We start from the raw sequence: 56,667 nt of genomic DNA, 5'->3' as shown, positions 1-56,667 counted from the left end.
GTCCTCAGTGGACGGGGTGGGCTGTGCTGCCATGGCGGACTCCGGGGAGGACAGCGGACAGGGCCGACGGGCGGGGCAGGCGGCAATTCGCACCGCCCGGCGGCAGCGTCTCGCGGAAATGGCACGCTGTCTCGCTGCGACGCACCGCCGCACGGTGTTTTCCACCGGCGAGCGACGGTTCGTCGTGCGCTCGCCCACCGCCTCAAGGATCCTGGAGGCGGTAACAGAGCCCGGATCCTGGCCGGTCGAGGACAAGGCAACAGCACCATGACGATCGACGTGTCAGCGGAGCGCATGGTCCCGCTTCCGCCCGAACGGGTGGCCGAGTACGCCATGGACTGGCGCCATGACGCCGAGTGGACGCAGGGTATCCGCACCGCGGAGCTGACCCGGGAGTCGGACCAGGGCGGCTTCGGCGTGGGCGCCGAGGTCACCCGTACGGCGTACTTTCTCGGCCGGCGCATCGACTACGTCCTGCGCGTGGCCGCGTACGAGCCGCCCCGCCTGCTGGACATGGTCTCCGTGGCCGGGCCGATGCCCATGCACGTCACGTACACCTTCGAGCCGGACCCGCGGGGCACCTTCGCCCGCATCCGGGTCCGGGGCGGTGGGGGTGGCTTCTACCGGCTGGCCGCGCCTGTCCTGGCCCGCCAGGTCCGCTCCTCCATCGGCAAGGACCTGCGTGACCTCGAACACCGGCTGACCGGACGGTAAGAGGACCACCATGGCATACGACGAAGGACTGGCGGAACGGATCAGACAGCGACTCGGCTCTGATCCGGACGTCACGGAAAGGCGTATGTTCGGCGGGATCGCCTTCCTGTACCGCGGCAACATGGCCGTGGGCGTGAGCGGCGACGATCTGATGGTGCGAGTCGGCCCCGACCACACCGACGTGGCCCTGGCCCGGCCCGGGACGCGCGTCTTCGACATGACCGGCCGTCCCATGCGCGGTTGGATCCTCGTCGCCGGAACCGCTCTCAGCAAGGATGACGTCCTCGGCGAGTGGATCGACGAGGGACGTGCCTTCGCCGTGAGCCTGCCGCCCAAGTAGCGGCCCTCGACGCCCTGGCCCGCGCCCCGGCCCTCCTCCCTGCAGCAGCCGGACTGACTCGTACCGCCCTTCCGGCAAGCAGTATCAGAGGATCCGGAATGCGTCGGATGCCGCCCGGCCCGAGGCGACAGGTCACCCGGCCGGTGTGAACCACCTCAGTCCGGACGGCTGCGGGGCGGCGCTGCTCATGGCTCTTCGTGCAGCCCGGGCGCGCGGCACACGGCTGGCCGCACGCATGCGCACGACCGGGCACGGTCGGTCCTGCGCCACATCGGCATCACCCATGCGCCGGCGGCTGGAACGGACGACGGCACCTTGCGCGGCCGAGACGTCTTTTTCCCGAACCCGGCAGTGTCCGGCCGGTCAGAGTGCGCGCTGGTGGCCTGTCAGTGCCGCGTAAAGAACGTGTAGGGTTCCCAGCGGTGTGCCGGGAAGCCTGGTCGGCGATGTGAGGACAACTCTCTCTTCGTTGATCGGGGGTTCAGGTCATGGTGCTCGTCGTGGTGTTCGGAGCAGCACTGCTCATCGCGGTGCTGCTGTCAGGTCTGGCCGCACGGACCGTGCTGTCCACCTCCTTTCTCTTCCTGGTTGGCGGCGCGCTCGTCAGCGACGGTTTCCTCGGGCTGATCCACATCACGCCCGACAGTGAGATCGTGTCCGTCACAGCCGATCTGGCGCTGTTCGCGGTGCTCATCACCGACGGCATGCACGTCTCCTTCCCCAAGCTGCGCGCCAACTGGCGCAACCCGGCCCGCGCCCTCGGACTCGGCATGCCGCTCGCGTTCGTCGGCATGGCGCTGATCACGCACTACCTGGTGGGCCTGGACTGGACGACCTCGTTCCTGGTCGGCGCCGTGCTGGCGCCGACCGACCCGGTGTTCGCCTCGGCGATCGTCGGTCGCAAGGAAGTCCCGGCGAAGCTGCGGCAGTTGCTGAATGTGGAGAGCGGCATCAACGACGGGCTCGCTCTGCCGGTCGTGCTCATCCTGATCGCCGCGGCCGGGCCGACCTCCGGGCACGCCGAGGCGTCGCTGGGGAAGATCGCGCTCGAGCTGGTCCTCGGGCTGGCGTTCGGTGTCGTCCTGCCGTTCGTGGTGATCGAGCTCGTCCGGTTCCGGCTGCTGGGCGCCGAGCCCAAGCTGCAACCGCTGCTGCCGCTGGCGATCGGCGTGATCCTCTACGCGACGTGCCACCTGACGCACGCCAACCCCTACCTGGCCGCGTTCTCGGCGGGCGCGGTGCTCACCGCGCGCTCACCGGAGGCGAAGGAGGCGTTCGAACCACTCGGCGAAGCGCTGGCGGAGCTGGCGAAGTTCGCGGCGCTGCTGGTGTTCGGCGCGCTGCTGACTCCTCAGCTATTCGGGGACCTGTCCTTCGGCGGCTACGTCGCCGTGGTCCTGGCCATCGTGCTGATCCGCCCGGCTTCTCTGCTGCTCTCGCTGCTGGGCACGCGATTCGACCGGCGGGAGAAGCTGGTCGCGGCCTGGTTCGGGCCGAAGGGCTTCGCGTCGGTCGTGTACGGGCTGCTGGTGCTGCAAGCCGGGATCCCGCAGGGCGAGGAGGCGTTCACGCTCATCGCCGTGTGCATCGCCTTCTCGATCATCGCGCACAGCTCCACCGACGTTCCGATCGCCCGCCTCTTCGACGTCGAGGACCTCGCCGGCGTACCCGGCGGCGACGAGTCCGCCCGTACGACCAAGGAGGCCGGCCATGTCGGCGCATGAACTCGCCGAGTCCTACCCGTACGTGTCCACCCGACGACGACGCCACCGACGCGGCGCTGCTGCCCGGGAGCACAAGCTGCCGTCACTGCCGGCCGTCGACCGGGACGACCAGCCGTACGCCGTCGTGCCCACGGTCGCGACGGGGATCCCCCCTGCTCCGGGGGCACCTCCCAGGCCCGTGAGCCACTGGGGGGAGAAGTTGAGAGCCTGGGGAGGCTCCCGCGTCGCGGGTTCCGCCGGCCGACGGTCGGACCGGACGCGAGCATCATGTGCATCGCGGCTCTCATGGCCCGCACGCACACCCCACTGGTCACCGTCGTCGAACACGACGGCGGCCGAACCTGGCCGGCAGGCGCCGTGACGGCCGCCCGCCCGACGGAACGACTCATCGGAGGATCGTGAACGGCTGGCAGAGCTGGGCGGCGATCGTCGTCTTCGTGGCGACGTACGGCCTGATCATCAGCGAGAAGATCCACCGCGTGGGGGCAGCCCTCGGCGGTGCCGCGCTGATGCTGGCGATCGGCGCGACCGACGACGAGTCGGCCTTCTTCTCCGAGCACAGCGGAATCGACTGGAACGTCATCTTCCTGCTCATGGGCATGATGATGATCGTCGGCGTGCTCAAGAAGACCGGCATGTTCGAGTATCTGGCGATCTGGTCGGTGAAACGGGCACGGGCCAGACCCTTCCGCGTGATGGTCATGCTCATCGTGATCACGGCGATGGCCTCGGCGCTGCTCGACAACGTCACCACGGTCCTGCTCATCGCCCCCGTCACCCTGCTGGTCTGCGAGCGCCTCGGGCTGCCCGCCGCCCCCTTCCTGATCGCCGAGGTGTTCGCATCCAACATCGGCGGCATCGCGACCCTGGTCGGCGACCCACCCAACATCATCATCGCCAGCCGGGCCGGCCTGACCTTCAACGACTTCCTGGTTCACCTCGCCCCGCTCTCCGCGGTCCTGGTCGTCGTGCTCGTCGCTCTGTGCCGCTTCTTGTTCCGCGAGTCCTTCGTCTACGACGAGGCGCGCGCCGAGGAGGTCATGGCGCTGGAGGAGCGTGAGGCCATCAAGGATCCCCGGCTGCTCGTCCAGGGGCTCGTGGTGCTCGCCCTGGTCGTCGTCGGCTTCGTGCTCCACCCGGTGCTGCACTACGAGCCCAGCGTCGTCGCGCTGCTGGGCGCCGGCCTGCTGATCGCAGTGTCCGCCGTGGAGACCGGCGAGGTCCTGACCGAGGTCGAGTGGCCCACCCTCGCGTTCTTCGCCGGGCTGTTCATCATGATCGGCGGTCTGATCGAGACCGGTGTCATCGGCGAGGTCTCCAAGGCCCTCGCCGACGCCATCGGCGACAACGAACTCGGCGGCTCGATGCTGCTGCTGAGCGCGTCGGCCGTGCTGTCCGGCGTCGTGGACAACATCCCCTACGTCGCGACGATGGCGCCGATCACCAGCGACCTCGTGCAGTCGATGGGCGGTTCGGGCGACCACGTCATGTGGTGGGCCCTGGCCATCGGCGCGGATCTCGGCGGCAACGCCACCGCGATCGGCGCGAGTGCCAACGTGGTCGTCCTGGGCATCGCCGAACGCAACCGGCAGCCCATCTCCTTCTGGCAGTTCACCAAGTACGGCCTGGTCGTCACCGTCGTCACCGTGGCGCTGTCGGCGGGGTACGTGTGGCTGCGCTACTTCGCACTGGCCTGATCCGGAGGTGACGGACTGCATACCGGGAGCGGTTCACCCTCGTCGTACCGCGCGGGCAAGGAGACCGTCCGGAGCGGACGGCTGCGAAGTGCGCACCATCGCCAGGTCCTTCCGCGCCCCAGGACCGTGTGGTGCTCTCCACGGCCCACCAGGGCCCGCCCGGCTCCTCAGCCGGCGGCCGCTGCTTCGGACGCGGTCCGTAGACGCTTGGGTCAGGCATAAAAGGCGCGTAAAGATTGCCGGAATCCGGCAATGACCGCCGTAGTCGCACGTGAGACCATCCACGTGGCGTGGACGACAGCGGGGAGGTGAAGTTCCGTGACGCTGTTTCTGGGTCTCGGCATCGCAGGTCTCGTCCTGCTGGTGTTCGCGCTCGTCTTCGACGGTGTCCTGGAAGGGCTCTTCGACGGCGTCGGCGCGCTGGAGGGTCTGTTCGACGGGCTGCTGTCGCTGCCGGTGATCGCCGGGTTCGTCTCGATGCTCGGGTTCGGCGGGGCGATCGTGCTCGGCACCACGGGCCTCGGGGCCGGCGCCGCGGCCGTCGCGGGGGCGGGCGCGGGAACCGGGGCGGGCTGGCTGACCTGGCGCCTCAGCCGGGCCCTGATGCGGGACGAGCCCGGCGCCACCCCGCGCGGCACGGACCTGCTGGGCAGTTCCGGCTCCGTGGTCACGCCGATCCCGGCCGACGGCTACGGCGAGGTGCTGGTGTATCTGGCGGGCCAGCCGGTCAAGTACGCCGCGAAGAGCGTCGGCCCCGTCGAGCGCGGTACCGAGGTGTGGGTCGAGGAAGCCCTGTCGGCCACCTCCCTGGCGGTACGCCCGGTCGACCGCTGAGCCTTCGTCCGTTCGTCGTTGTTGTTTTTCGTTCCGCCCCGCACTCAGGGGGCTGGGTTTCCAAGAGGGGCATTGTCATGAGTCCTGTCCTCGTCGCGGTCGTGGGAGTCGTCATACTCCTGGTCCTGCTGGCTCTGGTCGTGGTCACGCGTTACAAGGTGGCCGGTCCCAGTGAGGCGTTCATCGTCACCGGGCGGCGCGGCAAGAAGGCCACCGATCCGGAGACCGGCCGGGTCTTCACGGACAACAGCGGCCAGAAGGTCGTGGTCGGTGGCGGCGTGTTCGTCGTGCCGTTCGTGCAGCAGAAGTTCACCCTCGACCTGTCCTCGCGGCACATCCCGGTGGCGGTGCGCGGCGCGGTCACCTTGCGCGGTGTCAAGGCGCACCTGGAAGGCGTCGCCATCGTCAAGGTCGGCGGCAGTGAGGACTCCATCCGTGCCGCCGCCCAGCGGTTCCTGATGCAGCAGGACGGCATCGTCGGGTTCACCCAGGAGGTGCTCTCCGGCGCGCTGCGCGCCATCGTCGGCCGGATGTCGGTGGAGGACATCATTCGCGACCGCGCCGCCTTCGCGGGGCAGGTCGCGGAGGAGGCCGAGGCGAGTCTGTCCGGGCAGGGCCTGGTGCTGGACGCCTTCCAGATCCAGGACATCAGCACCGAGGGCTCCTATCTGGAGGACCTCGGCCGTCCCGAGGCCGCGCGCGCCAAGCAGGAGGCCGACATCGCCGAGGCGGTGGCCCGGCGGGCCGCCGAGCAGGCCCGGCTGAAGGCCGAGGAGGAGATCGCGATCGCGCAGCGGACGTTCGCGCTGAAGCAGGCGGAGATCAAGGCCGAGACCGACGAGGCCGCTGCCCGAGCCGCAGCCGCCGGCCCGCTGGCCGAGGCCGCCCGCCGCCAGGAGGTGCTCGCCGAGCAGGAGAAGGTCGCCGAGCGGCAGGCCGCGCTGACCGACCGCGAACTGGACACCAAGGTCCGCAAGCCCGCCGACGCCGCCCGCTACCAGGCCGAGCAGGAGGCCGAGGCCCGCCGCATCGCCCTGGTCAAGCAGGCCGAGGCGGACGCCCAGCGCTCCCGGCTGACCGGTGAGGGCGAGAAGGCACACCGCGCCGCGCTCGCCGACGCGGTCCGCATCGAGGGTGAGGCCGAGGCCGCCGCGATCGGCGCGAAGGGCGCCGCCGAGGCCGAGGCCATGCACAGGAAGGCCGACGCGTTCGCGCGGTACGGCGACGCGGCCGTGCTCCAGATGCTCGTCGAGGTCCTGCCCCAGGTCGTCGCCAAGGCGTCCGAGCCGCTCAGCGCCATCGACAAGATGACGGTGATATCGACGGACGGCGCGAGCCGGCTGTCGCGGACCGTCACCGACAACGTCGCCCAGGGCGTCGAACTTCTCAGCTCCACCACCGGAGTCGACCTCGCCGACCTGCTGAAGGGCATGACCCGGCGGACCGGTGGGACACAGGCCGCGACCACGGCTCCCGCCGAAGCCAACGGAAAGATCGAGGTCACCGGCTGACGTCGGACACCCGGTGGCGCGGCGCGCCCGGACGGTCCTGGAACCGCCCGGGCGCGCCCTCGCGCCGGCGCCTGCCGTCGGCGGTAGCCGCCGCAAAGCCTTCGGCCGCTGGGCGGCACCCGGATATGGAGCGTGAACCTTGTTCCCCTGGCTGTGGCTGATCGGTTGGTCGGCATTCGCCCTCCCTCTGGCGATCGCCTCGTTGCGAGGCTGGGCACCCGCGCGAGTACGACGTCGTACGAGCCCGTGGGGCATCCGCGTGCGAGGGGTGGCGCTGCTGGTGATCTGGATCGGCGGTCTGGTGGTTCCCATGCTGCGGTGGAGCGGCCTGGACACCGAGGACGCCACGTTTTTCGGCTCGACGATGGAGGTTGGCGCGCTGATGTTCGCCGCTGGACTCATCGGCGGATCACAGCTCAGTGAGCGGTTCTACCGGCGGAGTGTGCGGTCTCAGGCAGCCGAGGAGGCCCCCGGCAGCGGCGGGCCACCATGGTGAGCTCGGGTGCAGCCCGGCGAAATGGACGCCAGGACCTCGGCCACCCGGAACCAGTCGGACCACGGTTGGTGACCAGAGCGGAGTGATGCGTGTTCGAACAGGGCCGCTGCGTATGTTCCGCGTCAATGACCTGGCCCGCGCCCCGAAACCGTACGACGCTGGGCACAGGAACATTTCCAGTGGAAGAGGAGCCCGCCGTGCGCGCTCGTGACCTGGCGGTCGAATACGAAACGGTGAGCGTCGACAGCGACGCCATGGACGCTGCCCGGCTGATGGCCGAGCACAGACTGCCGGGCCTGCTGGTGCTCGACGAGCGGGGCGAGCCGAAGGCGATCCTGCCGGCCTCCCAGATGATCAAAGTGCTGGTGCCCGCCTACGTCGTCGAAGACCCGGCCCTCGCCGCCGTCGTCGACGAAAAGCACGCCGACCGGCTCTGCCAGGCACTGGCCGGCCGCCGTGTCGGGGACTGCCTGTCCAGCAAGGCGGCCCCGCCGCCGATCGCCGACCCGGACGACACAGCGCTGGAGGTGGCCGCGCTGATGGCGCAGGTACGCAGCCCGCTGGTGGCGGTCGCCGAGAAGGTCAAAGCCGGACCGGGCGGCCGGGAACCAGGCAGTATCCGCTTGCTGGGCGTGATCACGGCCTCGCACCTCCTGCACGAACTGCTGGGCGCTGCGGGAGCGTTGAGCACCACGTGACCGCGCTGTGAAACTCGCGCGTGTGCCGGCTGCTCAGTGACAGGGCGGTCTTGGGCCGTCGGGTCAGCCGATCCCGCCGGCCTCCACCAGCGCCACGACATACGCGCAGACGAGCCCCACCTGTGCGAGGAACACGAGCACGGTGTGGACGGCGAGTTGGCCAGGGCGCCCGGTCCCGAGGCAGACCCGTGCCGCCCGGCTCACCCTGGGACGGCGTCCCATGACGACCCCCGGCTGCCGTTCGAGCGCCCGCCGCAGCGCGCGCCGCCCGGCTGTGGAGGTAACGCCGAGCCGCACCCCATGTGCGTCGCGGACAAGCAGGGCCCGGTGGACAGTGCCGTACGAGAACGTCGTCCGCAGCCGGACACTCGCGATGCGGCGCAGGTCGACGGACCGTATGCCGGTCAGGGTCCGCGCGGTCATTCTGGCCGACGAGCAGCGCGTCGGCGCGCGTTCCGCGCACAGCTCGACCCACAGCAGGAAGGCCACCGGACCAGTCACGAGCCCCACCGCCGCGCCCGACCGGACCATGCCACCGACGGCGAAGGGCAGCACGAGCAGCGCCACGACCAGGCCCGTGCCCGCACGCGCCCGGCGGCGGGCCGTGCCCGCGTCGGGCAGTTCCCGAGGCAGCGGTGCCGGACGGATGCGCGGCACCTCAGTACCCCCCGTGGCCAGGGTCGGGGCGGGCCGCGTGTCGGGCACTGGGGTCGGCGATCAGGTGGCGTGGATCGGCGGCGCGGTTGATCGCCGACTCGACGGCCGCGACCCGGTCGGCGAGCAGGCCGAGGGTGGCCACCGCGCGGGTGAGGGGGTCGTCGTCCGGTCCGCCCAGGGTCTGGGTGCGGACATACGCTGTCTTCAACTCGACCCAGCGCAGCGTCTGTTCGTCGGTGAGCGTGCCGCGCAGCTCAGCCAGCTTCAGCAGGTTGGCCTCGGCTCCGGTGGTGAGGGTCTGGGCCTCGGCCCGGTAGTGGTCGTCGATCAGCGCGGCGAGCTCGGTGCCGTTCATGACTGGCTGGATGCGCTGGGCGATCTTGTTCATGTTGCGGTAGGAGCCCTGGAGCTGGAAGGGCGGTTCGGAGCGGGTGGCGTCGGACTGGCCGGCGGAGGCGATGTAGGAGGCGTTCACCGCAAGGACCGTCTCGCGGGCCGCGAGCAGGTGCCGCAGTACGGCCAGGATCCGCTCCAGTTCAGCTGGGGCGTACGGGTGGGCCGGCCGATCGGCGCGGGCCGTCGCGTCGCCCTCGGCCAGGCGGATGAGCACGTCGAGGTCGGCGCGGTCGCGACCGGCGAGCGGGGCGAGGGTGGGGTTGGCGGTGAGCGAGTTCTCGATGAAGCTGAGCGCGAAGGCGTCCTGTTTGCCGGTCAGGACGTCGCCGAGGTTCCAGACGTCGGCGCGGTTGGCGAGCATGTCGGGGACGCAGAAGCGGCTGCCGTACTCGGTGTAGGGGTTGCCGGCCATGCAGACGGCGAAGCGCTTGCCGCGCAGGTCGTAGGTGCGCGGCTGGCCGTCCCGGACGCCCTCGATGCGGCGGGTGGCGTCGCACAGCGGGATGAACTTCTGCAGCAGCTCGGGCGAGGTGTGCTGGATGTCGTCCAGGTACAGCAGTGTGTTGTTGCCTGTCTCCAGCGCGAAGTTGATCTTATCGACCTCCTGGCGGGCGGTGGCGTTCGGAGCCTCGGCCGGGTCGAGGGAGGTCACCGCACGGCCGAGCGCGGGTCCGTTGACCTTGACCAGGATCAGGCCGAGGCGGTCGGCTACGTACTCCATGAGGGTCGTCTTGCCGTAGCCGGGTGGTGAGATGAGCAGGAGCAGGCCGCCGGTGTCGGTGCGCTTGGACTCGCCCGTGGTGCCCAGTTGCTTGGCGAGGCTGTCGCCGACCAGCGGCAGGTACACCTCGTCGATCAGCTTGCTGCGCACGAACGCGGACATCACCGTCGGCCGGTACTCGTCCAGGCGGAGGCGGGTGCGCTCGGCGGTCACCAACGCCGCGCGGCGCCGCTGGTAGGCGCGGTGGGCGGGGACGTCTTGGGCGCGGAACTCCCTTGTGCGGGCGAGGAATTCGTCCACCCGGATCGTGAGCCTACGGCCGCTGATGCGCGGGTGGGCGCCCAGCAGCCCCTCCACGCACTGGGTCAGTGGTGCGTCGGACTCGTAGCGGTGCAGGTCCGGGCAGAGCTCGGCGGCCACCGCCTCGGCCAGGTCGCCAGGGGTGATCTCCGTGCCGGTCGCGGTGGTGTACGACGTCAGCCACGCCTCCACCAGCTGCCTGCGTGCGGCCGGGTCGGGGAGGACGGCGAGGTCGTCGTCGTAGGGCGATGTGCCCACCGTGCGGCGGAACTTGTCGAGCAGCGTGCGGGTGCCGGCGCTGATGACGAAGCCGTCGGGGCCGCTCGTCAGCTCCTCGAAGAGGTAGGCGGCCGCCGCTCGTGTGCCGATCGCCTCAGCCAATTCGGCCACGAGGTCGTCGATGGCGGGCGCGGGCCCGAACGTGTCCCGGGCGCGCGCCAACGACATCGCCCGCCGGGTCCAGCTCTCGCGCTCCTCGGCGGTCGTGCCGTGCGCCCAGAAGAGCTGGGCGGTGGCGCGGGCGGCGGGCTCGTGGCGGAGCAGGCCGGCGTCCTCGCGCAGGCGCAGAAGTGCGGCGAGGATCGCGGTCGCGTCGTGGTCGTGGACGCCGCGCTGGTAGCCCTCGTCGTATGCCGCCTCCGCCGCCTGCCGGACGACGGCGGACAGGTCGGCCTCCGCGAGCGCGGTCGGGCCGTGTTCGTCCAGCAGCCGGGCGGCGAGGTGCTCGGCGCGGTAGACCTCCGGCGACTCCGACGGCAGCGGGCGGTCCCAGTACAGCCGGGTGGCGGCGAAGTCGGGGTCCGTGACCGGCGAGCGGTAGTCGGTGCCGGTGAGCGCGAAGGCGAGGGTGTCACCGTGCGGGACGAGGGTGAGATCGAGTGGCTGGGTGTTGACGGCGAAGCAGTGAGTGCCCAGGCGGAGGGTGCGGCCGTCGTCGGCGTACAGGTCGGTGCGGTCGCGCAGGGCGCGCAGCGCCTCCTGGCGGGCAGCCTTCAGCCGGCCGTCCAGTTCCTCCGCCCGTACCTGGTCGCCGAGTTCGCGTAGCTCGTCGGCGAGACGGCGGACCTTGGCGGCCGTCGGGTCGGAGGTGAAGTACGTGGCGATCGCGTCCGCGTCGGCGAGCGCGCCCGCGCGGCGGGCGACCGTCTGCAGGACGCGCCTCGCCGAGTCGGCCACGCGCTCGGCGCGGCGGGCGCGGGTGTCGGCCAGGGTCTGCTTACGGGCGGAGAACGCCCCGTGGACCTCGTCGCGCTTGTCCGCCAGCTCGCCGAGGAAGTCGTCGGACTCGGAGAACCTGGACTCCAGGTTCTCCACCCGCACCAGCATGCGGGTGAGTTGCTCGTCGCACCCCTCGGGGCTGTCGGCAGCCGCGAGCGCGCCGATGACGGCCTGGCCGAGCAGCGCGAACTCGGCGGCGAACTCGGCCCGCCCCTCACGGTCGAGAAGCGCGCGGCGGCAACCGTCGAGGGTGGCTCGGGCGCGGTTGATGTCGCCGAGGACTTCGGCGATCCGCTCCAGGATGGACGTGCGGACGGTGGCGTCGCCGATGTCGAGCCCGGCGACGACCTCGGTCACGGTGCGCAGTCCGTCGGCGAGGTCGCCGAGGCGGGCGGCGACAGGCGCGGCTTCGGCGACGGTGGCGATCGCCTCGGCATCGGCGGCGAGCTGCTCGATGTCGGCCTGGTGGCCGGCGAAGGCGTCCTCGCGGGCGAGGTGAGCGACGGCCCGCTGCCCGAAGGAGGCGAGTTCGGCCTCGGCGCCGGCGGCGAGTTCGTCGATGCGCGCGGCGTCGGCGTACCGCGTGTCCTTGAGGGTGAGCAGGTGGCCCTGCGCGTGGCGCAGCTCGGTCAGGCCGGTCACCCAGGCGCCTGCGCTGCGCGGGGCCTCGCCGCGCAGGCGTCGAACGACCGCCGCTACCCGTGCGGCGGCTTCGGCCAGTGCGTCGGCGGCCTGGCGGGTGAGAGCCTGGACGGTTTCGAACTCGGCCAGCACCTGCTCGGCGGTGGTCCGCACCTGGGTGAGCGGCTCGTGCAGATCTCCGAGCTCGGGATGGCTCAGCCAGTGGTACGAATCCGTGGCCCGGACGCAGGCGGCGGCCAGTGCCTCGTACACCTCGCTCGTCGGGGTGGTCTCGGTGACCGCGCGCGTGATGGACAGGCAGTCGGAGATGCCGCGGACGAGGTCGGCGTTGCCGACACGGGCGAGCGGGCCGGCCCCTACCGGCTGGGTGGCGGTATGGGTGTCGGAGACGAACGGGGAGTTCCAGAGCTGGACGGGGTGGACGCGCTGCGGTTCGTCGCTGTCTGCTCGCAGGGCCACCAGCGTGCCGTCGTCGAAGAGGGCCCAGCCGTGGCAGGACAGCGGGGTGGCGACCTCCTTGCGGATCATGTTGTAGGGCAGCAGCAGACTGCGGCCTTCCACGCGCGCGTGGAAGGCGAAGAGAACGTCCTCGCCGTTGGGTGAGCGGACCACTCGCTCGAATTCCAATTCCTCGGTGTCGAGCCCGTCGAACGTCTTGTACCTGCCTGTGGCCAGGCAGTATCCGCCGGGGAAGACGATGCCCTGGTCCTCGGGCAGCCGACGGCACGCCCGGCCGATGCCATCGAGGCGGACGACGCTCTTCGTGAGCGTGTTGAAGACCAGGTAGCGGTGGACGTCCTCCTTGTAAGGGAGGACGTCCAACAGGACGAGAGCGCCCACGCGCGCGTACGCGATGTCCGCGTCGGCAAGGGACTGCAGCGGCTCGGCGACCGGCTCTGCGTACATCCCCTCGCCCGTCTCGGTGTTGTCCTCGACCTTGACGGTCAAGGTGCCGCCGACGGTCTCGACGAAGACCTCGCCCTCGATGGAGACGTGCGGGTGGCGGCCGAGGACGTGGTCCTCGCGGGTCGTCCGCGTCCATGCGAAGTCGTGGGAAGGCGGGAAGACGTGGTCGCGCTCGCCGCGCGCGTCCAGGAAGGACGCACGGCCGTCGTCGGAAAGGGCCCAGCGCAGCACGCGGATGTCGCCGGCCTTCTCGCCGGTCTGGAAGACGGCCAGCAACTTGCCTTCGACACGGCGTAGTTGCAGGAGGTGGGTCTGCCGGTAGTAGCGGTAGAGGGCGGCAAACTCGCGGACGAAGGCGGGGTCGTCGATCAGGCCCGGCACGGCGTCCTCGGGCAGGCGGTTCAGGTCGCGGTCGTACAGCGCGAAGACGTCGCCCACCGTGGTCTCCGGCTTGAGCCCGAGGAACCCGAGGAAAACGTTGTGGCCGAAGAGCAGCGTGTCGCCGACGGAGACGATGTCGCGGGGCACGCAGGTGTGCTCGGTGCGCAGCCGCTCGGTGCTCGTCAACTCCAGCCGGGTGGAGCCGAACTCCTCGGTCCGCCGGGCGTTGAGCGCCTCGGCGCGGCGGGCGAGCTCGGCGGCCTGCGCGGTGAGCCGGTCGCGCAGCACCTCGTACGTGCCGGCGTCCGGACCGGTGGTCCCGGTGGTCATGGGGTCCCTCTCGGGTGTCGGAGAAACGTGGTCCGGAGCTGCCGTCCCCTGTGCGGCAGCTCCGGACCACGGGCCGGGGGTCGGGCCGTGGCGGCAGCGTGGGTCCTGGCATGCCGGTCAGGCCCCGGCGAGGGTCAGGCCCTGACGTTGCCGTTGAGAGCGGTCAGCGAGGTCTCGGCGAGGCCCAACTCGCCGGCCTTGTCCAGGAGCTGCCGGAACTGTCCGGCGTTCGCGCCGCCGTTGTTCATGAGCTTCATCAGCAGGGCGGAGACGGTCAGGTTCTGCACGTCTGCTGTGGAGACCGAGCCGAGGACGCGGCTGAGGTCGTCGGTGAAGCTGGAGGTGCCGTCCAGCCAGGGCTTGGCGAGCGCCTGGACCGTTTCGGAGTGCTGGACGAAGCCGTCGACACCCTTGCCGAGCGCGATCGAGGACACCAGCCGGTCGAAGAAGACCGAGTCCCCGCCGACGATGTTGATGTCGGCGTTCTCCAGCCCGGTGGCCAGCACCGTGGCCTGTGCCTCGGCGACCTGCCGCTGCACATCCAGCCCGGCAAGGCGGATGTCCTTCTCGGCCTCCAGGCGCAGCCGGTACTCCTCGTGACCGCGGGAGGCGTCGTCCAGGGCGGCCATCGCGGCCGCCTTCTCGGTGAGACCGGCGGCCTCGGCCTTCAGCTTCCCGCTGATGCCTTCGGCCTCGGCCAGCGCCTTGGCACGCGCACCGTCGGCTTCGGCACGCAGCCTGGCCTGGGTCGCCTCCGCCTCCGCGCGGCCGGCCTTCTCGATGACCTCGGCCTCCTTGTCGCGGACCTGGACGGCCGCTAGGCCCTCGGCGGCGGTCTCGGCCTGGATGCCCTCGGCGAGGCGCAGCTTGGCCTGTGCGTCGAGGTCGGCGCTCTTCAACCGGGCCTCGGCGAGGGTGAGTTCCTCGGCGGCGCGGTGGACGGCGGCATGCTCGGCGGCCTCGGCCGCCTTGATGTCCTTGACCAGCTTCTCCTGCGCCTCGGCCTCGGCGGCGATGATCACGGTTTGCCGGCCGCGCTCGGCCTCCTCCACGGCCCGCAGCTTCTTGATGGCCTCCTCCTGCTCGGCGACCGTACGGTCCACGGCGACCCGCTCGCGGATGACCTCGGCGATCTCCCGCTTCTCCGCCTCGACCTCCTTGGCGGCGGCGATCTGCGTCAGCTGCGTCTCCCGCTCCCGCGCGATGACCTCGAGCTGCCGGTCCTTCTCGATGCGCTCGTTCTCGACGGCGATGACCCGCTCGCGGTTCTTCGCCGCGACGGCGACCTCACGGGCCTGGTTCTCCCGCTGTATACCGAGCTGTTCTTCGGTCTTGAGGAACGCGCCCTGGGCACGCAGCCGCTCCTCCTCCATGACCCGCGCCGTCTCGGCCTCTTCGCGGGCCCGTACGGTGTCGATCTCCCGCTTCTGCTTGATCTCGGCGTCGGCCTGGCGCCGCTCCAGCTCCAGGATCGCTTCGCGCGCGTCGACGTTCTGCCGGGTGATCTCCTTCTCCTCCGTGCGCTGGGCCTCGTTGGTGCGCACGTGCTCCACGGCTGTCAGCTCGGTGATCTTGCGGATGCCCTGGGCGTCGAGGACGTTGGCCGGGTCGAGCTGGGTCAGCGGCGTCTGCTCCAGGTAGTCGATCGCCGCGTCCTCCAGGTGGTAGCCGTTGAGGTCGACGCCGATGACCTCGATGATCCGGTACCGCAGCTCCTCGCGCTTGGTGTACAGGTCGGTGAAGTCCAGCTGCTTGCCAACGGTCTTCAGCGCCTCGGAGAACTTCGCGTGGAACAGCTCCTGCAGCGTCCTCTGGTCGCTCGCCCGCGCCGTGCCGACGGCTTGGGCGACCTTGACGACGTCCTCGACGGTCTTGTTGACCTTCACGAAGAACGAGATCCGGATGTCGGCACGGATGTTGTCCCGGCAGATCAGCCCGTCCTTGCCGGCCCGGGTGATCTCGATGGCCTTCACCGAGATGTCCATCACCTCGGCCTTGTGCAGCACCGGCAGCACGACCTGCCCGGTGAAGGTCACGTCGACCTTGCGCAGCTTGGAGACGATCAGCGCCTTGCCCTGCTCCACCTTGCGGAACAGCTGGGAGACGACAAGTACGACGAGCAGGCAGACGGCGACGAGCACGCCGATGCCCACGATCACGGCAGTCATGGCATACGTCCTTGAGGCGTAAGGGAGTTGAGCGTGAGGAAGAGAGGCCGGAGGTGAGATCCGGCGGTGTCGGGGCTCAGGCGGCGCGGTCCCGCGGCTGGTGCACGGCGACACGGGACGCGCCCCCATGGGGATCGCGGCTCCCGGCACCTCGTGGCCCGGTGCCGCCGCCCGTGCGAGCCTCGCACAGCACGGACGGCGCGGGTTCATCCGGGAAGAGGCGGTGCAACGGCCGCACGATCAGGCAGGTCGTGGCCCAAGCGACCAGCAGGGCTCCCCCGGGCACGACTATGCGCAGCAGCCCGGTGACAGGCCCCGGGGGCGCCGACACGGCGACCACAACCGTCGCGCCGACGCTCAAGGACCAGGCGAGCACCGTCAGCACGGAGAAGGCGACCGCCACGGGCACCCCGCCCATACACCACGCCCGAAGGTCCACGTCCGTGTCGAAACTGTCGGCGCCGACGACGCCCACGGCGGCCAGGAGCCAGAAACAGACGACCACGACGAGCGCAGCGGTCAGCAGGATCGTGGGCAGGCCCGTGGCCGCTACCAGAAATGTCCGCATCGCCTGATCCCCCTCTCGCACGCGGCGCACATCAGTCGTCTCCGACGGCGCACGGTCATTCCGGGCTCGGTGCCGGGTACCTGCCGGTGTCCGGCACCGGAACCGTCCGCCGCGCTCCCCCACAGCCATGCTGCACGATCCGATCCCAGCCGCGCATTGCCGGTTCCCGGCAGTGTTCATTAGGGTCTATATGCCGGTGGCCGCTAAGAAGCCGTCACCGGCGCGTCAAGAATCCGGGGGAACCACATGACAGACCGGGCACTTCCCGAGCAGTATCTGGACGGTTACGCCGAGATCCTGACCGAGGTGTCGGCCACCGGGCGACGCCTCACCCGGGACGAGCTCGCCTCCCGCCGCGCCCTGGGCGAGCAGGCCGCCGAGGCAGGCCACGGGCTACGCGCCCTCGTCAGCGCGCATCTGACCCGCGCCCGCACGGCCTGGCCAGGTTCACCCGGCTCCGCCGACGACGCGCTTGCCGCCGTGCAGCAGGTCATCGACGCCTTCGCCGAAGGCTACGAACGCGCCCAGCTCCTGGCCGTACGCCAGGAAGAGGCCGCCCGCCGCGAGTTCATCGACGACCTCCTCTACGGCCGCAGCGACCTCGGCCGCCTCGCCGAGCGCGCCGAACGCTTCGGCCTGCGCCTGTCCCACGCGCACGCCGTCGCCGTCGCACAGGGTCCCGCCGCCTACGACGAGGGCGACCCGGTGCCCCAGCAGGTGGAACGCGCGCTCATCTCCCGCTTCGGCGACCGCAGCATCCTGCTCACCACCAAGGACGGCCGGCTGCTGTGCATCGCCCCCGGCCACCAGGACGAGGTACTCGCCCACTTCGCCAAACAGGCCCACGCCGCCACCGACGGCGGCCGGGTCGCCATCGGACGGCCCCAACCCGGCCCCGGAGGCGTCGTCCAGTCCTACGAGGAAGCTCTCAACGCCCTGGAACTCGCCGAGCGCCTCGACCTCGACGACCCCGTCCTGCGCGCCGCCGACCTGCTGGTCTACCCCGTCCTCACCCGCGACCGCCAAGCCATGGCCGACCTCGTCGCCGACACCCTGGGACCGCTCACCACCGCCCGCGGCGGCGCCCAGCCCTTCCTGGACACGCTCACCGCGTACTTCGACTCCGGCTGCGTCGCCGCCGAGGCCGCCCGCCGCCTCACCCTCAGCGTGCGCGCCCTGACCTACCGCCTGGAACGCATCCACAAACTCACCGGCGCCAACCCAGCCGATCCCGCCCACCGCTACATGCTCCAGACGGCGGTGATCGGCGCGCGGCTGCTGGACTGGCCGTCCCAAGACGTCTGACACCGCCCGCCGCACGGCCCGGCTACGCGGCTCCAGCGCGTCGAGGGCCCCAGCCACGGTCCTGGTCAGCTCCTCGGGACCGGTGCCGGGAAATGGCAGCACCGCTGTCAGACTCGGGCGAGTTCGGCGGCGCCGAACGACACGTCGAAACGGTCGCACCAGATGCTCACGCTGCGGTAGTTCGACGGATTCACGTCCCTGGGAAGGGCGTAGTTCTGGCTTCCCTTGTTGCCCTTCAGCCTGCCGAGGCTGACGTACTTCCCGTCGTCGAAGACATGCCACCCTGCCTCCCCCGGCTTCACCTGCGCGTCGGTCAACCAGACACGCAAGTCCGGTCCGTTGCTGGTGTCGAGGTTCTCCAGCCGGACGACATGGGAGCCGTCAAGCAGCCGTACGAGCTTCACCGTGCCCGAGGTCGCATGCTCGTGGCTGATCAGGTGACCACTGGCCAGCACCTGCGGACCGGTGGCCGGGGAGGGCGGTGCGAAGGTCTCTTCCGAGGGCGCCGCAGCAGGAGCGGACATCTCCGCGACCCCGGGCAGGGCCTCTTGGACGGTCTCGTCCTGCCACAGCTTCCAGGGCTGGAACCAGTACAGCCCGAAGCCGACCGCCGCCACCACAACCGCGATGACCCACGGCCCGGTCAATGCCTTCCGCACGCGCCCCATCCCCGCTCGCCTCCTGAGGTTTTCCTGTTGCGCTCCCATTCAACGGGCACGGGCGGCCGTCCCCCACCCCGCAGCTGATGACCGAATCCTTACGTCGCGCCGTCGGCCACGGGGGTCGGGAGCGGGAGACCTCCCACCTCCTCGTCGAGCGTTAATGCCAGGGGCCGGCGGTTTCCGGCCCAGCCGTTACCGGGTGCGGGCGCCCTCGCCTGCTGCGCGAGGAATGGATGCCAGGTGATGAGTGCCGCCGTGCCAGTTGCGGCGCAGTGCCGCGGGCCCGGCCGGCCAACGGCAAGGTATTGCGGAAGGCCGAGGTCGTACGCGCCCCTCAAGTAGCTGTACGCCGCAAACGTTTCCCACCGTCCACAGCAGGGCGAGCCCGATCGCGAGCTGCCGCGCGATGCTTCAACAGGACGGCCGAGAGCCATACTTGCTCATGTAGGCACCATCGCGTGGTGGCTTGAAATGAGAGAGGCAGCAATTCGGTGAGCAGCGACAGCCATGGCGTCGGGAAGGCCGAGGTACGGCTCAAATGGGACCCGAGTCCCTGGGATCAGCCACCCCACCATCTCGACATCATCGCCGCCACCTACTCGGCGGACGCCCCCTTCGGACGACCGGTGTACGTCGTCCACTTCGACAGCCGCTCACCGGACGGCACCATCAACATGAGCCGGCACAGCCAGACCGGCCAGGGCTTCGGCTACGTCGAAGCGATGACCCTGGAGCTCGATCGCCTCGCTTCCTCCTTCGCACGGGTGGTGGTGGGTGTGGCGATCCACCAGAACAGCGGCCCAAAAACCTTCGGAGACCTGTCGAACGCCGGAGTTCTGGTCGTCGAGGGGTACAGGGAGCTGCTGAAGGACGACTTCGCGCAGCTCTCCGAATACACCGCCGCGACGGTTGCGGAGTTCACCAGGGGCGACTCCGGAACGTGGGAGTACCGCGCGATGGTCCGAGGGTTCGACAGCGATCCCGTGATCTTCGTCGCCGAGATGGGCGGCACCCCACAGCCCTGACCGAGCAGCACAGGGGTTACGACCGCGACCACCGACCGTGCGGACTCCTGCCTCACCAGCGTGCGTTCATCGGACCGATCCCGACCACGTTCTGTCGCTGACCGCTCCGGATGGCCGACCGCCGTGGAACTCAGCCCGGATGCCCTTCCGGTGGTCGGCTGGTCGGCGCATTCGCTCGGCTCAGGAGCCCCCGATCACGCCTTGGCCAGGGGAAGCGTCACTTCGAAGCGGCAGCCGCCGGGGACGTTGCGTACGGCGGCCTGGCCCCGGTGAGCCTCCACGATGCCCCGGACGATGGCCAGGCCGAGGCCCGCACCGGCGGGAGGGGTGCGGGCATGGGTACCGCGCCAGCCGGTGTCGAAGACACGCGGCAGGTCCTCCTCGGGGATGCCGCCGCATCCGTCGGTGACGGACAGGACGACTCCGTCGGCGAAGCGCTCGGCGGCGACAGCGACCGTACCGTCGGAGGGTGTCCGGCGGATCGCGTTGACCAGCAGATTGCCCAGCACTCGGCTCATCTCCTTGCCGTCCACCTCGACCGGCACCGGCTCGACGCGGTCGCCGGTCAGCCACACCCCGTACTCGCGGGCGAGGGCGTCCGCTCCCGCGAGGGCGTCGCCCACGAGGTCGTACACCGACATGCGGGAGGGGGAGAGGGCGAGCGCCCCGGCGTGGATGCGGGAGAGTTCGAAGAGGTCCCCCACCATGCCGTTGAGGCGTTCGACCTCGGTGCGCATCTGGCGAAGGTAGCGCTGGGGATCGGCGGCCACGCCGTCTTCCAGGGCCTCGGACATGGCGCGCAGACCGGCGAGCGGAGTACGCAGGTCGTGCGAGATCCAGGCGACCAGCTCGCGTCTCGATGCCTCCAGGGCGCGCTCGCGATCGCGGGACTCTGCCAGCTTCGCACTGGTAGCGGCCAACTCCTGGCTGAGTGCGTCGAGTTCGGCGGTGGCCGGGCCGTTCGGTGCCGAGAAGTGGCCGCCGTCACCGAAAGAACGGGCGGCGGCGGTGAGCGCCCGGCTGCGGGCGACGACCCAGCGACCGAGCAGCAGCGCGGTGGCCAGGGAGACGACCGCCGCCATCGCGACGACCATGGTGACGACGGTCAGGTCGTGCGTGGACAGGAACATCGCCCGCGCCACGGCCAGCGTGCCCGCGAGCATGGCGGTCACGGCCACGGCGGCGACCACGGCGAGGGACGCGGTCAGCGAGCGTCGCCTGATCAGCCACAGCACACCCGCCCCGAGCAGCCCGGCCGCGACGGCGCCGAGGAAGGCGAAGAGGGCGATGAGGAGGATGTCGCGCATGGTCAGACCGCCTCCTCGCAGGGCGTGGCATCGAAGCGGTAGCCCACTCCCCACACCGTCTGGATCAGTCGGGGCCGGGCGGGGTCGTCCTCCACCTTGCCCCGCAGCCGGCGGACGTGGACGGTGACGGTGGACAGGTCGCCGAAGTCCCAGCCCCACACCTCGCGCATCAGCTCTTCACGGCTGTAGGCGCGGCCGTGGTTGCGCAGGAGGAAGGCGAGCAGGTCGAACTCGCGGAGTGTGAGGCTGAGCTCCGTGCCGTTCTTGGTAGCGCGGCGGGCTGCCGGGTCGACGGTGACGCCTGCCGCGTGCACCGGGTGAGCCGCGACGGCGGGCCGGGTCCGGCGCAGTACCGACTCGACCCGCAGGACCAGCTCACGGGGGCTGAAGGGCTTCGTGACGTAGTCGTCGGCGCCCACTTCCAGGCCCAGGATCCGGTCGCCCTCGTCGCCGCGGGCGGTGAGCATGATGACCGGCACGGGCCCGCGGGCACGCATCCGGCGGCACACTTCCAGGCCGTCGATGCCGGGCAGCATCAGGTCGAGCACCACCAGATCCGGCCGGTGCTCTGCGGCCCGCGCGAGCGCGGAGCGCCCGTCCCCGGCTACGTCCACCTGGTACCCGGCGCGGTCCAGATAGCCGGAGACGACTTCGGCGACGGTGGGGTCGTCGTCCACGACGAGGACGCGGGTCGTACCTCCGTGCTCACGTGGAGCATGTCCGGAGTCCGGGGATTCGTGCGGCTGCTGCATGCCCCCAGCTTCCCACCGGCCTCATCGCTGTGCGGCAGGGCCGCCCCGACGTCCGCGTTTCGTAAGACCTTGACGCCCGTTTGGCTTTTGCGAATCCGGCCGTTCTCGCGCCCATCGCTCCCGTCGTACGGCGTCGCCGTGTACCTCAACGGTAGTGGGGACGGCTGCCGTCGCGGGCGCGAGAAGCGCACGTCCCGTCCGCTGGTGAGCCCGATCTCATGGTCACCATCCCGTCAGCAGCAGGTGGTTGAGGAGCAGGGCGAGGGTGGCCTGTGCGGTGAGCCAGGCGCGGGGTCGGGTCAGGAACGCGCATGCCGGGATCAGCCACATCGCGAACGGCAGCCAGATGCGCTCTGTTTCCGCTTTGCTCATGCCGGAGAGGTCGGCGGCGAGGAGCGCGAGCAGGGCGGCGAGGGCGAGCAGGGCGAGGCGGGGTTCGGCGGTGGGGCGGCGCAGGCACCTGCGGACGTCCTGGCGGATGGGAGCCGCGCCGGATCGTCGCAGCCCGGCCACCGTCGCCGGGCCCACGACGAGTGCCGTGCACGCGAGGTTGGCCCACACCCAGTAGCCGTACGGGCGGATACCGCCGGCCCCTTGGTAGTAGCGGGTGACCAGCAGGTGGTACGCCTCCCACCAGTTGAAGCCCGCGAACGTGAACACGGCCGCAACGACGACGAATCCGGCGAGGACGTAGGGCAGGGGGCGCAGTCGTCGGGCGCCGAGCAGCAGGACGCCGGCGGCGATCACCGCGAACAGTGTCAGCCCGTACGAGAGATAGGCGGTGAGGCCGAAGAGGAGCCCGGAGGTGAGACCTGCCGACCGGGGCCGGTGTCCCGTGACGGCGAGGGCGAGGAACGCGACGGCCCAGGCGGCGGCCGCCGCGAAGTACCCGTCCGCGGAGGTGCCCATCCACACGGCGGCCGGGGCCAGGACCAGGAAGGGCGCGGCACGGCGGGCGAGCGCCTCCCCGGACAGCGCTCGTACGGTGATGAGGACCGCCACCGCCGCAGTCGCGCCGACGGTGATGCACCAGACGCCCGCCCAGGCCCCGCCGCCCAGCCCGATCCGGTCGAGGAGGACGAAGGTGAGGGTGGCGGCGGGGGGATGTCCGGCGACGTGCGCGGGCCAGGCGTCGGGTGAGTGGATCAGGATGTGGTGGGTGAAGTCCCGCAGGGCGGCGGGGATGTCGTGGAAGCGGTTGACGGGGTCGATGACCTGGAGGTACTCGTACTTGGTCGTCAGGCGCCGGGCGATTCCGCGCTGCCATCCGTCGACCAGGGCGAGCGAGAACGTCCACGCCATGGCGGTGCCCCAGGCAGTGCACAGCAGCGCGCGCCAGGGCAGCCGGGCGGCGAGGAGCGGACCGTACGCGACCACGGCGACGGCCACCATGATCGCGGCGGGGGTGCCGGGGCCGACGTGCGGCTCCCAATGGCCGTACAGCGGCGGCCAGCTGACATGAAGGTTTCCGTAACGGTGTTCCAGGACGGTGCCGACCACAGCCGCCGTCGTGACGAGCAGCGCTGCGGCCAGGGCCGCGGACAGGTCGCGGAGAAGATCGCGGTTCACACCGGCACGCTAGGCCGGGGAACAGCCGGATGAGGCTCCCGTGAGCCTGGACGTCAGCATTTCGTCATGAGTTGCAGGCCCGTCCTCGGCCCGTACCGGCCTACGGCCGGGACATGCGCGACCATCAACTCCCCACCTCCCCCGGTTTCTGGCGCAGCCCGTTGCGCAGCCCCTGGTTCACCTCCGTACTCGGTATCGCGCTCCTCGGTGGGATCACGGTGCTCTTCGTCACGGGCCTTGTGTCGTACGCCGCCTACAACCCCTGCCTGTCGGCGGTGAACGACAAGACCCCGGACAAGAGCCTGCTCGGCTTCTACCTCTTCGCCTGACCGACCAAGCCCCCCTGGCTCTACCGACTCACCCAGGGCGTCCACATCACCCCGGGCATCTGTCGTGCTGTGGTTCGTGGGCGCGGCGCTGGTGAACGACTTGGTGTTGCTGCCTCTGTACGCGGGCGCGGACCGGGTCGTCGCGCGGGGGCTGGGCGTGGTCGGCCGCCGGGAGTGGGCGGTCTTCGTGCGCGTCCCGGCGGCGTTCTCCGGCCTTCTGCTGCTGATCTGGTTTCCGCTGATCAGCGGGCAGGTGGCGGACCACTACAGTTCCGCCACCGCCCTGTCCGGCGACGGATTCCTGTCCCGTTGGCTTTTGATCACGGCGGTGCTGTTCGGCGGCTCGGCGGCGGTGCTCCTGCTGCGGTCAGCGCGGTTGCGCAGGACGACGAAGGAGCGGCCGCCGGTCGTCCACTGACGCTCCGGGCGCCAGCCGGCGCGTGTCGCGAGCCGGAGCAGGGCCGGTGTGCCGAGACGGGCCCAGGGGAAGGGCGGGCCGCCCGTGGCGTGAGTGCCGGCGGTGATGCTCACGACGTGGACGGTGACGCGTTCGTCGACCTCACTGTCCGGGACCGTCTCGGCTATCAACAGGCCGTTTGGGCTGAGGAGTTGGGACATCCGCCGGAGAAGGGCGGTCGGATCGCCGCCGATGCCGACGTTGCCGTCGATGAGGAGGATCGTGTCCCAGCGCCCTTCGGCGGGGAGCGGCTCGAAGACGGAGCGTTGCAGAGCCTGGCCGCCGAGCCGCACCGTGCGGGCGACGGCGGCTTCGCTCACGTCGACGCCGAGCACCGGCCGGCCCCGGGCCGCGAGTTCGGCGACGAGCCGCCCCGGACCGCACCCCACATCGAGTACGGCGCCTTCACAGTGCTCCAGAACATCCATGTCCACCGCGTCGGCCCTGGCACACCAGCGTTCCACCTCCAGCGGCAGCAGCCAGCCGTCCGCGCGGCGGAGGAAGAGCGGACCCCGGCCGGTGACCAGGGCCTCGGAGTAGGGGTCGGCAGCCCAAGGGCGCGAGGCGCTGACGGATGCGACAGGCGCGAGGCGATCCGGGGCCATCACCCTCGGCGACGTGATCTCATGTGCGGTGCTCATCGGCCGACAGCCGCCCCGAGACGCTCCAGTTCGACGGCGAAACGGCTCCCCGGCACAGCCGCGGCGACCGCCTCCGCGTCGTCGGCGGTGTCCACGTCTCGCAGGCGGGGCAGCTCGCGTACGCGCAGGCCCGCGACGGTGAGCCGTTCACGCTGCACGGCACCCGTCGTGGGCGTCGACATCGGCACACCCCGCAGCAGCTCGGGATCCGGGCGGGCAAGGCCCAGCGCCCAGAAGCCGCCGTCCTCGGCCGGCCCGAAATACGCGTCGCAGCCGGCGAAGGCGACGGTGAGCAGTGCGGGCGTCACCTGCGGGGTGTCCATGCCGATGAGCAGCGCGGGTCCGTCGCAGCCGGCGAAGGCGGCGGCCAGCCGCTCGTCCAGACCTCCCGCGCACTGCGGGACGACGTCGAAGCCGGGAGGCAGCCAGGGGCCCGGAGCGCCGTCGAGTACCAGCACGCGGCGCCGAGCGGGTGTGGCCGCCACCGTACGCAGGGTGTCCACGAGCGCCGCCTCGGCGAGCGTCGCCGCTTCTCGAGGCGTGAACGGCGGGGTGAGCCGGGTCTTGACCCGTCCTGCCCGCGGTTCCTTGGCGATGACGAGGAGAGTGGTCACTGAGCAGTTCCTCCTGGGAGTACGGCGAATGAGTCGGCACCTGCCCCGCCCCGGGGCACCGGTGGTTCGGCCAGGACGCGGCCCATGTCCCGCACCGCCTGCCAGGTTCCGCGCCAGGTACCGGTGACCTTGGAGGCCCCGGTGCGCGGCAGGTAGGGCACGTCGCGCTCGACGACACGCCAGCCGGCGTCGGCCGCGTGCACGACCATCTGCAGCGGGTAGCCGCTGCGGCGGTCCGTGAGCGCCAGGGCGAGCAACTGTTCACGACGGCCGGCACGGAGTGGGCCGAGGTCGTGCAGGCGCAGCCCCGTGCGGCGACGCAGCATCCGTGCCAGCACGAGGTTGCCCAACCGAGCGTGCGCGGGCCAGGCACCCCGGCCCTGCGGACGGCGCCGCCCGAGCACCAGGTCGGCCTCACCGTCGCGCACCTCGCGTACGAAGGGCACGAGCAGGGACGGGTCGAGGGAGGCGTCGCAGTCGCAGAAGCACACGATGTCCGCGGTGGCCGCGGTCAGCCCGGCGTGACAGGCGGCGCCGAAGCCGCGGCGCGTCTCACGCACGACGGTCGCGCCGAGGTCGCGGGCCAGTTCCGGGGAGCCGTCCGTGGATCCGTTGTCCACCACGATCGCGCGCCATGTGGGCGGTATGCGGGCGAGCACCCAGGGCAGGGCCTCGGCCTCGTTCAGACAGGGAAGCACCACGTCGACAGTCGCCGCGGCCGTCCCCGTTTCCGATTGCGTTGCAGAAGAAGTCGTCACGGCTTTCACCCTACGAAGATAAAAGGTACGTAAGGGACTTCTGATCCTTACGAAACGCGGACGTCGAGAGACGGAGCAGCGCACCGAAGTGCAGCCGGCAGGGGTCCGGCCGGGTGCGTGAGAGACACGTACCTCGGATGCTCAACCGGCTCTGCCGGACGCGAGGACACCGGACACAGAGACCTGACCGCGCAAACTCTGCTCGACTCCCTCGTTCGTCGTCGCTGTCGCGGTCGCCGCGATGCTCGCGGAGCCGGCGGCCGTGGGGCCGGGCGACGACCTGGCCGGCCCACACCGTGTTGACACCGGGCCGTCGCGAGGACAGCCGGCATCTCCGCCGCGATGGGTCCGGTCGAGCACTACTCCTCGCGCAGCCCCGCTCTCGCGAATTCCCGCATGCCCTCCTCGAAGCCGACCTCGGCCTTCCAGCCCAGCTCGGCCCGCAACCGCGACGAGTCCGCCGTGATGTGTCGTACGTCCCCCAGGCGGTACTCCCCCGTCACCACGGGCTCGGGGCCGCCGTACGCGGACGCCAGCGCCCGCGCCATCTCGCCGACCGTGTGGGGCTCCCCGCTGCCGGTGTTGTACGCCGCCAGCGCTCCGGCCGGGGACTCGGCCTCCAGCGCCGTCACATTGGCCGCCGCCACATCCCGTACGTGCACGAAGTCCCGCCGCTGACCGCCGTCCTCGAAGACACGCGGCGCCTCGCCCCGGGCGAGCGCGGACCGGAAGAAGGACGCGACCCCCGCGTACGGGGTGTCGCGTGGCATGCCCGGCCCGTACACGTTGTGGTACCGCAGCGAAACCGCCGTGCCGCCCGTCGACCGGGCCCAGGCCGAAGCCAGATGCTCCTGGGCCAACTTGGTCGTCGCGTACACGTTCCGGGGATCGACCGGAGCGTCCTCGCCGACCAGCCCCGGCGTCAGCGCCTCCTCGCACCGCGGGCACCGGGGCTCGAAACGCCCCGCCGCCAGATCCGCCACGGCCCGAGGGCCTGGTCGTACCACCCCGTGCCGCTCACACCCGTACGAGCCCTCGCCGTACACGACCATCGACCCGGCCAGCACGAGCCGCCCCACCCCCGCGTCGGCCATCGCGGAAAGCAGCACCGCCGTACCGAGGTCGTTGCGCGACACGTACTCGACCGCGTCGCCGAACCCCTTCCCAAGACCCACCATCGCCGCCTGATGGCACACGGCGTCCACACCCGGCAGAGCGGCCGCGACCGCCTGCGCGTCGCGCACGTCCAGGCCGCCACGCAGATCGAACACGACCGCCTCGTGCCCCCGTGCGGTCAGCGCTTCGACGACATGACGCCCGATGAACCCGGCTCCGCCGGTGACCAGTACTCGCATACGCGAACGCTAGAAGCATGAGCATCCCGCACGGCACCACCACGCCCATCACGTCACGGGTCCGTAAGACCTCGCCGGATGCAGCAGCCCATGGCACATCACCAATGCGGACAAGATCGTGACGTGGGCAGAGCGCCACCTCAGCCCGACGGTCAAGACCCTCAGCCGGCCGAAGGACACCACCGGCTTCGTCGCCATCCCCCGCACTGGACAGTCGAACAGAGCCTGGCCTGGACGATGAACGCCCGCCGCCATGCCCGGGACTACGAATGGCTCGTCCAGCGGTCCGAAACCCCATCAGCTGGGCCGCCATCACCCTCATGGCCCGCCGCGTCACCCGCTGACCGGCACCCCTCCGACACCGCACCGGTCGCCCAACGGCCCTCGACGAACCTGCAGACCAGAAGCAACTTCATACGAGAAACTTCTTACGAGAAGCTGACGCGGGACCGAAACATCTTCATCCCACCCGCCCCACAGGCAACTCTGGCTCCGCACGTCACCGACTGACGGTGGCGGCGAGGTACGAGGAGTCAGGCGTGAGCAGGCATACCAGGCGTAGGTCGAAGTCGCAGGTCCGGATGACCGTCGCCGGGGCCGGCATCCTCGCTTCGGCGGCGGTCGCGACCACGGTGGCCATCGCCTCGGCGGGGGAAGTCCCCCGCGCGCACGAAGGGGCGACGACGAAGAGCGCCAAGGCGGGAGCCGACCACGCCGTCTTCGTACAGGGCAACGAGCTCGCCGGAAACACCATCCACGTCTTCAAGCGCAGCGAGGACGGAAAGCTCACCGCCGCAGGCGCCTACGCGACCGGCGGCGAGGGCGGGGACCAGGTCGACGCACCCACCGACTCCCTCGCCTCCCAGGGCTCACTCGTCTACGACCGCGGCTCGCATCTGCTGCTGGCAGTCAACGCGGGCAGCGGCACGGTGACCTCGTTCCGGGTCGAGGGACAGAAACTGACGGACTGACGGGTGGTGCGCTCGGGCGGGGACTTCCCCTCGTCCATCGCGGTGTCCGGCAACCTCGCCTACGTCATGAACGCGGGAGGCGCGGGCAGCGTCCAGGGCTTCAGGATCACGGCCAACGGACTCAAGCCGCTGGGCGGTTCATATCGCTCCCTGGGGCTGAAGAACGACAAGGTGCCGTTGTTCAGCAGCTCGCCCGGCCAGGTCGCGTTCACCCCGGGTGGCCGTGAGCTGGTCGTCACCACGAAGTCGGCCAACACCATCGAGGTGTTCCCGATGCGGCGCGACGGACGTCCCGCACACCGGGCGAAGGTCAACCACTCGGCCGGCGGCGTGCCGTTCGCGATCACCTTCGACAAGACGGGCCGGATGCTGGTCGCCGAGGCCGAGAAGTCGACGGTCAGTACGTACAAGGTGCTCGCCGACGGCCGCCTCAAGGTCCTCCAGAAGCCCTTGGCCAACGGTCAGAACACACTGTGCTGGCTGGAGCGCGTCGGCGACTTCTTCTACGGCGGCAACACCGGCAACTCGACCGTCACCGGCTACCGCACCGACCGGCACGGCAGGCTCGCGCTCACCAACGAGGTCGGCATCGCCACCCCGCCATCGGCGATGTCCCAGGGGGTCATCGACCTGGCGGTGACGCAGGACGAGAAGTTCCTGTACGTACAGAACGGCACCTCCGGCACCGTCGACGGCTTCCGCATCGGCAGGAACGGCTCCCTCACCAAGGTCACCACAGCCACCGGACTGCCCCCCTTCGCCGAGTCCGGCATGGAGGGCATAGCCGCGGTGTAAGAAGCTGCCACCGCGGCCCGGCGCCCTGGAGACTCCTCTCCGGGGCGCCGAACCCGTTCTGACCCCGCAGGAATGCTCGACGGCGATCACCACTCCCGCAGCCGACAAGGCATGCGGGCCGGCCGCGCCCAGTCGGGCGGGGTACCAGCTGGGACTGGATTGGTGAGCCCGGACAGGACAATTCCGCGAAGTCCTGTGCCAGTTCGGTCCTCGACTGGCACAGGAGACGGAAGACCCGGATCACCCGTCGGCGTCACGTCGGCGAGCGGCGTGCGCACGGTGGTCAGGCAGGGAGTCAGCCACTCCGCGAAGGGCAGATCGTCGACGCCGACCACGCCGACGTCGTCGGGAAGGCGCAACCCGAGCGACGCGGCCGCGCGACTGATGCCCACCCGCCTGATGGTTGCTGCCGGCGGAAACCCCAGTACTGCGGTCGGCGACTCCAGCAGCTCCAGAGCGTCCTGGTACGCGAGGCACTGGGTGAAGTCGTCGTAGCGCACACGGCCCGGATCACATGGGATCCCGGCTTCTTCCAGCGTCGAGCGGAGATTGCCGAGGCGACGCAGTTCCTCGTGCTGGGCGGGGGTCAGTTCGGGCGCGGCTCAGTTCTTACGTGTCCATGACGCGCCACGTGAACAGCTGCCAAGCGCCGACCACTCAGGTGAGGCTGGGGGCGTCCGGGCGGCGCGTGATGCGTATCGCCGCTGGACCAGGAACCACGTTGTGAAATCGGGAGTTCTCATGCGAGCAGATCACAGGCGCGGCCGAAGCCGCCGCAACGCCATCATGGCGGTCACGGCGCTCCTGGCAGGGGGCGGTGGTCTCGTAGCCGTGAACTACGCCGCCAACGCGTCCGACGTCACCGCCACCGCTCCTACGACGCGGTCAGCCCAGACGATCAGCTGTCCGGACGTGAAGGGCAAGCTGCCGGCCGTCCCCCAGCAGGCACAGGCCGAAGTGGACCGAAACCTGCAACTGCTGGACCGCCAGACCGCGGAGGCCAACCAGCGGCTGGTCGACACCCGTGGGCAAGGAGGCCCGAACTTTGTGCAGAACGCGATCCTCGGCCCTCTGACAGACAAGAGGAAGGCGACCATCGACCGGATCGCCATCGCCATCGGGCGGTCGGCCGCCAGGCCCACAGGGCTGGACGCTCTCGCCGTCTGCAACCTTGGCCTCGATGCACCCGGGCCCCAGGCATCCGGGGCCGGGGCCGGGGCCGCCAGCCAGAGCCCCGGCGGCGCCCAGGGCGACGGAGGCAACACCGGACAGCAAGGAAGCGGCTCCGGTGCCGCAGGACAGAGCAACGACGGGCCCACCGTGGCCGACTTCGTGGACATCACGAAGGTGGCCCCGAACGTGCCCAAGGTCCGTAGGCAGGCCGGCGCCTCGACCGGAGCCTTCACCTCCCGATGCGGAGTCAACAAGCAGGGACAGCACAACTCGGACAACGACATCGTGGCGCCCGGTGTCAGCAACGGTGCCCACCACGTCCACGACTACGTGGGCAACCGGAAGGTGGACTTTAACTCGACCAACGAGTCCCTGAGCGCGCAGGGCACCTCCTGCACCAACGGCGACCAGTCCGCGTACTACTGGCCCGTCCTGCGGGACACCACCCGCCAGGGGCCCGACGCAGGCGCCCTCGGCGGCGGCGCCGAAGGCAACAAGGGAGCCATCCTGGTGCCCGCGACCGTCACGATCACCTACCAGGGCAGCCCCACCGGCAAGGTCGTGGCGATGCCCCGCTTCCTGCGGATCATCACCGGCGACGCCAAGGCGTTCACCAACGGCACCAAGAACGCCAACGCCCACTGGAGCTGCACCGGCTTCGAGAACAAGGTCCAGCTCACCGACAAGTACCCGATCTGCCCCAGCGGCAGCAAGGTGGTGCGCAGCTTCGCCTTCCAGAGCTGCTGGGACGGCAGGAACATCGACAGCGCCGACCACCGCAGCCACGTCGCCTTCGCCGACGCAGGCGGCAACTGCGCAAGCGGCTTCAAGGCCATCCCACAGCTGACCATGCGGCTCACCTACAAAACCCCCGCGGCACCGAACTTCGCCGTCGACGGCTTCCAAGGACAGCAGCACAACGCCATCACCGACCACAACGACTTCATCAACGTGATGACCGACCAGCTCATGAACCAGGCGGTCTCCTGCATCAACTCAGGGCGCCGCTGCGGCTGAACCGACCGACCGGGCCGCCACCGGTTCCTCTGCTCCGGCCTCGCCGCAAGATCGGCGAGGCCGGTGTCGCGTCGGAGGGAATCACCCGGGCGGACGGCTTCCAGCGTTCCACGGAACCACGCCAGATCTTACGAAGCCCTGACGCAGCCGTCTCACGTGACGTAACGCGCCTACGATCGCAGCGTGTTGACCATCCGAAACATCACCCTCGCCACTGTCGCGCCCCTTGTTCTGGCTGCGGCGGGCGGCGCGCACCCGCATGGCCTGTCCAGGGCGACGGCCACGGACTGGACACAGTTGCACATCGCACTGCTGCCGGTCTTTCCACTGCTCACGCTCGGCCTCCTCGTCCCTCTGTGGCACCGCCCCCGACCAGATCTCGCGGGCTTCGCCACGGTGGTGGCCTGGGCGAGTGCGTTCACCTACGCGGCCTTCTACACCGGTCTCGACGCGGTGGCCGGTATCGCGGCGGGAACCGCAGTCGAGCACGCTGCCGGGACAGCGAACCTGGGGCGGATCAAGTACCCGCTCTACGACACGGGTGAGGCGCTCGGGCAGGTCGGGGCCTACGCCCTCATCGTCGCTGTCGTGGCCACGGCGGTCGCGCTCTTCCCGAAACACGGCGTGCGCGTCATTCCCGGCACGGTGGTTCTCCTGGTGGCCGGCTGGTCCTTCACTGACAGCCACATCTTCTGGCCCCGCGGCGTATGGACCATGCTCGGTTTCGCACTCGGCTTCGCACTGCTCGCCGCCGGGACCAGAAGGTGTCCCGCGCCTTCACCGAGGTGCTGCCCCAGTCGCCGGCCACCCGCGAGAAACCGCCTGACGACATGGTCGTCCAGGCCGCCAGCGACAAGGCTCAGGCGGAAGAGGCCGCTGCCGCGGCCCTCGCAGACGCAGCCGAGGCCGAGGGCGCCAACCCCGACGCCCTCCCGCATCACCCGCCTCGCTGACGGCGGGCGGCATCTCTGCCGGCGCAGGTCGCGCACCGGAAGCCTCCGAGCACCTGACCATCCGGCAATCGGCGTTCGTCAACACTGCGCCGTTTGAGTGCACGTGCGGAGGTGATCTCGCTGGGGATGGCACCCCGATTCGGGGCAGCCGGATACCTCTGGGAAAGGAAACCCTGCCGAACGATCGGACGCGTCCCTGTGCATGGCGCACCCCGAGCAAGCCATTTCATCGCTTTACAGCAATTTTACCCATAGGGGAAGATCCGCGAACTCCTCGGTGCGGGCTGGCCGCGGTGCGGAGATCGCCCGGGCACACGGCACAGAAGACATCGACGAGATCCTGCGCGTGGCCGCCGACGGCGACCGTGCCCGCCTCCTCGTGCGGGAGGTGGGCACCGTCCTCGCCTCGGTCCACGCCCGCGACGCCTTGGCCGCGCGACCAGCGCCCGTGATCCGGCGCGGCCGGTGCCCACGATGGGTCAGGGCATCACCGTCGTCGGCGCAATCGACCTGCCGCACAGGTGCCGCGCCTCCCTAGCCGCAGGTCATCTGGCCGGCAGGCCCGCTGCGAGGGCGTACCCCCGATCGGTCCAGGCATGGAGGTCGGAGTCCTCGGAGGCCGCGAGCGCGACGACGACGACCCACCCGCGCATGGCGCGGCCGGTGAAGTCAGTGGAAGGCCCGTGTCCCGGGCCGGGCCAAAGCAGCGTCGGTGGCATCGGGCCCGACCCGCACCACCAGCTCGTCCCCGATCACTCCCACGGCCATGTTGCCCTCGTGCAGGAACGCCAGGCCGCCGAACATGCGCTTCGCGCTGATCGCCGGATCGGCACCCAGCCGGGCGCGGATCCGCTCCGCCAGTCCTTCCTCATACGCCATCACAGACCTTCAATCGTGAGGGGCAAGGGAGACCGGGTCACCGCTGGGCCCGCAGCCTGCGTTCGAGGTCGCGCAGGTCCTTGCCGAGGGAGGAGCGGACCTTCCTCGCCATGAGGGGCGCGGCGAGGCGGTAGTACCGGCTGGGGTCGCCCTGTACGCGGATGCGCGCGAGCGTGCCGTCCGGGTGCGGGCCGAAGGTGTAGGTGACGTGCATCGGCATCGGTCCGGCGACGGACATCATGTCCAGCAGCCGCCCGGGTTCGTGGGCGGCGACGCGGAGCACGTAGTCGATGCGCTTACCGAGGAAGTACGCCGTACGGGTCACCTCCGCGCCGACGCCGAACCCGCCGCCGTCAGCCTCCCGGGTCAGGTTCGCCTCGCGGATGCCCTGGGTCCACTCGGCATCGTGGCGCCAGTCCATGGCGTACGCCGCCACCCGGCCGGGCGGGAGCGGGATCACCCGCTCCGCCGTCACGTCGATCGTCATCGGATACCTGATCAGAGGGTGAAGAAGGGCCGGAGCGTGCCCGTCTCGGCGTACCCCTTGAGCCGGTCCATCAGCCGGCCCCAGGTCTCGGCCGTGTACGGAAGGTCGGGGTCGTCGGCGGCGAAGCCGGCGTGCCGGAAGTCCACCCGTACTCCTCCTCGGGGGGAGGCGCTACAGCGCTCCGTCTTCGACCCGCTGCCCGGCGAGGGGCGCTGGGGCACCGTCCTGCTCATGGACGGCAACGTCGGCATCGGCGGCGATCCGCGCGCCCTTCCGGAGCGGGTCGCCGTCCGTCTGACTCCCGGCGGGCTGCTGATCGCCGAGACCGCGCCGGTGGACGTCGACGAACGCGTTCACGTCCACATTACCGACGCACACGCCACCCTCGGCGCTCCCTCCCCCCTGGGCACGGCTCGGCATCCCGGCCCTGCACCGCTACGCGCGGGGCTGGGAGCGGGCCGGTCAGTGGACGGCCGGCGGCCGGCGCTTCGCGGTCCTGCGCAGCCGCAGTGCCAGCAGCAGCGCCGAGCCGCCGAACAGCACGGCGGTGATCAGCAGCCAGCGGGCGAGGAAGCCGTCCGGTGACAGTCCCGTGGCGACCCGGTAGCGCCGGTCCACCATCCCGCTGATCAGCGGGAACCACACCAGCAGGAGCAGGCCGGACAGGGCGGCCGGGACACGGACGTACATCGCCCACTCCCGGCGGCCGACCACGCCGAGACCGCGTACCACCGCCCGGTCCGCCCCTGCGTACAGGGGCAGCAGCACGAGGTCGTGCAGCAGCGCCGCCCCCACGATCCACAGCGCCACACCGAACCAGTCGTCCGCGAGCAGCCGTACACCCGCGTAGCCGGCGAGCGCGAACGAGCAGGCGAGCAGCAGCAGTTGCAGAGGGCTGCCGATCGGAACACGCGGACGCATCACAGCTCTCCGAACGTCATACGGGCCACCCACTTGGTGTTCAGCACGCCGGGCGCCGCGGGCACGATCACGCGGGCGGGATAGCCGTGGTCGGGGGACAGCTCTTCTCCGTTCACGTACAGGGCGAGCAGGGAAAGCGGGTCGGCGACCTGGTTGGCGCGCAGGGCCGCGTGGCGGAAGGCCCCGTGCCGCTGGAGGGACTCGTCGAGCACGTCCGGCGAGTCGTCCTCGTACCCGACGAGTGCGGCGAGGTCGCGCAGCCGTACCCCGCGCCACCACTGGTCGGACGTCGACCAGCCCTCGACGCAGGCGATGGGCAACGCCGAGCTGTGCAGGGGGAGTTCGGCGAGTTGCGCCCGGCTGAGGCGGACAGTGCCCGAGCGTCCCGTGACGAGGAGCCGCCAGACGTCGTCGCCAGTCTCGGCCGCGTCGATGCCGGCGTACGCGGCCGTCTTGTTGATCTGGAAACCGTTCGGGCCGCCGCCGGGCTCGGCCCCGCCGTGCGGGGCGAGGAGGGCGGTGCGCCGCAGAGCGTCGAAGTTCTGCCCCACCGTCGTGGCGAACAGCAGCAGCGAGCCGCCCCCGACGAACCACAGCGCTCCGCGCCGGGAGACGGTCGGCTCGGCGGGGCGCGGGGACACCAGGTCGCTCCGCTCCTCCCGCACGTGCCGCAGATTGCGCAACGCCATGGGGTCTTCAACAGCGCGTGGGCCACGAAGGCCGCGAAGAACACCCAGGCGCCATAGAAGTGCAGCGGATAGAAGGAGCCCGGAAAGACGTAGTTCAGCTGGATGTTGAACACACCGGTCACGAACTCGAACAGCCCGCCGCCGACGAGCAGCAACAGGGAGATCCGCTCCAGTGCGTGGGCGAGCGAGCGGGCCGGCGGCAGCGTGAACAGCTTCGGCACCACCGACCACAGCTTGGCCAGCAGGACCGGGATCAGGGTGATGCCCAGGGTGACGTGAACGCCCTGGTTGAGCCGGTACAGCCAGTGCGGGCCGGTGGGCCAGGCGAAGAGGTAGAAGCCGAGGAGGCCCTTGTCGGGGGTCTTGTCGTTCACCGGCGACAGATCCGGGTTGTAGGCGGCGTACGAGACCAGTCCCGTCACGAACAGCACCGTGATGCCGACGAGCAGGACGACGCCGAGCACGGACGTGAACCAGGGGCCGCGTAGTGGGCTGCGCCAGAAGCCGGGAGAGGTGGGGAGCCGTGGATCGTCTCGCATGGTCCGACCGTAAGCCGGGGTCCCCCTCGTGGAGGGCGTGCGACTCATGACGAAACGCGGACGTCCGGCCCGGACGGCGGTGTGTGAACGTCCGCCCGACCTAACGTGCCGGTGTGACCCGCACCCTGCCTTCCGCCGGATGTCCAGACCCGCGATGAGGCCGGAAGGCCGATTCGGCAGCTCGAGCGGAGCATCAACCGTGCCCAGCCCGCCTACCTCGCGCTGTGCGGCGCCGACGTACTCGACGTCTGCAAGCTGGAGACCATCGCCTACGGCCCGGACGAGCAGCTGCTGCGCTGGCGGCAGGTCCACAGCGAGAACGCCTCCGCGCTCCAGGACGACGGCTCGGTGTCCTTCGCCCGGACCGCGGGCGGCACCAGAGTAACCATCTGCGCCTATCAGCAGTTCGCCCTCCCACCGTTGTGGCGGGCGATCACCCCCACGCTGTGGCCCGCGGTCCGGCGCGCTCTGGTGGAGGACGCCTACCGCAGGTCCTTCCACACCACCCTGAACACCATCGCGGCACACGGGCAGGGCAGCACAGGGCCGGTCACGGAGACGGCCGGCGCCGACTTCTCGCTCCGGGACGCCGTCGCCCGCGTGACCGAGCCGTTGAACCCGTTGGCCGGGTTGGCCCCGTGGAGGCCGACACGGCCCGAGTACACCGACAGTTCCGGCTTCCGTCACTTCAGGCCCGAGAGGCAGCCCCGTTGACCCCGCTCACCACCCAGCCGCACGAGTACCCGTACGCCTTCCACATCGCCCTCGACGGCAACGGCCTCAACGGCCTGGAAGGCCGGGCAGGCGTCTGCGTCTTCCGCTACGACCCCGCCACCGGCCGGTACGCGTACAAGATCGAGTACTACGACGGCATCGCCGGCGGTCATGCCGTCAGCGTCAGCCCGGACCGCTCACTCGGGTTCCTCGGCACCACCGGCCAACACCTGCTCTTCTACGACACCACGGCCCTCGCCGAGACCGACCGCCTGTCCACCCTGCGGATCGAGCCCACCGACTCGTCCATCAAAGGCACCACCCACATCGCCTGGCTGGGAAACCGGGAGATCGTCGGTGCGATCGGCGAGCACCTGTGGCGGTTCGACATCGACCAGCTCGGCCGTCCCGAGCGCCTGGGCCCGCACGGCCTGAAGCTGCCCCACGCCATGAAGACCACGGCCTCCGGCCGATACCTCGTCTACGGCGGCATGGACCACCCCGGTCGCGGCGAGGCCCGCGAGGTCGGCATCTTCGACCTGCACACGGGCACGGCCCGCCACGTCGACCTACCGACCACCTGCTGGCATGTGGCCGCGCATCCCCCCGAAGACCGCTTCTACGCCCTCTCCTGAACCGGCGTCGCCAGTTGCGGACCCTGTCCGGAGCAATCCGCGATGGCGTCCCGCGTGATGGTGTAGGCGATCACCGTGCGGGTGTGCGCGGGCGGATGCCCGGGGCGTGCATCCGGTGACGGTCTCCGCTCCCTGCGCAAAGGGCGGGCCACCGTGCAAATCTCCCTGGTGAACGGCCACTTCGACCTCACGCGAGGCGGCTACGAACCCCCTTCCCGCCCGCCACCTCCGCTCGCTGTCGGCGCAACGGCCCCGAGATGGGCGGAACGCGATCACGTGCACCACATGGCGACTCGCAGATCCGGAGCGGAGCGCCGAAGCGCACGCCAGGAAGCCATTCCGACGTCAGCCCAGGCAGGGACCGCGCCCACCGACGACGATCAAGCACGCCGGGGCTTCGGCCTCGGTTCGATAACGGTAAAGGAAGGGCAATGGTTCTACAGAGCAAAGATTGCATAGGCTCAAGATGGGAGAACCCCAGAGGTCACAGTTCGAGTCACCGAGGGGACCTCCCGTGTGATCAGTCGTCCAGGAGGGGTCCGCCTCACGACGCATACCGGCAGCACATCCGGCGGCCCGTCGGATCAGCTTCGCGACGTGGCTTTTGACGTCCACAAGGGCGGCAGTGACGCCCTCAGCGAGGCGTCGACATACCGCCGAGACGTGGTTCGCGCCGGAACGCCGCGATGAGTTCACGACGCCAGAGGCGGTCGCAACAACGAGACGAGCCCATCGCTGAAGTTTCCAGAAATTCGGAACAGGATAGCTAGCGAGGTAATTCAGGGCGGTTCCATAAGAAATAGATGAAGTTCCCGACAGTCGGTCTGTACGGCTCCCGCGAACCCTGACGCCGGAGTCATGAATGCATGCGCACATTTTCATTGGCATTGAAATTCTGATCCCGAACCTCCCCCTCCCCCGTAACGAGATTGTCAAACCAGGGGATTTCCGGATCGTTATCGCAGCGTAACCCGGTGTCATAATGACCGAAATGCCCTCTCCTTATGGTGTGGTTTCATCAGTTTCACCCCGAATCAAAGTCGTCCCAGACAGATCTCTTGTGAGAAGTTCGTGCGCTGCGGAATTCAACTTCTCCATCTAGGTTTGTCACCCATGAAATCCAGCAAGGAGACGGATTCGCCCTGCCCGGTACCGACTCTCGACCTTCCCGATATTGCAGACGGCGTAGCTATGTGGCGCATCGCCCGTGACACCGGGGTCCTCGATCTCAATTCGACCTACAGCTATCTTTTGTGGTGCCGTGACTTCTCCCGCACCTCCGTCGTGGCGCGCGACGACCTCGGCCACCCCACCGGATTCATCACCGGATACATTCGGCCCGATCACCCGCAGACATTGGTCATCTGGCAGGTAGCAGTGGACCGCGCGCATCGGGGTCGCGGGCTGGCCGGCCGGATGCTCGACGACCTCGCGGTGCGCGGCGTGGGCGCAGGGGCACGCCGGGTCGAGACGACGATCACACCCGGCAATGAACCCTCGCACCGGCTGTTCGCCTCGTTCGCCCAACGGCGCGGGGCGCGCATCGAGCGCGAAGTCCTCTTCGGCGAGGACCTGTTCCCGACGGCGCACGGACACGAGCCCGAGATCCTCTACCGCATCAGCCCGCTGGCATGAACCGCACCGAAGGACCTACCTCAGTGACTGTCACTCAGCCTTCCCCCTCCATCTTCGAGACCCTGGAGTCCGAGGTCCGCAGCTACTGCCGCAGCTGGCCTGTCGTGTTCGACCGCGCCCGAGGCAGCCGCATCCATGACGAGGACGGGCGGACCTATCTCGACTTCTTCTCGGGTGCCGGAGCGCTCAACTACGGGCACAACAACCCGGTACTCAAACGCGCCCTGCTGGACTACCTGGAACGCGACGGCGTCACGCACAGCCTGGACATGAGCACGACCGCGAAGCGAGCTTTCCTGGAGCGCTTCCAGGACCTCGTGCTGCGCCCGCGTGGCCTGTCGCACAAGGTGATGTTCCCCGGCCCCACCGGCACCAACGCCGTGGAGGCAGCACTGAAGCTGGCCCGCAAGGTCAAGGGCCGGGAGGCGATCGTCTCGTTCACCAACGCGTTCCACGGCATGTCCCTGGGCTCGCTGGCCGTGACGGGCAACTCCATGAAGCGGGCCGGCGCGGGGATTCCGCTGGTGCACGGCACCCCCATGCCGTTCGACAACTACTTCGACGGACGCGTCGCCGACTTCCTGTGGTTCGAACGACTGCTGGAAGACCAGGGTTCCGGACTCAACCAGCCCGCCGCGGTGATCGTCGAGACGGTCCAGGGCGAGGGCGGCGTCAACGTGGCCCGCCCGGAGTGGCTTCGCGGTCTGGCGGATCTGTGCGAACGGCGCGACATGCTGCTGATCGTCGACGACGTCCAGATGGGCTGTGGGCGGACGGGCTCGTTCTTCTCCTTCGAGGAGGCCGGCATCGTCCCCGACATCATCACCCTCTCCAAGTCCATCGGCGGCTACGGCCTCCCCATGGCCCTGACCCTCTTCAAACCCGAACTCGACGTCTGGGAGCCCGGGGAGCACAACGGCACCTTCCGCGGCCACAACCCCGCCTTCGTCACAGCGACAGCAGCCCTGGACGCGTACTGGGCGGACAGCGACAGCATGACGAAGCAGACCATCGCCCGTGGCGAGCAGACCGAGGCCGTCCTGCGCGAGATCGTCGCCGAGCACTCCGGCACCGGCGCCCGCCACCGCGGGCGGGGGCTGGTGTGGGGCCTGGAGTTCGACGACAAGGGATGGGCGTCGCGGGCAAATGCCCGCGCATTCGAACTGGGCCTGCTCATCGAGACTTCGGGTCCCCAGGACGAGGTCCTCAAACTTCTGCCCGCACTGACCATCACGGCCGACGAGCTCGACGAGGGGCTGCGCACTCTCGCCCGGGCAGTACGCCAGACCGCACAGGAGAAGACGAACACATGATCATTCGATCACTGACCGACATCGAGGGCACGGACCGTGATGTGACCGCCGAATCCGGAGCCTGGCGCAGCAGGCGCCTCGTCCTCGCCGGGGACCGGGTGGGTTTCTCCGTCCACGAGACCGTCATGTACGCGGGCACCACGACTTCTATGTGGTACGCGAACCACGTCGAGGCTGTCCTGTGCATCGAGGGCGAGGGCGAGCTCACCGACGACGAAACCGGCGAGACACACCGGATCTCCCCCGGCACGCTCTACCTTCTCGACGGGCACGAGAGGCACACGATGCGTCCCCGCACCGATCTGCGATTCGTCTGCGTCTTCAATCCGCCGGTCACCGGCCGCGAAGTGCACGACGAGAACGGCGTCTACCCCCTGCTCACGGAAGGAGCCTGAGATGACCGACCTGTATCCGACACGCGGTGCGGCCGAAGTGACGACGCCCCGCCGAGACCCCGTGCTCTGGGGTGAACCGTCCGCGGAACTGCGCGACTTCGAACGTGACGGCTTCCTCACCGTGGACGAACTGCTCACCCGGACGGAAGTCCTGACCTACCGGGCCGAACTGAAGCGGTTGATCGCCGATCCGGCGGTACGCAACGACGAGCGTGCCGTCATCGAATCCTCCTCCCAGGAGATCCGCTCGATCTTCGAAGTCCATCGCATCAGTGAGGTCTTCGCCCAACTCGTCAGGGATCCGCGAGTTGTGGACACCGCTCGTCGGATCCTCGGTTCCGACGTCTACGTCCACCAAAGCCGCGTCAACGTCAAACCGGGCTTCGGAGCCGGCGGGTTCTACTGGCACTCCGACTTCGAGACCTGGCACGCCGAGGACGGCCTGCCCCGAATGCGCACCGTCTCGGTGTCGATCGCCCTCACCGAGAACCGTGACACCAACGGCGGCTTGATGATCATGCCGGGCTCACACCGCACTTTTCTCGGCTGCGCGGGAGCCACGCCCAAGGACAACTACAAGAGATCTCTGCGGATGCAGGAGGCCGGCACTCCCTCGGCGTCGGCGCTGACCGAGATGGCCCTGGAGCACGGCATCAAGCTCTTCACAGGCCCCGCGGGCTCGGCGACCTGGTTCGACTGCAACTGCATGCACGGTTCCGGGGACAACATCACGCCCTACCCGCGCAGCAACGTCTTCATCGTGTTCAACAGTGTGGAGAACCAGCCGGTGGAGCCCTTCGCCGCCCCGGCACGCCGACCGGACTTCATCGCGGCCCGCGACTTCCTGCCGGTGGGATAGGTTTCCCGCGGCCCGGCCGAAGCGGAGGCGCACGGCCGGGCCGCCTGCCCTGTCGAACCTCGCAGAAGATGACGAGACCGGCCGATGGCCAGGTCATGGACGCGGGGGCTCCTCGGTAACGGGCAAGCCGCCTGCAGCACTCGCGACGTCCGGCTGGGGCCGCTCCGGCAGATCCGCACCACGGAGCGGGAAGATCGGCGAGTGAGGGCCACGATCCCGGCCCTGCGAGACACCAGGTCACGCGCGGCGGACAACCTCCGGCATTCCCCCGGAGTCATCGACGGTACGGCCCACGAGGGAGGGCAGCCGACGTCACCCTCTCCCGGCCTGCTCATCGGGGTGTCTTCGGGTCGTCCCTACCCAGCCGTCAGCGTGCGCGGAGGGCGACTGCTCTGAACGGCGCGCCCCGTCGGGCCCGGTGGGGTCCCACGGGAGCCCACCGCCGCGCCGGTCACCTCTCGTACAGATGGGCCGAAGCCACACACCCCGGCCGCATGATGCGTATCTTGTGCCCCTCGCAGGAAGGGCACTGCGGTGACTGCAGCGGGGACGGTACGCGTTCGCCGTCGAGCTGGTAGTCGGCGGTGATCCGGGCGTGCTCGTCCACGGTCACGTCGATGTCGTACGCGCCTTCCCAGCCGTGTCCGCAGTCGAGGCACACGAAAGAGTACGCGCGCCGGACGTGGTTCGTGGGCATGGTGGCCTCCCGGGAGCGATAGGTACGTCAAAGTCGCCTCTACCCATTTTTGCACAGTGCAACATAAGGGTGAAGTGCTGTGTCCTCGTATGCGAGGGCGGAGCCGGTGCATGTGGCCCAGGCGTGTCCGGTACTCGCCCTGCCGGGGCCGTGGGGCAGGGCGTGTTCTATGCGCCCGCCGTGTGCACCGCGCGCAGGGCGCTTTGGTGGCTGAGCCAGCCGACCGGCTCGCCGTGCGCGTGATCGAGGACCGGGACCCCTGTTCCCGCCGCCGCGAGCAAAGTGTTCAGCGCCTGCGCGAGGGACTGGTCCGCGGTGACGGGCGCGGGTCGCTCGGCGAGTTGGCCGACCCGGGTGGGCACGGCGTCCGGCTGCTCGGCGAGGGCCTCGGCGACCGCCTGGGCGGTGACCACCCCGGCGTACGCGCCCGCCTCGTCCGCGACCGGCAGCGCGCCGTGGCCGGAAAGGCTCAGCAGGTCGGCGGCGTCGGGGAGCGGTGTCGACCACGACAGGGACGAGGGCAGGGGCTCCATGACGGCGTCGACCCGCTGCGCACCGAGCCGCGCGCCCCGCGCGGGACCCTCGATGTCGATGCCGCGGCGGCGCAGCTTGAGCGTGTAGACGGTGTCCCGGGACAGCACACGGCTGGTGGCGGTGGCGAGCACGATCGCCAGCATCAGCGGCAGGATGATCGAGTACTCGCCGGTGAGCTCGAAGAGGATCACCACGGCGGTGATCGGCGCGCGGGAGGCGCCGGCGAAGACGGCGCCCATCCCGACCAGTGCGTACGCGCCCACCGCGCCGGCGGTGCCGGGAAGCAGGTCGTGCGCGCCGATGCCGTACGCCGCGCCGAGCATCGCCCCGATGAACAGGCTGGGCGCGAAGACGCCGCCCGAGCCGCCGATGCCGATCGTCAGGCTGGTCGCCAGCATCTTGCCCGCCAGGAGCAACAGCAGGAAGCCGACCGCGTATCCGCCCTCGGTCGCCTTCTGCAGGACCGGGTAGCCGACTCCGTACATTTCGGGCAGGGCAAGGAGCACCAGGCCCAGCGCGAGGCCGCCGACCGCCGGGCGCAGCCACTCGGGGCCGCGCCACAGCCAGTCGCAGGCGTCCTCGATCAGGTACAGGAACCGCGAGAAGCCCACGCCGACCAGGGCGGCCACCACACCCAGCGCGGCGAACAGGCCGTATTGCGCGAGATGGTCCACGTGGAAGTCCGGCAGGCTGAGGAAGGCCACGTCGCCGAAGGCCGCCCGGCCGATGACGCTCGCCGTCACGCTGGCCAGTACGGTCGCGCCGAACGCCTCGGGGCTGAACGTGCCCAGGATCAGCTCCATGGCGAAGAAGACTCCGGCGAGGGGGGCGTTGAAGGTGGCGGCGATGCCGCCTGCCGCGCCGCAGGCGACGAGGAGCTTCATCCGTCCCTCGGGCACCTTCGCCAGACGGCCGAGCGTTGAGCCGAGTGCCGAGCCGATCTGCACGATCGGCCCCTCCCGGCCCACCGAGCCGCCCGAGCCGATGGTCAGCGCGGAGGCCAGCGTCTTCACGACGGCCACCTTGGGGCTGATCCGCCCGCCGCGCTGGGCGACGGCCACCATCACCTCGGGTACCCCGTGTCCGCGGGCCTCCCTGGCGAAGCGGTACACCAACGGCCCGTAGAGCAGGCCGCCGAGCACGGGAGCGATCAGCACGAAGTACGGGCCCAGCCACGGCGCGTGCGGATTGCCGGAGCCCGGGGACGCGGCGTAGTCGCCGTGGCCGGAGAAGAGGTGTGTGAAGGTGGTGATGCACCAGCGGAAGACGATCGATCCCGCTCCCGCCCCGGCGCCGACCACCACGGCCAGTGCCGGCAGCCCCCAGGGCGCGGAGCGCAGATCGGTGAGTCTCCGCGAGGGTGGGAGACCGATCGGTGTCTTCTGCGCCGCGGCCGGCCTGTTCTTGGCCGTTTGGATGGCACTCATTGCTGCCCCTTCCGTACCTTTGCATTATGCAAAGCATGTCAAGTGGGGCGATGCGAGCACGTCCGCTGGTGACGGCCTCCGGTGAGGACGACGGGCGGGCGGCACTGCGGGCCAGGAGAGTGAACGCTGGGGGATCCGCCGTCGTACCCGCACCATGACGGGGTGCGCCGACGCACCGGATACGGTGGAGCCTGCGAGGGGGTAGACGTGCGAAAGGGCGCCTGCGTGTCCCTCCCTGAGAGGGGAGAGGGGGAGCGGGCGAACACGTCGGGCGCCTGTGCCCGGGCGGGAGTCTTCGCCGTGGCGGGCAGCGTCCTCGCCGCCCTCGGCCACCATGCGGCCGGCGGCGCGGCAGAGCCGTGGCGCCTCGTGGCCGCCCTTGTGCTCCTGCAGTTCGCGGGTGTCTGGCCCGCCGCCCGCCGTCGTTTCTCCCCGCTGGCCACGGTCGGATGCACGCTGGCCGTGCAGGGTGCGCTCCATCTGGCTCTCGCCTGGGCGGCCGACGGGCACCGGAACACGGCGGCCCACGCCGGTCCCGCCGGCTCGGTGACGGCCTCCGGCGACGGCCACTCCTGGCACCAGTCCTCCGCCGCTATGACCGCTGTCCACATGGGCGCAGCGCTCGCCGTGGCATGGCTGCTGCACCAGGCCGACGCGGCCGTCGCGGCCGCGTTGGCCGGCGCCCGCACGGCACGACGCATGATCGTGGCCGCGCGTGGGCGGCTGAGACGGTTGTGGGTCAAGCTGCTGATGCGCCCGGTGCGCCGGGCACTGCCGGTCTTGCGGCGAGTGGCGTGCCGAGGGACTTGCCTGCTGATCGGTTTCGGAGTGCCGGAACATGCGCTGCCGCGCAGGGGGCCACCGGAAGACCTCGTTGTTCCGGTCCCTTCGCCATCATCCCGGCCGGGTCGAAGCCCGCCCGGCCTGACGCTTCCGGAGTTCGTTCGTGCCCCTGCCTTCCGTGCAATCCCTGAATCCCGCTGCTCGCGAGTTCGGCCGCATCACCGTGGTCGGCGCCCTCGCTCTGACATCCGCTTTCGTCCTGGCCCACCCCGCGTCCGCCCACACGGAGGTCGAGGCCGACACCCCGAGGGCTCTGGCCCGCAATGTCACCCTCACCTTCACCTCCGAGGCCGAGTCCGACACGGCGGGCTTCGCCCGGGTGCGCGTCGCCCTGCCGAAAGGCATCGAGCCGGACGACGTGACGCTCGCGCACGCCCCGAAGGGCTGGACTTTGAAGACCACCTCGGTCGGCTACACGATCGGTGGCCCTGCTCTGGCGACGGGAGCGGACGCCGAACACGCGATCACCGTGCGGCAGTTGCCCGACGTCCAGGAGCTCGTGTTCAAGACCGTCGACACCTACGGCGACGGCAGGGTCTCGCGCTGGACCGAACTGCCCACGCAGGAAGCGGAGTCGGACCAGCCAGCTCCGGTGCTGAAGCTGAGGCCCGCGACCGCCGACGCGCAGCCCCTCAGCCCGCCTTCCACACGGGCGTCCCGCACACCGTCCGACGGCCCCTCCTACGGCGGTGACGCCAATGCCTCGGCGCGCGCGGAGGGTGAGAACCCGGCCGGAGGGCTGATCGCCGTCGGGACAGCCGCCGCCCTGCTCGGGCTCGGCGCATTCGCCTGGCGGCTGAACCGGCGCCCCGCCGGGCGGGGCGGTGCGCGGTGAACCGAGCGTCCGCCTTCGGCGTCCGGGTAACGCTCTCCAGTCCCGTACGTCGGCCGACACCTGGCGCCCACCGGACGTACCGGGCCCTGCTCGTCGTGGCTGTGGCGTTCACCCTCTCTCTCCTGGCCGGTGTGACCCCGGCCTCCGCGCACGCCGTGTTCACGAGCAGCGACCCCCGCGAGGGCGTCGTCCTGAAGACCGCGCCACGACAGATCACGGTCACCTTCGACGAAGCCGTCGCCCTCGTCGAGAACTCCGTCCGCGTCCTCGACCCCGACAACCGCCCGGCGACAGCGGGCGATCCGGAGCACGCCGACGGACATGGCAACACGGCCCGCGTCCGCCTCGCCGGAGGGCTTGGCCAGGGCACGTACACCGTCTCCTGGCGGGTGGTGTCGGCGGACAGCCACGCCGTGACCGGAGCCTTCACCTTCTCCGTCGGCAAACGCGCGCCCGCCAGGCCCGCTGCCACCGCGCAGCCGGCCGTACCCAGGGCCACGAGCACGCTGAACGAAACGGCCCGCTACGTCGCCTACGCGGGACTGGCCCTGCTCATCGGCATCGCCGTGTTCGTCCTGGCCTGCTGGCCGACGGCCACGGCCCGGCAAACCGTACGCCGACTCTTCGTGACCGGCTGGTGGGTACTGACGCTGTCCACCCTGGCCTTGGTGCTGCTCCGCGGACCGTACGACAGCGGCGAAGGACCGGGCGCGGTGTTCGACGCGCGGTCGCTGCGCGGCACGATGGAGACCCGGTCAGGCGTCGCCCTGCTGGTGCGGCTGGTGCTGCTGCTCGTCTTGGCCGTGCTGGTTCGGAACCGGAGGGTCCGCCAAAGCGCCGGCCGACTCGGGAGGATGGCCGGTGTCCTGTTCGCCCTGGCCCTGGCAGCGACCTGGGTAGTGGCCGAGCATGCCGCGGTCGGCGTCCAGGTCCCCGTGGCGGTCGTCTCTACCGCACTTCATCTGCTCGCGATGGCGGTGTGGCTGGGCGGGCTGGCCGCCCTGCTCACCATTCTGTACCGGGCACCGGCCGAGGATCCGCTCCCTCCCGCCGCGGTCGTCCGCTTCTCCCGGCTGGCGTTCGTCTCGGTGGCGGTTCTCGCCGCCACCGGCGTCTACCAGTCGTGGCGCGGGCTGGGGTCCTGGGATGCGCTGCTGCACACCGGGTACGGCAGGACGCTGTCGCTCAAGGTGTGGACCGTGCTGGTGGTACTGGCGGTGGCCGCGCAGTCACGGCGCTGGACCGGGCGGCTGCTCACGGCGCCCGAGCCGGAGTGGGCGCCGATCGCGGTGGGCGGCCGGGAGGCGGACGATCCCTGCGGCACCGTCCCGTCCAGGGCCGGGGTTCCGACGGAGCGGACAGCGCAGCGGCGCGGGCTGCGCCGGTGCGTGCTGGCCGAGGTGGCGGTCGGCATGGTGGTCCTGATGCTCACCACCATGCTGACCGGGACGCAGACCGGACGGGCGGCCGAGGAGTCGGCGGCACTGGCGGTTCTCGTGCCCGGTCAGCCCACTCAGTCCTTGTCGATGGTCCCCTTCGACACCGGCAGTCGCACCCTGGGACCCCTGGGGAGCGGCAGGGTGCAGATCGTCCTGGAACCCGGGCGGGTCGGACGCAACGCGGTCCAGGCGGTCGTCTACGGCGCAGACGGCGGGCTCGTACCTGTGCCCGAACTGCGTCTCGCCTGCACCCTGGTTTCGCAGGGCGTGGGCCCCCTGGATGCGGAGCTCGTGGACGAGCGCGGCTACTGGGGCAGTGACAGTCTCACCCTGCCCACGGAAGGGACGTGGACGATGCGGGTCACTGTACGGGTGTCGGAAGTCGACCAGGTCACCGTGGAGCACCAGGTCGACATCGGACCCTGACAACCCTCGTCCCGTCTTCTCGCATTGCGCAAAACACGCGCTGAGTCTCCGGGTCCTCCCGGGCGGGAGCAGGTGAGTGAGGCGGCCGTGGTCGTCCATGGGCGCCTGACTCAGGGGCTCGTCCGGTGTGGGTCAGGAGCGAGGCGGGTGCCCTCACACGCAGCGTGGCGGACGTTCTGGCCCGTCGGCTTCCGGTTTCGTGGAGCAGCCTGGCTCTCGACGACGGGTGACCGTCCGGGAAACGTGGCGCTGGTCGAAGTCGGTGGTGTGGATGGCAGCCTAGGCACCGCGCATGCAGGAAGCGGTGGGAAACCGCGAAGAAGGGGCAGCCGGGGAAGAGAGCTGACACCCGCCCCGTGCGGGCGGCCAGACGGCCGCCCGCACGGGGCGGCGACATCTACGGGCCTGATGACGGCGATCACGTCGGCGGGACGAAAGTCTTCGCCGGGTTGTTGATGCCGATCTTTACCCTGTGCAAAGATGCAGGCATGGAAGCGCTGCTGATGCTTCCTGGTGCGCCGGGAAGTCTGGTCGGCAACTGTCGCCGAGCCGATCCGGAAAACAGATGCCACCACCTCCGCCCGACCCGCAGGATGACGAGACAGTCGGTGCCGCACTAGCGGGCGGCGACGAGTCGACCCTGCTGCAAGAGCCCCAAAAAGCGGCTTCGTCCTCGAGACTTTCCGTCCGCCGGGAGAGCGGAGGACGCCTTCCGCCGCGACTGGAGTTGCATCTCGCGGGAGAGCTCGACGCCGACACCGCGCATGCACTCCGAGAGCATATGGCGGTGCTCGCCGCCCACTCCGCCGGTGGCTTGCTGGTGCTGGACCTGTCGGGCATCACCTTCTGCGACTACCCGGGTCTGTACACCCTGCTGAGTATTCGCCGGACTCTGCCCCTGGCCGGTATCGACGTGAAGTTCACCCGAGCCAGCGGGGTGCTCCGGGCCACTGCGGAGCGGGCGGGTCTGACCACCCAGCTCGCTTTGGGGGGCGCGCCCTGAGTGCGGGCCCGTGGCCGCCTCCGGAGTCGGCAGGAACCGACGCACCCGATGTTCTGCAGGGCGGAGCGACCGCCGCCGCGTGCCCGAGGGGCTTTGTCGACCGCTGCGGCGGGCCAATCATCGAACGGCGGCGCCCCGCGATCCCGAGCACCGGTTCCGTCAGCTTCGGCCAGACCCTCTCCAGGAGACCGCCCCAAACTGCCTGCCTCGCAGGTCACATCTCCCCCGCACCGGCCTGGAGAGCCCGTCACCTCACTCCACCCGTGGGCGTGTGACCGATACCCGTGGCACCGCTCCCCGGCCGACTTACACCCCGGGGCAAAGGCTGTGACGCACACCACACCACCTCGTGCAAATTTTGCCTGATGCAATGATCCGGGGATGCCGCACATCCGTACCTCTTGTCGTCCGCACTCCTCTCGTCCGGAGGCACCCATGCCCACATCGCGCAGCAAGATAGGAACAGTCTTCGTGGTCGGCGCTCTCGGCCTGACCCTCAGCGCTCTCGCCTACCCGGCCATGCTCGGCATCCAGACCACGTCGAGCGACACTTCGCGCATCATCGCCAACACCCAGTTCGGCCCGCTGACGGAGGCGGACCGCGACTTCGTCGTCAAGGTCCGCGCGGCGGGCCTGTGGGAGTACCCCCTGGGAGAAATGGCCATGGAGAAGGGCTCGACGCCGGAGATGAAGGAGGCCGGCAAACACCTGATCGTCGGGCACGCCGGCCTGGACGCGATGTGCCTCAAGATCGCGCCCATGTTGAACGTCACGCTGCCCAACCAGGCCAGTCCGCAACAGCAGCAGTTCGTGGCGACCTCGGCGGCGGAGTCCGGCAGGCAGTTCGACAGCACCGCCGCCAACATCATGCGCGTCACCCACGGCCAGATCTTCCCGGTCATCGCGAAAATCCGCGCGACCACCAGGAACACCCTGGTCCGTCAGCTCGCGGACCTCGCCAACGACACCGTCCTGGACCACATCACCGTTCTGGAGAACACAGGTGTGATCAACGGCGAACTGGTCAACTTCCAGCAGTCCACCCCGCCCAAGCTCCCGAAGGACCAACTCACCCCGCCCCCGCCTCAGCCCGGCGCCCCCGTCATCGTCCTCGCCGCCCGCCCTGACCTCAACGTCAACACTTCGTCCCCGACGCCCAGTCCGTCAGCCGGATGATCGTTCGGTGCCGGCGCCGTTCCGTCGGCCGGCCGACGGGACGGTCATCCGGTAGGAGCGCACGACCGCGACGACCGTCGCCGCGGCGAGAGTGGCCGCCCACCCGCTCAGGCCGAGCAACGCACGCAACGCCCCTACTCCCGCCCCGACCCCGCGCGGAGGCACCCGTCCCCGCGGGTCGTAGACGACGGCGAGGGCGTCCCCGGGGCGGGTGGCCTGCCCACAGCCACGCCAGACTCGCACCTGCAGCGGCACCCCACGCCCGTCGGCCACGGTGCAGAGATAGCGGCCACGGCCACCCCGCACCGCCCCCTCATCCCGCACCGACGTCACCACCACGGACTGCACCCGCCCCTGCTCCGCCAGTACAACGCCGGCGGCGGCCTGCGGCGCCTGCGCCGCGAGGCAGGCCGCGAGCACGGCGACGGCGCCCACCAGCGCCCGGCCCGCCCGCACCACGATCAGATGGACAACGAGCGCGAGCGCACACACCAGTCCGACCGCGCCGTCGGCCAGCCCCGGGCGCCCCGTCCAGGCCCCGAAGACGGACGTGCCGACGATGCCCGCGACGGCCAGCGCCGCCGCGAGAACGCCTTCCCCGACCAGCCACCATGGAGGGAGGCCGACGAACTCGGCAGGCCCCCAGACAGTGGCACGCAGATGCCCCATCAGACGGGGCTCCACATCCCGGGACGAGTGACGCCACCAGCGCATGCGCCACTCCCCCTTTCCCGACCCGATCCGGCGAACCACGCCCGCACTTTTTTGCATTATGCAAAATGTCGAGGAGTCCGGGAAGGGCGGGCCCGTCCGCCATTCGGCGAGCGCAGCGCGAAGGTGGCCGGGGGCTTACGCGTCTCTGGCCACGTCCGCCCCCCAGCCGAGCGGATGCGGTTCATCGTCCATGTCGGGGGCGGGCGGCTCCCCGCCCGCCTCGTTGAAGGCTCCGAGGGCCTCGACGAGCGCCAGCCGCTGCGTCGGCCTGAGCCGTGCGACGATCGCGGCGATCTCCTCACGCCGCCGGGCGGTGACCTCCTCGACGGTGCGCCGCCCCTCTTCGGTGAGCTGCAGCAGGGTCTCGCGGCGGTTGCCGGGGTTGGTCTGGCGGTCGGCGAGCCCGGCGGCGATGAGCCGGTCCACCATGCGCATGGCCGTCGACGGCGCCACCTGGAGCAGTTCGGCCAGGGCGACCAGCTTGGTCGCCCCGCGGCTGGAGAGCACGACGAGCATCCGGAACTGCGCGAGGGTCACTCTCTCCTCGACCGCGGCGATCGAGCGGGCGGAGACGGCCACCAGCAACCGGGACGCGGTCAGCACCGCTCGGGTGACCTCGTCGACATCGTCCATGGCCCCCACGGGGCTCTCGTGCTGCGGCATACACCCTTTCTATCGCGCCGAAGCACCTGCTCATTCACGCGTCGCGAACAGATTTTCCCTTTCCATGACCATGAAAGCGCAGCAGGAGCATGGCCGCGTCGTCGTGCGGAGGGCCTGCCGCATGCCGCATCAGATCCTCCCGCAGGGCTTCGAGGGCCAGCTGCGCGTCGGGTTCCTTGAGCAGGTACGCCCGGTCGGCGAGCGGGTAGAAGGCCCCCTGTTCGTCCCGGGCCTCGCTGACGCCGTCGGTGTACAGCAGGAGTTGCGCTCCGGGCTCGAAGTCCACCCAGTAGGGCTCGGGCCCCTCGGCCCCGTGAACACCCAGACCGAGCGGCAGCGCGTAGGCGGGCGGCTGCGGGAAGCCCACCGTGCCGTCCTGGCGTACGACCATGGGAGGCGGGTGACCGTAGTTCAGGAAGACAGCCCCGCCGGCCGAGCCGATCTCGGCGAGGACGGCAGTGACGAACTTCTCACCCTCCAGCTCACGGGCCACGCTGCGCTCCAGCCGCTCCCCCAACCTCACGAGGTCGCTCTCGTCGTGGGCCGCCTCCCGGAAGGCGCCGAGCACCACGGCGGCCGTCTCCACCGCGGCCAGGCCCTTGCCCTGGACGTCCCCCACGATGACCCGGACACCGTGCGGGGAGGGGACCACCTCGTACAGATCCCCGCCGATGCGCGCCTCCGCGACGGCGGAGGTGTAGGAAACCGCCGCCTGCAGCGGGCCGGCCGTCCGCGGTACCGGGCGCAGCAGCACCCGCTGGGCCACCTCGGCGATCGACCGCACGCTGGCCAGCTCGGCCTCGCGCCGCGAGCGCATCACGGCGGCCGCGACGCCCGCGCCCGTGACCCCGACCACCGAGATCAGGGCGGTGAACCCGCGGCGTCCTTCGAAGAGGCCGTCGTACAGGCCGAGAGCCAGGCAGAGCACCAGCGCCAGCACGCCGATCAGTGCGGTACGCCGCCAGCCTCCGACCAGCCCGGCGAAGGCGGGCCCGAGCGAGACCAGCGGCAGGAACCCCACCCCGGGTCCCGCCACCACGTCCGCCACGGCCACCACGCCCATCGCGGTCACCGGCAACCAGGACAGGAGCCGGGATCCGGACGCCTGCCGGCTCATGATCATGGACGTCCTCCTGAAGTGGTCGCGGTGCTCGAGAGCGGCTTCTCTCTCCGTAGACGCGCTCTCGTATTTAGACTATGCAATGGTTGTTCTGCTGAAGCGGCGCCCATACCGGCCCTTTACCCAATCGAGGCCGAACAGCGGCACCTCCGACGACACTCCCGAAAGGCGACGATGCCCCACAGAGGAACCCATGGCACGCGCCCTCAACTCCCCACCGGCTGGCGGCGCCTGGTCGCGCGCGCCCCCGTCCTCCTCTTCCGCGCCGGACTCGGGCCGGTTCTCGGCAAGCGGTTCCTTCTCCTGCACCACGTCGGCCGCACGACGGGCCTCGACCGCCACGTCGTCCTCGAAGTCGTGGCGCACGAGACCCTGCGCCCCGGCTGGACCGTCGCCTCCGGCTTCGGCCCCGGCTCGGACTGGTACCGCAACCTGCGCGCACACCCGAAGACCGTCATCCAGGTCGGCAACCGCTACCACGCCGTCACCGCCCGCTTCCTCTCCCCCGACGACGGCGCCCACATCATGGCCGACTACGCCCACCGGCATCCCCGTACCGCCCGCCGCCTCTGCGCGTTCATGGGCCTGCCCGCCGACGGCAGCGAGACGTCGTTCCGCGACGCGGGCCGGGCCATACCGTTCGTCCGCCTCGAAACTGCCGACGGACACCGGCCGCAGAGCCGCAGACGTAGGTGACGCCCTCGCCGGAGACATGCAAGGAGCCCTATCCGGCGGCACCTTCCTCCTGCGGGGCGACGATGATTTCCCCGAGCCCGGGGGGGCGCGTTCCCTATCTCGTGCACACGACGCAGCCAGATCCGCTGCGGCTCAAGCGCGGGCAAAGGCTCCCCATGAAGCGGAACATAGGCTGGCGATCTCATTTTGCACTGTGCAATGATTGTGTGGGGGGCCGAGCCGACGGCCGGTCGCCGCTTCGGCGCCCAGGAGTGAAGCTGACACATTTGATGCGGCACGGAACGGTGTACCGGCCGTCGGCAGGCCCCCGGATCCGGCCAGAAGGGAGAGGGGCAGGCACCGTGACTGCGCCCGAGCCCACCGATCCCGAGAGCATCTGGCTGAAGTTCCTCAACGACAGCGAAGAAGCCATTCGACGCTCCGCACCGCGGGAACCCTCCGCGCAGGAAAGGCTGTTTCTGCGCGGCAGCGCCCCTGTCCGCCAAGCCGACTCCGTCGGTGCCTTGTGGCAACCGGACGACGACTGGCCCGGACCGGCATGGCAGGACCTGAGCACCCGGGAAAGGGTCCGCAGAGGGCTCCGCGCCCTCGGCGCAGTCGTCGCCGTTGTCGCACTGCTGGGAATCTTCTCCTGGCTGCCCCGGGGCGCGCCGGGACTCTCCGAGGAACAGAACACCCCCACGGCAGGACAGTCGGAAAACATCTTCGAGCCGCCGACGGCCGAGGGCGCGCTTCCCTCCCCGCTGCGCCCCCGAGGCGGCGACGAGTAGCTCGGCCCGTCACGCCTGTCGCGGCGACCATGTGGGTACCCGTCGACCAGCAGACGAGTTTGCCGACACCCGGCAATCTCACCCCTGCCACAGTGCACGTCAACGGCCTGCCAATGCCGCGTAAGGAACTGCGCCAAGCCGGCAAACCTACTGAGCACGCCTGACGGCCCACCAGCCTCTGATCTGGGGCCATGGCGCGAAGCAGGATCCCTCGCGTGTCGCGGGAACCCGCTCGGGCCGCACCCGCCTGAGCGCGGCCCGAGAGATGAACGGGCTTCAGGTCATTCGGCGGCTCCCCCTTCCGCCGGCAGTCCTGTTCGGCGTCGTCTGCGGTCGGCGACGAACCCTCCCCCCGCGATCACGGCGACGGCCCCGGCGAGAACGGCCGTCGCGGTGGTGCGTCCGAGGCCCAGGACGGTGTCGGCACCACCGGTGTCCGGAGCCGGCAGGCTCAGATCGGCGCAGGCGGACGGGGGCTCGACGGGCTTGGCGCCCTCCACGACCTCGAACTGGAACGCGCTGGTCTGGGCGTCCCCGTCGCCGGCGGTAATCGTGTAGGTGAGAGTGACGACACCCACGGGCAGCGGGGAGACCGCGGCGCACGCGGTGCCGCCGTCGGTGACGACCGGCGCTCCGACCGGGATGGTCGTGCCGTCGGCTCCGACCATTCCGATCTTCGGCGGGACGCCGGACTTCAGGTCTTTGAAGGTCAGCGCGACGACGTCGGTCCCGGCCGCGACCTTGGCGCCTGGTGCCGGTGTGGCGTCCTCGAGTGCGGTGTGGGCATACGCGGGTGTGCCGCCGAGAAGCAGCAGCACACCCGCGCACCCGAGCGGTCCTGCCGCCGCCCTCAGAAGTCGAAGTCCGCGCATGCGATCCGGTTGTCCTGTGCCTCGCTGGGGTGGACCACGATCGCGACCGCGTCCTTGCCGGTCTTGCGGGAATTGTTCACTGTTGTCATTCCCATCCCGGACTTGTCGGCGGTGAACATCAGGTGCACCTCGTTGGGGGGCGTGGTCGCACCGCCCTTCTCGAACCGGAAGTGCTCCCCGCCGTTCTTGGCGGAGCAGTGCTGGGCGTGCAGATGGGCCATGTAGGAGGCGCCGGGCTTGAGACCGGTCAGGGACACGGTCACGGTGGTGCCCTTGGAGCCTTGCGCGAGCCAGGCGCTGCCCGCGACGTCGTCCATGCCCGGCGGGCGGGTGTCGAGAACCGTGAAGGCACCCTTGACCACGGTCGCTCCGGGGATTTTGTCGGCGGGGGTGGCGGACGGGTCCCCCATGTCCATCCCCGCCATCCCGTCCATGCCCTTGGCGGAGGACGAGGCGGAGGCCGAGGAGGCGGCTTGGGCGGAGGCGTGGTCCGCCGAGTCGCCGCCGCAGCCGGACAGCAGGACGGACGTGGCGGCCACGAGGACGCCGAAGGCGACGAGCCGGGGTCCACGGCCGAGGGGCCGGGGGGACCGCGGATCACCGGCCGCGTGTGCGGGCACGGATATGGCGTGGTGCGTCAAAGAATCTCCCGATCGATGGGCGGGCTGCGGGCCCCGCCACGACGCGGCGCTTTCGGCGGACACCGAACAGCTCGCGCGCCGGACGAAGGGCACGCCGAGGCCGAAGTGGTCGGCCGACGCGCGTGAACGGGCACGTCGGCCATGCGCCTGCCTCGGCCCAGCACCCGGGCCCGACACCGGAAAGGGTGCTTCAGGGCCGTACGACGGGCAGGGGGCCGGCAGGCAGACGAACGACTGCTGAACCCGCCGACGGCGGTCCTCTGCGGACGACGGCATGCCTCAGCAGTACGGGAGCGGTCCGCGCCGTCTCCCCCTCGGTCGTGGCTGCGCATACCGAGGGGGCCCGCCGGTCGAGGGCGGGGTGCGCGAGCACGCGGCAGATCCGTCGCAGCGGCGCGAACAACACCACGGTCAGGGCCCGGCCCACCTGGTGTGCGGCCGCCTCGCCTCGCCACAGCCACAGTCCGCACACGACGGCGGCCGACAGATGCGCCAAGTACATCCCGCCCGAGCCCTGTTGAGCGACGACGGACTCGAGGAGCGGAGCGAAAGGGGCTCCGGGCGTCCCGGCGTGCCCCAGGGTCAGGCCCGCATGCGAGTGGTCCATGTGCGCGGCCATGCCGGAATGGGAGAACATGATCCCGTGGTCCATGCCCGGGGCTTGTCCGACGGGTGGCAGGTCGGCCCGTCCACGGACGAACACGTGGGCCAGATCGAACAACAGGTGCAGCAACCCCTGCGCGACGACGGTGGCACCGACCACGGCGGCGGCGCCCCGTTCCCTGCCGGTCAACCACCAAGCGCCCCAAGCCGTCCCGGCCAAGGTCGATCCCAGGGTCCACCAGGGCAGGACGTCACCGGACATGACGGCGTGGCCCAGCGCCGTCGTCACCACGCAGACAGCCGCGAAGACACCGGCCCGCAGCAGACGCGAGGTACGGGCGCCCTCCCGGTTCTGCATCAGGTGACCTCCCCGGCACGCTCCGCCGCCGCGGCACCTCCGGGACATCCGACAACTCCTCGAACCTGTGGGCTTCCCGCTTCATACGGCCGACGGCTTGCCCGCGTTCACGCACAGGGCGTGGCGTGTGCCGCGTCGGCAGACAACCTGCGACCACCTGGAAGGGGCCTGGAGCACCGATCCGATCGGCGGCCACTGGCACCCGTGGAACACCGCCGGGCTCGGTGTTCTTGGTGACGCGCATGCGCGGCCAGCGGTCGCTGTAGTCGCTGACCGCGATGCGCAGCAGTCGGCCGTTCCAGGTGAGTCGGATCAGGTCCGTCGGCGACGACCGGCTGTGGGGTGTCAACCGCCGCAAGAAGGGTGCGGTGAACACCCTGGCCGCACTGAGGTCGATCCGGGCCGCGCGCCCGGACCGCGCCCCGATCTACGTCATCCTGGACAATCTGTCCGCCCACAAGGGCGACAAGATCCGTCGCTGGGCGAAGAAGAACCGCATCGAGCTGTGCTTCACCCCGACCTACGCCTCCTGGGCCAACCCGATCGAAGCCCACTTCGGGCCTCTGCGGCAGTTCACGATCGCCAACTCCCACCACCGCAACCACAGCGTGCAGACCCGGGCCCTGCACGCCTACCTGCGCTGGCGCAACGCCAACGCCCGCCACCCGGGCGTCCTGGCCGCCGAACGCAAGGAACGCGCCCGCATCCGCAGCGAGAAGGGCATCCGCTGGGGCGGACGCTCACTCGCCGCCGCGGCCTGAACGACCCGGCGAACCCCATGCGCTCACAGCACTAGCCAG

General features: G+C 70.3%; 53 protein-coding genes and 6 pseudogenes (2 of these 59 running past the window's edge). 30 read left to right on the top strand and 29 right to left on the bottom strand.

What is annotated here, in order from left to right:
- Window positions 1-33, bottom strand: partial view of a flavodoxin family protein gene (locus C6376_RS30895; protein ID WP_107446413.1) — the 5' portion only. The gene continues 705 nt to the left of window position 1, outside the view; only the first 33 of its 738 coding nucleotides appear in the window; its start codon is at window positions 31-33; its stop codon lies beyond the left edge, outside the window.
- A 234-nt stretch (window positions 34-267) separates the two neighbouring features.
- Here C6376_RS30895 and C6376_RS30890 point away from each other — a divergent pair, with 234 nt between their 5' ends.
- The 8 genes from C6376_RS30890 (at window position 268) to C6376_RS30855 (ending at window position 8,014) form a co-directional block, all read left to right on the top strand.
- Window positions 268-714 carry an SRPBCC family protein gene (locus C6376_RS30890; RefSeq protein ID WP_107446412.1) on the top strand — a complete coding sequence of 149 codons (447 nt, stop codon included), beginning with the start codon at window positions 268-270 and terminating at the stop codon, window positions 712-714.
- A 10-nt stretch (window positions 715-724) separates the two neighbouring features.
- Entirely contained in the window at window positions 725-1,054 is a 330-nt protein-coding gene (locus C6376_RS30885) for a TfoX/Sxy family protein (protein ID WP_107446411.1), read from the top strand.
- Between the two features lie 488 nt (window positions 1,055-1,542).
- The gene (locus tag C6376_RS30880) at window positions 1,543-2,778 is read left to right on the top strand and encodes a sodium:proton antiporter (protein ID WP_107446410.1); all 1,236 of its coding nucleotides are present in this window, start codon (window positions 1,543-1,545) and stop codon (window positions 2,776-2,778) included.
- 398 nt (window positions 2,779-3,176) lie between these two features.
- Window positions 3,177-4,475, top strand: coding sequence for an SLC13 family permease (locus C6376_RS30875; protein ID WP_107446409.1), 1,299 nt, complete (start codon window positions 3,177-3,179; stop codon window positions 4,473-4,475).
- A 318-nt stretch (window positions 4,476-4,793) separates the two neighbouring features.
- Window positions 4,794-5,309: a hypothetical protein gene (locus C6376_RS30870; RefSeq protein ID WP_107446408.1), complete on the top strand. Its 516-nt coding sequence runs from the start codon at window positions 4,794-4,796 to the stop codon at window positions 5,307-5,309.
- 77 nt (window positions 5,310-5,386) lie between these two features.
- Complete coding sequence (locus tag C6376_RS30865; protein ID WP_107446407.1) at window positions 5,387-6,820, top strand: flotillin family protein; 1,434 nt, start codon at window positions 5,387-5,389, stop codon at window positions 6,818-6,820.
- Between the two features lie 139 nt (window positions 6,821-6,959).
- Window positions 6,960-7,316 carry a hypothetical protein gene (locus C6376_RS44015; RefSeq protein ID WP_159083306.1) on the top strand — a complete coding sequence of 119 codons (357 nt, stop codon included), beginning with the start codon at window positions 6,960-6,962 and terminating at the stop codon, window positions 7,314-7,316.
- 197 nt (window positions 7,317-7,513) lie between these two features.
- On the top strand, window positions 7,514-8,014 hold the full coding sequence (locus C6376_RS30855) for a CBS domain-containing protein (protein WP_107449290.1): 501 nt from the start codon (window positions 7,514-7,516) through the stop codon (window positions 8,012-8,014).
- Window positions 8,015-8,077: 63 nt separating this feature from the next.
- On the opposite strand, the gene C6376_RS30850 is transcribed toward C6376_RS30855, so the two are convergent.
- From C6376_RS30850 to C6376_RS30835, 4 genes are all read right to left on the bottom strand, one after another.
- A complete protein-coding gene (locus tag C6376_RS30850) occupies window positions 8,078-8,671 on the bottom strand; it encodes a hypothetical protein (RefSeq protein ID WP_216825624.1) in 594 nt (197 codons plus the stop codon).
- 1 nt (window position 8,672) lies between these two features.
- On the bottom strand, window positions 8,673-13,565 hold the full coding sequence (locus tag C6376_RS30845; RefSeq protein WP_107446405.1) for a DNA repair ATPase: 4,893 nt from the start codon (window positions 13,563-13,565) through the stop codon (window positions 8,673-8,675).
- Window positions 13,566-13,699: 134 nt separating this feature from the next.
- The gene (locus tag C6376_RS30840; RefSeq protein WP_173985766.1) at window positions 13,700-15,733 is read right to left on the bottom strand and encodes a flotillin family protein; all 2,034 of its coding nucleotides are present in this window, start codon (window positions 15,731-15,733) and stop codon (window positions 13,700-13,702) included.
- Between the two features lie 76 nt (window positions 15,734-15,809).
- Complete coding sequence (locus tag C6376_RS30835) at window positions 15,810-16,301, bottom strand: hypothetical protein (protein ID WP_216825623.1); 492 nt, start codon at window positions 16,299-16,301, stop codon at window positions 15,810-15,812.
- A gap of 246 nt (window positions 16,302-16,547) precedes the next feature.
- Between C6376_RS30835 and C6376_RS30830 the strand changes: the two genes are divergently transcribed.
- Window positions 16,548-17,606 (top strand): CdaR family transcriptional regulator, encoded by a 1,059-nt coding sequence (locus C6376_RS30830; RefSeq protein WP_107446404.1) that lies wholly within the window; start codon window positions 16,548-16,550, stop codon window positions 17,604-17,606.
- A gap of 107 nt (window positions 17,607-17,713) precedes the next feature.
- Here C6376_RS30830 and C6376_RS30825 read toward each other — a convergent pair whose 3' ends face one another.
- On the bottom strand, window positions 17,714-18,274 hold the full coding sequence (locus C6376_RS30825) for a DM13 domain-containing protein (RefSeq protein ID WP_107446403.1): 561 nt from the start codon (window positions 18,272-18,274) through the stop codon (window positions 17,714-17,716).
- Window positions 18,275-18,759: 485 nt separating this feature from the next.
- Between C6376_RS30825 and C6376_RS30820 the strand changes: the two genes are divergently transcribed.
- Entirely contained in the window at window positions 18,760-19,293 is a 534-nt protein-coding gene (locus C6376_RS30820) for a TerD family protein (protein ID WP_107446402.1), read from the top strand.
- 194 nt (window positions 19,294-19,487) lie between these two features.
- Here the strand turns inward: C6376_RS30820 and C6376_RS30815 are convergent, their stop codons facing one another.
- From C6376_RS30815 to C6376_RS30805, 3 genes are all read right to left on the bottom strand, one after another.
- Window positions 19,488-20,600 (bottom strand): sensor histidine kinase KdpD, encoded by a 1,113-nt coding sequence (locus tag C6376_RS30815; RefSeq protein WP_107446401.1) that lies wholly within the window; start codon window positions 20,598-20,600, stop codon window positions 19,488-19,490.
- Between the two features lie 2 nt (window positions 20,601-20,602).
- Window positions 20,603-21,352, bottom strand: a complete 750-nt coding sequence (locus tag C6376_RS30810; protein WP_107446400.1) for a response regulator transcription factor — start codon at window positions 21,350-21,352, stop codon at window positions 20,603-20,605.
- 222 nt (window positions 21,353-21,574) lie between these two features.
- A complete protein-coding gene (locus C6376_RS30805) occupies window positions 21,575-22,921 on the bottom strand; it encodes a hypothetical protein (protein ID WP_107446399.1) in 1,347 nt (448 codons plus the stop codon).
- Window positions 22,922-23,034: 113 nt separating this feature from the next.
- Between C6376_RS30805 and C6376_RS30800 the strand changes: the two are divergent.
- Window positions 23,035-23,310: pseudogene (locus C6376_RS30800) on the top strand (hypothetical protein); the annotation flags it as partial.
- 204 nt (window positions 23,311-23,514) lie between these two features.
- Here C6376_RS30800 and C6376_RS30790 read toward each other — a convergent pair.
- The 4 genes from C6376_RS30790 to C6376_RS30775 form a co-directional block, all read right to left on the bottom strand.
- Window positions 23,515-24,312, bottom strand: a complete 798-nt coding sequence (locus C6376_RS30790) for a bifunctional 2-polyprenyl-6-hydroxyphenol methylase/3-demethylubiquinol 3-O-methyltransferase UbiG (protein WP_254076421.1) — start codon at window positions 24,310-24,312, stop codon at window positions 23,515-23,517.
- 32 nt (window positions 24,313-24,344) lie between these two features.
- Complete coding sequence (locus C6376_RS30785) at window positions 24,345-24,962, bottom strand: DUF2064 domain-containing protein (RefSeq protein WP_107446397.1); 618 nt, start codon at window positions 24,960-24,962, stop codon at window positions 24,345-24,347.
- The gene (locus tag C6376_RS30780) at window positions 24,959-25,729 is read right to left on the bottom strand and encodes a glycosyltransferase family 2 protein (protein WP_173985765.1); all 771 of its coding nucleotides are present in this window, start codon (window positions 25,727-25,729) and stop codon (window positions 24,959-24,961) included. Before C6376_RS30780 ends, C6376_RS30785 begins: the two co-directional genes overlap by 4 nt.
- Before the next feature lie 350 nt (window positions 25,730-26,079).
- Window positions 26,080-27,075 carry an NAD(P)-dependent oxidoreductase gene (locus tag C6376_RS30775; protein ID WP_107446395.1) on the bottom strand — a complete coding sequence of 332 codons (996 nt, stop codon included), beginning with the start codon at window positions 27,073-27,075 and terminating at the stop codon, window positions 26,080-26,082.
- A gap of 112 nt (window positions 27,076-27,187) precedes the next feature.
- Between C6376_RS30775 and C6376_RS45660 the strand changes: the two are divergent.
- The 3 genes and pseudogenes from C6376_RS45660 to C6376_RS30770 form a co-directional block, all read left to right on the top strand.
- Window positions 27,188-27,419: pseudogene (locus C6376_RS45660) on the top strand (IS5/IS1182 family transposase); the annotation flags it as partial.
- A 195-nt stretch (window positions 27,420-27,614) separates the two neighbouring features.
- Window positions 27,615-28,046 (top strand): hypothetical protein, encoded by a 432-nt coding sequence (locus C6376_RS45655; RefSeq protein WP_254076137.1) that lies wholly within the window; start codon window positions 27,615-27,617, stop codon window positions 28,044-28,046.
- A 3-nt stretch (window positions 28,047-28,049) separates the two neighbouring features.
- Window positions 28,050-28,841 (top strand): beta-propeller fold lactonase family protein, encoded by a 792-nt coding sequence (locus tag C6376_RS30770; protein ID WP_254076136.1) that lies wholly within the window; start codon window positions 28,050-28,052, stop codon window positions 28,839-28,841.
- An 86-nt stretch (window positions 28,842-28,927) separates the two neighbouring features.
- Here the strand turns inward: C6376_RS30770 and C6376_RS30765 are convergent, their stop codons facing one another.
- The gene (locus C6376_RS30765; RefSeq protein ID WP_301554747.1) at window positions 28,928-29,407 is read right to left on the bottom strand and encodes a substrate-binding domain-containing protein; all 480 of its coding nucleotides are present in this window, start codon (window positions 29,405-29,407) and stop codon (window positions 28,928-28,930) included.
- Between the two features lie 175 nt (window positions 29,408-29,582).
- Between C6376_RS30765 and C6376_RS30760 the strand changes: the two genes are divergently transcribed.
- The 3 genes and pseudogenes from C6376_RS30760 to C6376_RS45650 all read left to right on the top strand — a co-directional run.
- A complete protein-coding gene (locus C6376_RS30760) occupies window positions 29,583-31,031 on the top strand; it encodes a DUF1996 domain-containing protein (RefSeq protein ID WP_107446393.1) in 1,449 nt (482 codons plus the stop codon).
- Between the two features lie 758 nt (window positions 31,032-31,789).
- Window positions 31,790-31,984 (top strand): annotated as a pseudogene (locus C6376_RS30750) (SPFH/Band 7/PHB domain protein); the annotation flags it as partial.
- Window positions 31,985-32,312: 328 nt separating this feature from the next.
- Window positions 32,313-32,524, top strand: a pseudogene (locus C6376_RS45650) (hypothetical protein); the annotation flags it as partial.
- Between the two features lie 129 nt (window positions 32,525-32,653).
- Here C6376_RS45650 and C6376_RS45645 read toward each other — a convergent pair.
- The 6 genes and pseudogenes from C6376_RS45645 to C6376_RS30725 all read right to left on the bottom strand — a co-directional run bounded on the left by C6376_RS45645 (window position 32,654) and on the right by C6376_RS30725 (window position 35,499).
- Window positions 32,654-32,863, bottom strand: a complete 210-nt coding sequence (locus C6376_RS45645; protein WP_254076135.1) for a TfoX/Sxy family protein — start codon at window positions 32,861-32,863, stop codon at window positions 32,654-32,656.
- A 37-nt stretch (window positions 32,864-32,900) separates the two neighbouring features.
- Entirely contained in the window at window positions 32,901-33,350 is a 450-nt protein-coding gene (locus C6376_RS30740; RefSeq protein WP_107446392.1) for an SRPBCC family protein, read from the bottom strand.
- Window positions 33,351-33,361: 11 nt separating this feature from the next.
- Complete coding sequence (locus C6376_RS46215) at window positions 33,362-33,496, bottom strand: hypothetical protein (RefSeq protein WP_301554718.1); 135 nt, start codon at window positions 33,494-33,496, stop codon at window positions 33,362-33,364.
- A gap of 25 nt (window positions 33,497-33,521) precedes the next feature.
- On the bottom strand, window positions 33,522-33,707 hold the full coding sequence (locus tag C6376_RS30735; protein ID WP_159083305.1) for a hypothetical protein: 186 nt from the start codon (window positions 33,705-33,707) through the stop codon (window positions 33,522-33,524).
- 105 nt (window positions 33,708-33,812) lie between these two features.
- Window positions 33,813-34,271, bottom strand: a complete 459-nt coding sequence (locus tag C6376_RS30730; RefSeq protein WP_107446390.1) for a hypothetical protein — start codon at window positions 34,269-34,271, stop codon at window positions 33,813-33,815.
- Window positions 34,271-35,499 (bottom strand): annotated as a pseudogene (locus tag C6376_RS30725) (molybdopterin-dependent oxidoreductase). Before C6376_RS30725 ends, C6376_RS30730 begins: the two are co-directional and overlap by 1 nt.
- Window positions 35,500-35,847: 348 nt before the next feature.
- On the opposite strand from C6376_RS30725, the gene C6376_RS44785 reads away from it, so the two are divergent.
- The 6 genes from C6376_RS44785 to thpD all read left to right on the top strand — a co-directional run bounded on the left by C6376_RS44785 (window position 35,848) and on the right by thpD (window position 41,050).
- The gene (locus C6376_RS44785; RefSeq protein WP_216825622.1) at window positions 35,848-36,213 is read left to right on the top strand and encodes a hypothetical protein; all 366 of its coding nucleotides are present in this window, start codon (window positions 35,848-35,850) and stop codon (window positions 36,211-36,213) included.
- The gene (locus tag C6376_RS30720) at window positions 36,210-36,848 is read left to right on the top strand and encodes a hypothetical protein (RefSeq protein WP_216825621.1); all 639 of its coding nucleotides are present in this window, start codon (window positions 36,210-36,212) and stop codon (window positions 36,846-36,848) included. Before C6376_RS44785 ends, C6376_RS30720 begins: the two co-directional genes overlap by 4 nt.
- A 1,113-nt stretch (window positions 36,849-37,961) precedes the next feature.
- On the top strand, window positions 37,962-38,483 hold the full coding sequence (gene ectA, locus C6376_RS30715; protein WP_107446389.1) for a diaminobutyrate acetyltransferase: 522 nt from the start codon (window positions 37,962-37,964) through the stop codon (window positions 38,481-38,483).
- A gap of 23 nt (window positions 38,484-38,506) precedes the next feature.
- A complete protein-coding gene (gene ectB, locus C6376_RS30710; RefSeq protein ID WP_107446388.1) occupies window positions 38,507-39,796 on the top strand; it encodes a diaminobutyrate--2-oxoglutarate transaminase in 1,290 nt (429 codons plus the stop codon).
- Window positions 39,793-40,191 carry an ectoine synthase gene (locus C6376_RS30705; RefSeq protein WP_107446387.1) on the top strand — a complete coding sequence of 133 codons (399 nt, stop codon included), beginning with the start codon at window positions 39,793-39,795 and terminating at the stop codon, window positions 40,189-40,191. Before ectB ends, C6376_RS30705 begins: the two co-directional genes overlap by 4 nt.
- Window position 40,192: 1 nt before the next feature.
- On the top strand, window positions 40,193-41,050 hold the full coding sequence (thpD, locus tag C6376_RS30700) for an ectoine hydroxylase (protein WP_107446386.1): 858 nt from the start codon (window positions 40,193-40,195) through the stop codon (window positions 41,048-41,050).
- Between the two features lie 451 nt (window positions 41,051-41,501).
- On the opposite strand, the gene C6376_RS30695 is transcribed toward thpD, so the two are convergent.
- Both C6376_RS30695 and C6376_RS30690 read right to left on the bottom strand, forming a co-directional pair.
- Entirely contained in the window at window positions 41,502-41,747 is a 246-nt protein-coding gene (locus tag C6376_RS30695) for a hypothetical protein (RefSeq protein ID WP_107446385.1), read from the bottom strand.
- A gap of 167 nt (window positions 41,748-41,914) precedes the next feature.
- A complete protein-coding gene (locus C6376_RS30690) occupies window positions 41,915-43,708 on the bottom strand; it encodes a chloride channel protein (protein WP_107446384.1) in 1,794 nt (597 codons plus the stop codon).
- A 961-nt stretch (window positions 43,709-44,669) separates the two neighbouring features.
- On the opposite strand from C6376_RS30690, the gene C6376_RS30685 reads away from it, so the two are divergent.
- The 4 genes from C6376_RS30685 to C6376_RS30670 all read left to right on the top strand — a co-directional run bounded on the left by C6376_RS30685 (window position 44,670) and on the right by C6376_RS30670 (window position 49,430).
- Complete coding sequence (locus tag C6376_RS30685; RefSeq protein ID WP_107449288.1) at window positions 44,670-45,386, top strand: DUF1775 domain-containing protein; 717 nt, start codon at window positions 44,670-44,672, stop codon at window positions 45,384-45,386.
- Window positions 45,387-45,481: 95 nt separating this feature from the next.
- Entirely contained in the window at window positions 45,482-47,251 is a 1,770-nt protein-coding gene (locus C6376_RS30680) for a copper resistance CopC/CopD family protein (protein ID WP_107446383.1), read from the top strand.
- 565 nt (window positions 47,252-47,816) lie between these two features.
- Window positions 47,817-48,254, top strand: a complete 438-nt coding sequence (locus C6376_RS46210) for an STAS domain-containing protein (protein WP_107446382.1) — start codon at window positions 47,817-47,819, stop codon at window positions 48,252-48,254.
- Between the two features lie 435 nt (window positions 48,255-48,689).
- Window positions 48,690-49,430 carry a DUF4142 domain-containing protein gene (locus C6376_RS30670; RefSeq protein ID WP_107446381.1) on the top strand — a complete coding sequence of 247 codons (741 nt, stop codon included), beginning with the start codon at window positions 48,690-48,692 and terminating at the stop codon, window positions 49,428-49,430.
- On the opposite strand, the gene C6376_RS30665 is transcribed toward C6376_RS30670, so the two are convergent.
- The 3 genes from C6376_RS30665 to C6376_RS30655 all read right to left on the bottom strand — a co-directional run bounded on the left by C6376_RS30665 (window position 49,419) and on the right by C6376_RS30655 (window position 51,930).
- Complete coding sequence (locus C6376_RS30665; RefSeq protein WP_107446380.1) at window positions 49,419-50,099, bottom strand: hypothetical protein; 681 nt, start codon at window positions 50,097-50,099, stop codon at window positions 49,419-49,421. The two genes, C6376_RS30670 and C6376_RS30665, sit on opposite strands and share 12 nt — an antisense overlap.
- A 180-nt stretch (window positions 50,100-50,279) precedes the next feature.
- Window positions 50,280-50,807: a MarR family winged helix-turn-helix transcriptional regulator gene (locus C6376_RS30660; RefSeq protein WP_107446379.1), complete on the bottom strand. Its 528-nt coding sequence runs from the start codon at window positions 50,805-50,807 to the stop codon at window positions 50,280-50,282.
- Window positions 50,808-50,841: 34 nt separating this feature from the next.
- Complete coding sequence (locus tag C6376_RS30655; RefSeq protein ID WP_173985764.1) at window positions 50,842-51,930, bottom strand: PP2C family protein-serine/threonine phosphatase; 1,089 nt, start codon at window positions 51,928-51,930, stop codon at window positions 50,842-50,844.
- A 171-nt stretch (window positions 51,931-52,101) separates the two neighbouring features.
- On the opposite strand from C6376_RS30655, the gene C6376_RS30650 reads away from it, so the two are divergent.
- Together C6376_RS30650 and C6376_RS30645 are read left to right on the top strand one after the other, a co-directional pair.
- Window positions 52,102-52,623: a nitroreductase family deazaflavin-dependent oxidoreductase gene (locus C6376_RS30650; RefSeq protein WP_107446378.1), complete on the top strand. Its 522-nt coding sequence runs from the start codon at window positions 52,102-52,104 to the stop codon at window positions 52,621-52,623.
- 341 nt (window positions 52,624-52,964) lie between these two features.
- On the top strand, window positions 52,965-53,393 hold the full coding sequence (locus tag C6376_RS30645) for a hypothetical protein (RefSeq protein ID WP_107446377.1): 429 nt from the start codon (window positions 52,965-52,967) through the stop codon (window positions 53,391-53,393).
- Between the two features lie 281 nt (window positions 53,394-53,674).
- Here the strand turns inward: C6376_RS30645 and C6376_RS30640 are convergent, their stop codons facing one another.
- The 3 genes from C6376_RS30640 to C6376_RS30630 form a co-directional block, all read right to left on the bottom strand.
- Entirely contained in the window at window positions 53,675-54,211 is a 537-nt protein-coding gene (locus C6376_RS30640; RefSeq protein WP_254076133.1) for a copper resistance protein CopC, read from the bottom strand.
- 32 nt (window positions 54,212-54,243) lie between these two features.
- Window positions 54,244-54,906, bottom strand: coding sequence for a superoxide dismutase family protein (locus C6376_RS30635; RefSeq protein WP_254076132.1), 663 nt, complete (start codon window positions 54,904-54,906; stop codon window positions 54,244-54,246).
- A gap of 190 nt (window positions 54,907-55,096) precedes the next feature.
- A complete protein-coding gene (locus C6376_RS30630) occupies window positions 55,097-55,867 on the bottom strand; it encodes a hypothetical protein (RefSeq protein WP_254076131.1) in 771 nt (256 codons plus the stop codon).
- Window positions 55,868-56,184: 317 nt separating this feature from the next.
- Here C6376_RS30630 and C6376_RS30625 point away from each other — a divergent pair.
- Window positions 56,185-56,628 (top strand): annotated as a pseudogene (locus tag C6376_RS30625) (transposase); the annotation flags it as partial.
- Window positions 56,629-56,659: 31 nt separating this feature from the next.
- Here the strand turns inward: C6376_RS30625 and C6376_RS30620 are convergent.
- Window positions 56,660-56,667, bottom strand: partial view of a hypothetical protein gene (locus C6376_RS30620; protein WP_159083303.1) — the 3' end only. The gene runs 421 nt beyond the window's last position; 8 of the gene's 429 nt are visible here — the last part of the coding sequence; its start codon lies off the right edge, out of view — the gene reads right to left on this strand; the stop codon is at window positions 56,660-56,662.

The organism is Streptomyces sp. P3 (genome assembly GCF_003032475.1).
GTDB lineage: Bacteria > Actinomycetota > Actinomycetes > Streptomycetales > Streptomycetaceae > Streptomyces.
This window is presented reverse-complemented; position numbering and strand designations above follow the sequence as displayed.

What these genes read in the sequence shown, in the direction of transcription:
- C6376_RS30890 (WP_107446412.1), top strand. Translation starts at nt 268, where the DNA reads ATGACGATCGACGTGTCAGCGGAGCGCATGGTCCCGCTTCCGCCCGAA.
- C6376_RS30885 (WP_107446411.1), top strand. Translation starts at nt 725, where the DNA reads ATGGCATACGACGAAGGACTGGCGGAACGGATCAGACAGCGACTCGGC.
- C6376_RS30880 (WP_107446410.1), top strand. Translation starts at nt 1,543, where the DNA reads ATGGTGCTCGTCGTGGTGTTCGGAGCAGCACTGCTCATCGCGGTGCTG.
- C6376_RS30865 (WP_107446407.1), top strand. Translation starts at nt 5,387, where the DNA reads ATGAGTCCTGTCCTCGTCGCGGTCGTGGGAGTCGTCATACTCCTGGTC.
- C6376_RS30845 (WP_107446405.1), bottom strand. Translation starts at nt 13,565, where the DNA reads ATGACCACCGGGACCACCGGTCCGGACGCCGGCACGTACGAGGTGCTG.
- C6376_RS30840 (WP_173985766.1), bottom strand. Translation starts at nt 15,733, where the DNA reads ATGACTGCCGTGATCGTGGGCATCGGCGTGCTCGTCGCCGTCTGCCTG.
- C6376_RS30835 (WP_216825623.1), bottom strand. Translation starts at nt 16,301, where the DNA reads ATGCGGACATTTCTGGTAGCGGCCACGGGCCTGCCCACGATCCTGCTG.
- C6376_RS30830 (WP_107446404.1), top strand. Translation starts at nt 16,548, where the DNA reads ATGACAGACCGGGCACTTCCCGAGCAGTATCTGGACGGTTACGCCGAG.
- C6376_RS30825 (WP_107446403.1), bottom strand. Translation starts at nt 18,274, where the DNA reads ATGGGGCGCGTGCGGAAGGCATTGACCGGGCCGTGGGTCATCGCGGTT.
- C6376_RS30815 (WP_107446401.1), bottom strand. Translation starts at nt 20,600, where the DNA reads ATGCGCGACATCCTCCTCATCGCCCTCTTCGCCTTCCTCGGCGCCGTC.
- C6376_RS30810 (WP_107446400.1), bottom strand. Translation starts at nt 21,352, where the DNA reads ATGCAGCAGCCGCACGAATCCCCGGACTCCGGACATGCTCCACGTGAG.
- C6376_RS30790 (WP_254076421.1), bottom strand. Translation starts at nt 24,312, where the DNA reads ATGGCCCCGGATCGCCTCGCGCCTGTCGCATCCGTCAGCGCCTCGCGC.
- C6376_RS30775 (WP_107446395.1), bottom strand. Translation starts at nt 27,075, where the DNA reads ATGCGAGTACTGGTCACCGGCGGAGCCGGGTTCATCGGGCGTCATGTC.
- C6376_RS30760 (WP_107446393.1), top strand. Translation starts at nt 29,583, where the DNA reads ATGCGAGCAGATCACAGGCGCGGCCGAAGCCGCCGCAACGCCATCATG.
- C6376_RS45645 (WP_254076135.1), bottom strand. Translation starts at nt 32,863, where the DNA reads ATGGCGTATGAGGAAGGACTGGCGGAGCGGATCCGCGCCCGGCTGGGT.
- C6376_RS30740 (WP_107446392.1), bottom strand. Translation starts at nt 33,350, where the DNA reads ATGACGATCGACGTGACGGCGGAGCGGGTGATCCCGCTCCCGCCCGGC.
- C6376_RS30730 (WP_107446390.1), bottom strand. Translation starts at nt 34,271, where the DNA reads ATGCGTCCGCGTGTTCCGATCGGCAGCCCTCTGCAACTGCTGCTGCTC.
- ectA (WP_107446389.1), top strand. Translation starts at nt 37,962, where the DNA reads ATGAAATCCAGCAAGGAGACGGATTCGCCCTGCCCGGTACCGACTCTC.
- C6376_RS30705 (WP_107446387.1), top strand. Translation starts at nt 39,793, where the DNA reads ATGATCATTCGATCACTGACCGACATCGAGGGCACGGACCGTGATGTG.
- thpD (WP_107446386.1), top strand. Translation starts at nt 40,193, where the DNA reads ATGACCGACCTGTATCCGACACGCGGTGCGGCCGAAGTGACGACGCCC.
- C6376_RS30695 (WP_107446385.1), bottom strand. Translation starts at nt 41,747, where the DNA reads ATGCCCACGAACCACGTCCGGCGCGCGTACTCTTTCGTGTGCCTCGAC.
- C6376_RS30690 (WP_107446384.1), bottom strand. Translation starts at nt 43,708, where the DNA reads ATGAGTGCCATCCAAACGGCCAAGAACAGGCCGGCCGCGGCGCAGAAG.
- C6376_RS46210 (WP_107446382.1), top strand. Translation starts at nt 47,817, where the DNA reads ATGCCACCACCTCCGCCCGACCCGCAGGATGACGAGACAGTCGGTGCC.
- C6376_RS30670 (WP_107446381.1), top strand. Translation starts at nt 48,690, where the DNA reads ATGCCCACATCGCGCAGCAAGATAGGAACAGTCTTCGTGGTCGGCGCT.
- C6376_RS30665 (WP_107446380.1), bottom strand. Translation starts at nt 50,099, where the DNA reads ATGGGGCATCTGCGTGCCACTGTCTGGGGGCCTGCCGAGTTCGTCGGC.
- C6376_RS30660 (WP_107446379.1), bottom strand. Translation starts at nt 50,807, where the DNA reads ATGCCGCAGCACGAGAGCCCCGTGGGGGCCATGGACGATGTCGACGAG.
- C6376_RS30655 (WP_173985764.1), bottom strand. Translation starts at nt 51,930, where the DNA reads ATGATCATGAGCCGGCAGGCGTCCGGATCCCGGCTCCTGTCCTGGTTG.
- C6376_RS30650 (WP_107446378.1), top strand. Translation starts at nt 52,102, where the DNA reads ATGCCCCACAGAGGAACCCATGGCACGCGCCCTCAACTCCCCACCGGC.
- C6376_RS30630 (WP_254076131.1), bottom strand. Translation starts at nt 55,867, where the DNA reads ATGCAGAACCGGGAGGGCGCCCGTACCTCGCGTCTGCTGCGGGCCGGT.